This is a genomic window from Pseudomonas sp. SORGH_AS_0211 (assembly GCF_031453455.1).
GTDB lineage: Bacteria > Pseudomonadota > Gammaproteobacteria > Pseudomonadales > Pseudomonadaceae > Chryseomonas > Chryseomonas aestiva.
In genome coordinates this window covers 3,706,318-3,763,070 of record NZ_JAVIZV010000001.1, presented here as the reverse complement: position 1 = coordinate 3,763,070, position 56,753 = coordinate 3,706,318, and the positions used below count along the sequence as shown (strand labels likewise).

General features: G+C 66.7%; 48 protein-coding genes, 2 tRNA genes and 2 pseudogenes (2 of these 52 only partly in view). 37 read left to right on the top strand and 15 right to left on the bottom strand.

Annotated elements, in window-relative coordinates:
• On the bottom strand, positions 1 to 297 hold the 5' portion of the coding sequence (locus QE393_RS17405; RefSeq protein ID WP_310044839.1) for a rhodanese-like domain-containing protein. Its footprint begins 513 nt before the window's first position; 297 of the gene's 810 nt are visible here — the first part of the coding sequence; it begins with the start codon at positions 295 to 297; its stop codon lies off the left edge, out of view.
• A 59-nt stretch (positions 298 to 356) separates the two neighbouring features.
• Positions 357 to 1,874: an HDOD domain-containing protein gene (locus QE393_RS17400; protein ID WP_310044838.1), complete on the bottom strand. Its 1,518-nt coding sequence runs from the start codon at positions 1,872 to 1,874 to the stop codon at positions 357 to 359.
• A gap of 117 nt (positions 1,875 to 1,991) precedes the next feature.
• Between QE393_RS17400 and motA the strand changes: the two genes are divergently transcribed.
• From motA to QE393_RS17385, 3 genes are all read left to right on the top strand, one after another.
• Entirely contained in the window at positions 1,992 to 2,843 is an 852-nt protein-coding gene (motA, locus tag QE393_RS17395; protein ID WP_017642892.1) for a flagellar motor stator protein MotA, read from the top strand.
• Positions 2,843 to 4,003 carry a flagellar motor protein MotB gene (locus QE393_RS17390; RefSeq protein ID WP_273808195.1) on the top strand — a complete coding sequence of 387 codons (1,161 nt, stop codon included), beginning with the start codon at positions 2,843 to 2,845 and terminating at the stop codon, positions 4,001 to 4,003. Before motA ends, QE393_RS17390 begins: the two co-directional genes overlap by 1 nt.
• A 163-nt stretch (positions 4,004 to 4,166) precedes the next feature.
• Positions 4,167 to 4,766 carry a nitroreductase family protein gene (locus tag QE393_RS17385; protein WP_007161171.1) on the top strand — a complete coding sequence of 200 codons (600 nt, stop codon included), beginning with the start codon at positions 4,167 to 4,169 and terminating at the stop codon, positions 4,764 to 4,766.
• 48 nt (positions 4,767 to 4,814) lie between these two features.
• On the opposite strand, the gene rsgA is transcribed toward QE393_RS17385, so the two are convergent.
• Positions 4,815 to 5,837, bottom strand: a complete 1,023-nt coding sequence (gene rsgA / locus QE393_RS17380) for a small ribosomal subunit biogenesis GTPase RsgA (protein WP_273808193.1) — start codon at positions 5,835 to 5,837, stop codon at positions 4,815 to 4,817.
• A 94-nt stretch (positions 5,838 to 5,931) separates the two neighbouring features.
• Between rsgA and QE393_RS17375 the strand changes: the two genes are divergently transcribed.
• From QE393_RS17375 to QE393_RS17355, 5 genes are all read left to right on the top strand, one after another.
• Complete coding sequence (locus tag QE393_RS17375) at positions 5,932 to 6,702, top strand: class I SAM-dependent methyltransferase (protein WP_273808191.1); 771 nt, start codon at positions 5,932 to 5,934, stop codon at positions 6,700 to 6,702.
• A 50-nt stretch (positions 6,703 to 6,752) separates the two neighbouring features.
• Entirely contained in the window at positions 6,753 to 7,301 is a 549-nt protein-coding gene (gene orn / locus QE393_RS17370) for an oligoribonuclease (protein WP_158896605.1), read from the top strand.
• Positions 7,302 to 7,317: 16 nt separating this feature from the next.
• Positions 7,318 to 7,932, top strand: coding sequence for a trimeric intracellular cation channel family protein (locus QE393_RS17365; protein ID WP_042137396.1), 615 nt, complete (start codon positions 7,318 to 7,320; stop codon positions 7,930 to 7,932).
• 97 nt (positions 7,933 to 8,029) lie between these two features.
• Positions 8,030 to 9,901, top strand: coding sequence for a PAAR domain-containing protein (locus QE393_RS17360; protein WP_310044837.1), 1,872 nt, complete (start codon positions 8,030 to 8,032; stop codon positions 9,899 to 9,901).
• On the top strand, positions 9,898 to 10,578 hold the full coding sequence (locus tag QE393_RS17355; protein ID WP_310044836.1) for a DUF2931 family protein: 681 nt from the start codon (positions 9,898 to 9,900) through the stop codon (positions 10,576 to 10,578). The genes QE393_RS17360 and QE393_RS17355 overlap by 4 nt, the downstream gene beginning before the upstream one ends.
• Positions 10,579 to 10,594: 16 nt before the next feature.
• Here QE393_RS17355 and queG read toward each other — a convergent pair whose 3' ends face one another.
• Complete coding sequence (gene queG / locus QE393_RS17350; RefSeq protein ID WP_273808187.1) at positions 10,595 to 11,659, bottom strand: tRNA epoxyqueuosine(34) reductase QueG; 1,065 nt, start codon at positions 11,657 to 11,659, stop codon at positions 10,595 to 10,597.
• A 61-nt stretch (positions 11,660 to 11,720) separates the two neighbouring features.
• Between queG and QE393_RS17345 the strand changes: the two genes are divergently transcribed.
• The 13 genes and pseudogenes from QE393_RS17345 to QE393_RS22625 all read left to right on the top strand — a co-directional run.
• Complete coding sequence (locus QE393_RS17345; protein ID WP_310044833.1) at positions 11,721 to 13,208, top strand: NAD(P)H-hydrate dehydratase; 1,488 nt, start codon at positions 11,721 to 11,723, stop codon at positions 13,206 to 13,208.
• Positions 13,196 to 13,657, top strand: a complete 462-nt coding sequence (gene tsaE, locus QE393_RS17340) for a tRNA (adenosine(37)-N6)-threonylcarbamoyltransferase complex ATPase subunit type 1 TsaE (protein WP_273808185.1) — start codon at positions 13,196 to 13,198, stop codon at positions 13,655 to 13,657. The genes QE393_RS17345 and tsaE overlap by 13 nt, the downstream gene beginning before the upstream one ends.
• Positions 13,658 to 13,695: 38 nt before the next feature.
• On the top strand, positions 13,696 to 15,126 hold the full coding sequence (locus QE393_RS17335; RefSeq protein WP_273808184.1) for an N-acetylmuramoyl-L-alanine amidase: 1,431 nt from the start codon (positions 13,696 to 13,698) through the stop codon (positions 15,124 to 15,126).
• A complete protein-coding gene (gene mutL / locus QE393_RS17330) occupies positions 15,119 to 17,017 on the top strand; it encodes a DNA mismatch repair endonuclease MutL (RefSeq protein ID WP_273808182.1) in 1,899 nt (632 codons plus the stop codon). Before QE393_RS17335 ends, mutL begins: the two co-directional genes overlap by 8 nt.
• A 42-nt stretch (positions 17,018 to 17,059) precedes the next feature.
• Entirely contained in the window at positions 17,060 to 18,040 is a 981-nt protein-coding gene (gene miaA / locus QE393_RS17325; RefSeq protein ID WP_310044830.1) for a tRNA (adenosine(37)-N6)-dimethylallyltransferase MiaA, read from the top strand.
• A gap of 87 nt (positions 18,041 to 18,127) precedes the next feature.
• Positions 18,128 to 18,373: an RNA chaperone Hfq gene (gene hfq / locus QE393_RS17320; protein ID WP_007161156.1), complete on the top strand. Its 246-nt coding sequence runs from the start codon at positions 18,128 to 18,130 to the stop codon at positions 18,371 to 18,373.
• A gap of 20 nt (positions 18,374 to 18,393) precedes the next feature.
• Entirely contained in the window at positions 18,394 to 19,698 is a 1,305-nt protein-coding gene (hflX, locus tag QE393_RS17315) for a ribosome rescue GTPase HflX (RefSeq protein ID WP_158891393.1), read from the top strand.
• 98 nt (positions 19,699 to 19,796) lie between these two features.
• Positions 19,797 to 20,984: an FtsH protease activity modulator HflK gene (gene hflK, locus QE393_RS17310; protein WP_158891391.1), complete on the top strand. Its 1,188-nt coding sequence runs from the start codon at positions 19,797 to 19,799 to the stop codon at positions 20,982 to 20,984.
• Positions 20,984 to 21,853: a protease modulator HflC gene (hflC, locus tag QE393_RS17305; protein ID WP_017642910.1), complete on the top strand. Its 870-nt coding sequence runs from the start codon at positions 20,984 to 20,986 to the stop codon at positions 21,851 to 21,853. Before hflK ends, hflC begins: the two co-directional genes overlap by 1 nt.
• Before the next feature lie 255 nt (positions 21,854 to 22,108).
• Positions 22,109 to 23,296, top strand: coding sequence for an ATP phosphoribosyltransferase regulatory subunit (locus tag QE393_RS17300; RefSeq protein ID WP_273808179.1), 1,188 nt, complete (start codon positions 22,109 to 22,111; stop codon positions 23,294 to 23,296).
• A 78-nt stretch (positions 23,297 to 23,374) separates the two neighbouring features.
• Entirely contained in the window at positions 23,375 to 24,670 is a 1,296-nt protein-coding gene (locus QE393_RS17295; protein WP_273808178.1) for an adenylosuccinate synthase, read from the top strand.
• Between the two features lie 12 nt (positions 24,671 to 24,682).
• Positions 24,683 to 25,945, top strand: a pseudogene (locus QE393_RS22630) (HAMP domain-containing protein); the annotation flags it as partial.
• Between the two features lie 342 nt (positions 25,946 to 26,287).
• Positions 26,288 to 26,803: pseudogene (locus tag QE393_RS22625) on the top strand (methyl-accepting chemotaxis protein); the annotation flags it as partial.
• An 89-nt stretch (positions 26,804 to 26,892) separates the two neighbouring features.
• Here the strand turns inward: QE393_RS22625 and QE393_RS17285 are convergent.
• Positions 26,893 to 26,979, bottom strand: a tRNA-Leu gene (locus tag QE393_RS17285).
• A gap of 112 nt (positions 26,980 to 27,091) precedes the next feature.
• A tRNA-Leu gene (locus tag QE393_RS17280) sits at positions 27,092 to 27,178 on the bottom strand.
• Between the two features lie 210 nt (positions 27,179 to 27,388).
• Between QE393_RS17280 and rnr the strand changes: the two genes are divergently transcribed.
• The 10 genes from rnr (at position 27,389) to QE393_RS17230 (ending at position 38,237) form a co-directional block, all read left to right on the top strand.
• Positions 27,389 to 30,610, top strand: coding sequence for a ribonuclease R (rnr, locus tag QE393_RS17275; protein ID WP_405046261.1), 3,222 nt, complete (start codon positions 27,389 to 27,391; stop codon positions 30,608 to 30,610).
• Positions 30,607 to 31,359 carry a 23S rRNA (guanosine(2251)-2'-O)-methyltransferase RlmB gene (gene rlmB, locus QE393_RS17270; RefSeq protein WP_273808176.1) on the top strand — a complete coding sequence of 251 codons (753 nt, stop codon included), beginning with the start codon at positions 30,607 to 30,609 and terminating at the stop codon, positions 31,357 to 31,359. Before rnr ends, rlmB begins: the two co-directional genes overlap by 4 nt.
• A gap of 130 nt (positions 31,360 to 31,489) precedes the next feature.
• A complete protein-coding gene (locus QE393_RS17265; RefSeq protein ID WP_007161147.1) occupies positions 31,490 to 31,864 on the top strand; it encodes a response regulator in 375 nt (124 codons plus the stop codon).
• A 182-nt stretch (positions 31,865 to 32,046) separates the two neighbouring features.
• The gene (gene rpsF, locus QE393_RS17260; RefSeq protein WP_007161146.1) at positions 32,047 to 32,463 is read left to right on the top strand and encodes a 30S ribosomal protein S6; all 417 of its coding nucleotides are present in this window, start codon (positions 32,047 to 32,049) and stop codon (positions 32,461 to 32,463) included.
• 26 nt (positions 32,464 to 32,489) lie between these two features.
• A complete protein-coding gene (gene rpsR, locus QE393_RS17255; RefSeq protein ID WP_059316384.1) occupies positions 32,490 to 32,720 on the top strand; it encodes a 30S ribosomal protein S18 in 231 nt (76 codons plus the stop codon).
• Positions 32,721 to 32,755: 35 nt separating this feature from the next.
• Positions 32,756 to 33,646: a hypothetical protein gene (locus tag QE393_RS17250; RefSeq protein ID WP_310044825.1), complete on the top strand. Its 891-nt coding sequence runs from the start codon at positions 32,756 to 32,758 to the stop codon at positions 33,644 to 33,646.
• A gap of 20 nt (positions 33,647 to 33,666) precedes the next feature.
• On the top strand, positions 33,667 to 34,113 hold the full coding sequence (gene rplI / locus QE393_RS17245) for a 50S ribosomal protein L9 (RefSeq protein ID WP_158896715.1): 447 nt from the start codon (positions 33,667 to 33,669) through the stop codon (positions 34,111 to 34,113).
• Between the two features lie 150 nt (positions 34,114 to 34,263).
• Entirely contained in the window at positions 34,264 to 35,658 is a 1,395-nt protein-coding gene (dnaB, locus tag QE393_RS17240; protein ID WP_273808171.1) for a replicative DNA helicase, read from the top strand.
• Positions 35,658 to 36,674 (top strand): D-alanine--D-alanine ligase, encoded by a 1,017-nt coding sequence (locus tag QE393_RS17235; protein WP_310044823.1) that lies wholly within the window; start codon positions 35,658 to 35,660, stop codon positions 36,672 to 36,674. The genes dnaB and QE393_RS17235 overlap by 1 nt, the downstream gene beginning before the upstream one ends.
• An 81-nt stretch (positions 36,675 to 36,755) precedes the next feature.
• Complete coding sequence (locus QE393_RS17230; protein WP_187981007.1) at positions 36,756 to 38,237, top strand: glucosyltransferase domain-containing protein; 1,482 nt, start codon at positions 36,756 to 36,758, stop codon at positions 38,235 to 38,237.
• 110 nt (positions 38,238 to 38,347) lie between these two features.
• On the opposite strand, the gene QE393_RS17225 is transcribed toward QE393_RS17230, so the two are convergent.
• Positions 38,348 to 39,724, bottom strand: coding sequence for an amino acid permease (locus tag QE393_RS17225; RefSeq protein ID WP_187981008.1), 1,377 nt, complete (start codon positions 39,722 to 39,724; stop codon positions 38,348 to 38,350).
• Positions 39,725 to 40,081: 357 nt separating this feature from the next.
• On the opposite strand from QE393_RS17225, the gene QE393_RS17220 reads away from it, so the two are divergent.
• Positions 40,082 to 42,349, top strand: a complete 2,268-nt coding sequence (locus QE393_RS17220; RefSeq protein ID WP_187981009.1) for a YgiQ family radical SAM protein — start codon at positions 40,082 to 40,084, stop codon at positions 42,347 to 42,349.
• Between the two features lie 158 nt (positions 42,350 to 42,507).
• Here the strand turns inward: QE393_RS17220 and QE393_RS17215 are convergent, their stop codons facing one another.
• The 7 genes from QE393_RS17215 to urtA all read right to left on the bottom strand — a co-directional run bounded on the left by QE393_RS17215 (position 42,508) and on the right by urtA (position 49,922).
• Complete coding sequence (locus QE393_RS17215; RefSeq protein WP_310044819.1) at positions 42,508 to 43,362, bottom strand: shikimate dehydrogenase; 855 nt, start codon at positions 43,360 to 43,362, stop codon at positions 42,508 to 42,510.
• A 4-nt stretch (positions 43,363 to 43,366) separates the two neighbouring features.
• Positions 43,367 to 43,810 (bottom strand): type II 3-dehydroquinate dehydratase, encoded by a 444-nt coding sequence (gene aroQ / locus QE393_RS17210; RefSeq protein ID WP_183633919.1) that lies wholly within the window; start codon positions 43,808 to 43,810, stop codon positions 43,367 to 43,369.
• Between the two features lie 146 nt (positions 43,811 to 43,956).
• Entirely contained in the window at positions 43,957 to 44,655 is a 699-nt protein-coding gene (gene urtE, locus QE393_RS17205; protein WP_273808247.1) for an urea ABC transporter ATP-binding subunit UrtE, read from the bottom strand.
• A gap of 128 nt (positions 44,656 to 44,783) precedes the next feature.
• On the bottom strand, positions 44,784 to 45,629 hold the full coding sequence (urtD, locus tag QE393_RS17200; protein ID WP_273808165.1) for an urea ABC transporter ATP-binding protein UrtD: 846 nt from the start codon (positions 45,627 to 45,629) through the stop codon (positions 44,784 to 44,786).
• Positions 45,626 to 46,705 (bottom strand): urea ABC transporter permease subunit UrtC, encoded by a 1,080-nt coding sequence (gene urtC / locus QE393_RS17195; RefSeq protein WP_273808163.1) that lies wholly within the window; start codon positions 46,703 to 46,705, stop codon positions 45,626 to 45,628. The genes urtD and urtC overlap by 4 nt, the downstream gene beginning before the upstream one ends.
• Entirely contained in the window at positions 46,702 to 48,270 is a 1,569-nt protein-coding gene (gene urtB / locus QE393_RS17190; RefSeq protein WP_310044815.1) for an urea ABC transporter permease subunit UrtB, read from the bottom strand. Before urtB ends, urtC begins: the two co-directional genes overlap by 4 nt.
• A gap of 377 nt (positions 48,271 to 48,647) precedes the next feature.
• Positions 48,648 to 49,922, bottom strand: a complete 1,275-nt coding sequence (gene urtA, locus QE393_RS17185; protein ID WP_310044814.1) for an urea ABC transporter substrate-binding protein — start codon at positions 49,920 to 49,922, stop codon at positions 48,648 to 48,650.
• Positions 49,923 to 50,183: 261 nt separating this feature from the next.
• Here urtA and QE393_RS17180 point away from each other — a divergent pair, with 261 nt between their 5' ends.
• The 3 genes from QE393_RS17180 to QE393_RS17170 are packed head-to-tail and all read left to right on the top strand — an operon-like array spanning position 50,184 to position 53,833.
• On the top strand, positions 50,184 to 51,155 hold the full coding sequence (locus QE393_RS17180; RefSeq protein ID WP_310044813.1) for an NAD(P)-dependent oxidoreductase: 972 nt from the start codon (positions 50,184 to 50,186) through the stop codon (positions 51,153 to 51,155).
• A 2-nt stretch (positions 51,156 to 51,157) separates the two neighbouring features.
• Positions 51,158 to 52,675, top strand: coding sequence for an aldehyde dehydrogenase family protein (locus QE393_RS17175; RefSeq protein ID WP_273808158.1), 1,518 nt, complete (start codon positions 51,158 to 51,160; stop codon positions 52,673 to 52,675).
• Positions 52,676 to 52,678: 3 nt separating this feature from the next.
• On the top strand, positions 52,679 to 53,833 hold the full coding sequence (locus QE393_RS17170) for a M20 aminoacylase family protein (protein ID WP_273808157.1): 1,155 nt from the start codon (positions 52,679 to 52,681) through the stop codon (positions 53,831 to 53,833).
• A gap of 27 nt (positions 53,834 to 53,860) precedes the next feature.
• On the opposite strand, the gene QE393_RS17165 is transcribed toward QE393_RS17170, so the two are convergent.
• Positions 53,861 to 54,763 (bottom strand): LysR family transcriptional regulator, encoded by a 903-nt coding sequence (locus QE393_RS17165; RefSeq protein WP_273808155.1) that lies wholly within the window; start codon positions 54,761 to 54,763, stop codon positions 53,861 to 53,863.
• A 329-nt stretch (positions 54,764 to 55,092) separates the two neighbouring features.
• Between QE393_RS17165 and QE393_RS17160 the strand changes: the two genes are divergently transcribed.
• Both QE393_RS17160 and rbsK read left to right on the top strand, forming a co-directional pair.
• Entirely contained in the window at positions 55,093 to 56,418 is a 1,326-nt protein-coding gene (locus QE393_RS17160) for a DUF3100 domain-containing protein (RefSeq protein ID WP_273808154.1), read from the top strand.
• 242 nt (positions 56,419 to 56,660) lie between these two features.
• A protein-coding gene (gene rbsK, locus QE393_RS17155) for a ribokinase (protein ID WP_273808153.1) crosses the window boundary here: on the top strand, positions 56,661 to 56,753 show its start. The gene runs 834 nt beyond the window's last position; only the first 93 of its 927 coding nucleotides appear in the window; its start codon is at positions 56,661 to 56,663; its stop codon lies beyond the right edge, outside the window.

Here is a 56,753-nt window from a genome sequence, read left to right as displayed (position 1 = left end):
CCAGATGAAGCGTCCGGCCCAGCCGCCGCCTTCATCGTCATAGACCACGTAGACAGCCTCGTCGCGTTGCCCCAGTTCGCCGAACAGCTGCTCCAGGTCCGCCTGGGCCGGCAACAGGCCGGGCGCCGGCTTGCTGCCCAGCTGGGTGCGGGCGGGCGCGACATGGCGCGCGCCGGGCAGATGGCCCTCGGCATAGTGGGCAGCGCTGCAGAGATCCACCAGGATGAGTTCGGGCGCATCCAGGCGCGCCGCGAGATCGGCCGGTTCGATCACCAGGGGCAGGGCGGAAAAGGGCATCGCGGATTTCCCGTCGGTCCGTAGCAAAGGTGAAGTGTACCGAGGTTGACCGGCCAGCGTCAGGTCGGTCGTACCCGCGGACGGTTGGCAAAGGTACCGATGGCGCGCTCGATGCAGGTGAAGGTCTTGTCCAGCGCTGCGCTGCGCCGCGGATCCGCCGGCTGCAGTTCGCTGTCCAGGATCGCCACCAGTACCACCCGTTCGCCAAAGCCCAGGCTGCGCAGCCAGAGCCGTTCGTTGCTGAACAGCCGGCGCAGATCGGCGGGCAGGTGCGGCGCGAAACGTGCTCGGTTGTCGTCATCGATGCGCAACTGGCTGGGGCCGCCAAACAGCTTGGCCAGCAGCGGATGGCTGGCGATGTCCAGCTGCAGGCCGGGGGCGTCGTCCAGGCCATGGTGCAGCTGGACATTGCCCTTCTGGCCGTTGCGATCCGGGGTCAGCAGCAGCAGCCGCGGCAGGCCGCAGGCCACCAGCGCCTGGCGGGCGCAATCGAACAGCTGGGGCAGGGTGGCGAAGGCGCTGGGCGTGTGCAGCAGCTGCTCGCAGAGTCCGCGCCAGCGCTGTGCCTGACTCTCGCTGGCGACCTGTACCCGGGGCACCGGCTTGAGGCGCCGTTCGCCCGGAGGCCAGACCAGGCCCTCGGCCGGATGCCAGAGGCCGGGTCGGGCATGGCGCTGGGCATCCTGCACCGCCAGTTCATGGCTGCGACTCTGCACCCGTGCCAGCGGCAGTTGCAGATAGAGGGCGCTGAAACGCTGCCAGCGCAGGGTATGAGGACCATCCCAGGCGTGGTGGCTGGCCAGGGCCAGACCGTTGGCCAGCAGGATGGTGTTGCCGGGATGGGTCAGCCAGCGCCGCAGGGTGGGGTCGTCGTCGAGGCGCTGCTGCTGCTCGAGGGGATCGTCGCCATGGGCGATGTGCAGCGCCCTGACCAGTTGCCGGCGATCCTGGTCCAGCAGGCGATAGCCTTCCACGATCCACTCGGGCAACTGCCAGTGACGGGCCAGCGCCTGGCACAGGCGGATCGCCGGCACGCCGAGCAGTTCGCGCTCGACCTTGAGCGCCGGTTCGCCTTCGCCCAGCACCCGCCGTTCCCATTCCTCGAAGAGTTCCGGATAGCGGGTCGCCAGCGGCCAGAGTGGCGCCAGAAAGAGCAGGGCGGCCAGGCGGATGTCCGGCCACAGCCGCGCCAGGGGCACGCCGAACAGGCCCAGCCCCAGGGTCATGGCGTGCTGGCTGACCAGGCATAGCTGCCGCAGCGGACGCGGCAGACGCTCCTCGGCCAGGGTCGGCTGGCGGGCGATCAGGTATTCCGCCGGCCCGAGACCGACGCGGCCGAGCACGGCCTCCAGACTGGCGGCCGGATCGCCAAGGCTGGCATGGCCGCGATTGGCCTCGCGCAGCAGGGCCAGCGCCAGGGGGGGTGACTCGCAGAGCCGTTCGGCGATCTCATGCAGCGCCAGACGGCCATCGGCCAGGGCGCGGCGCAGACGCTCCGCGGTGGCGGTGGCCACCGGCAGGCGTACGCCTTCCAGGTGTTTGACCCAGTCTTCGACGGTGTTCGGGCGGCTGGACATACGACGGTCGCCTTGAAATTTGATGAAAGGCCTTCAGTCCGGGGCGCCGGGTCCGATAAAGGGGACGTGAGGGCAGATCCCCGGCTCAATTTTCCTTAGCACACAGTATTCCCAACCATGGCAAAAATCATCGGCATCATCGTGATATTCGCGGCTGTCCTCGGCGGCTACATCCTCGCGCATGGCAAGATCGCTGCGATCATCCAGCCGCTCGAGGTCCTGATCATCGGCGGTGCCGCCCTGGGGGCCTTCTTGCAGGCCAACCCGGGCAGCACCTTCATGCAGGTGTTCAAGAAGTCGCTGAAGATGTTTGGCAACCGCTTCACCCACGCCTTCTACCTGGACGTGCTCAAGCTGCTCTACGAGATCCTCAACAAGAGCCGGCGCGAGGGCATGATGTCCATCGAGGCGGACGTCGAGGATCCCAAGGCCAGTCCGATCTTCAGCAAGTACCCGAACATCCTCAAGGATGAGCGGATGACCGCCTACGTCGCCGACTACCTGCGGCTGATGTCCTCCGGCAACATGGCCCCCCACGAGCTGGAAGGCCTGTTCGACATGGAGCTGGCCGGCATCAAGGAAGAGCTGGAGCATCCGTCCCACGCGGTATCGCGGGTCGCCGACGGCCTGCCCGGCTTCGGCATCGTCGCCGCGGTACTGGGTATCGTGATCACCATGGGCATGCTCGGCGAGGGTGACCAGGCGGCCATCGGTGGTCACGTCGGCGCCGCCCTGGTGGGTACCTTCCTCGGTATTCTCGCCGCCTACGGCTTCTTCGGTCCCCTGGCGACCTGCCTGGAGCACGACGCCAAGGAAGAGCTCAATGTGCTGGAGGCCATCAAGGCCTGCCTGGTCGCCGCCGCCAGCGGCATGCCGCCCACCGTCGCCGTGGAATTCGGCCGCAAGGTGCTGTTCCCGGCGCACCGGCCGTCCTTCAGTGAGCTCGAGCAGGCGATGCGGGGCAGCTGATGGACAACAACCAGCCGATCATCGTCAAGCGCATCAAGAAAAGCGCCGCCGGCCACCACGGCGGCGCCTGGAAGATCGCCTTCGCCGACTTCGCCACCGCCATGATGGCGTTCTTCCTGGTGCTCTGGCTGATGTCCTCGGCTACCCCGGAGCAGAAGAAGGCCATCGCCGGCTACTTCCAGGATCCGATCGGCTTCACCGAAAGTGCCAGCCCCTATGTCATCGACCTGGGCGGCACGCCGACGCCGGCGCCTGACCGCACCCTGAATCCCGAGATCCAGGCGCAACCGGATTCGACCCAGAACAAGGTCAATCCGGACGTGCAGGAGCGCGCCGACCCCAACGATTCCAACCGCGTCGCGCCCGATCCCACCCAGGCGCCCGATCAGTCCGACAAGCGCCAGCCCAACGACGCGGCTCAGCAGCAGAAGGATGCCAGCCAGGCGAAGATGGATCCGAGCCAGGCGGAAAAGATCGCCGAGCAGGTGGACAAGGAACGCCTGGAGCTGTTGCTGCAGGAGTTGCAGAACAAGATCGAGCAGAATCCGGAGCTGCAGAAGTTCAAGGACCAGATCCTGCTGGAGATCACCCAGGACGGCCTGCGTATCCAGATCGTCGATGCCGAGAACCGGCCGATGTTCGATTCCGGCAGTCCGCGGCTGAAGTCCTATTTCGAGGACATCCTGCTGGCCATGGCCGACACCATTCGCCAGGTGCCGAACAAGATCAGCATCAGCGGCCATACCGATGCCGCGCGCTACGCCGGCAAGGGCGACTTCAGCAACTGGGAGTTGTCCGCCGGTCGCGCCAACGCCGCGCGCCGGGCGCTGATCGCCGGTGGCTATCCGGAAGAGCAGGTGGCGCGGATCGTCGGCTATGCCTCTTCGGCACCCTTCGATCGCGAGCATCCGCTCAACCCGGTCAACCGCCGCATCGACATCATCGTGCTGACCAAGAAGGCCCAGCAGGCCATCGAAGGCCGCGCCGGCGGCAACCAGGCACCCAAGCCCGCGGCCGGTGCCACACCGGCGGCGAGCCGGAGCGGAGTCTCCAGCGGCGGCGTCAGCGCCACCGGCAACCTGGCGCAGCCGATCAACAACGCGGCTTTCAAGAATCAGGTCAATGCCTTCGATGCCGGCGTCATCCAGGGCAAGCCCTGAAGAGTGGCGGTGATCGATAGGAAAATTCGCTGCTAGCGTTCGGTTTTTTCGTCCGTTGGCCTGCGCAGGGCTGGGTAAGCTGCAGGGGTTTCATGCTGGATCGGGCACCTTGCGCCCTGGTGTGCGGTCTCCCGATCTCCGATTCCCTTGCAGGAGCCTTCCGATGAGCAACGCCTTTATCGACACCATCAAGCGCCGCCGCAGCCAGTATGCGCTGGGCAAGAACCTGCCACTGGCCCAGGACCAGGTCACCGCGCTGATCCAGGAAGCGGTCAAGCTGTCGCCCTCCGCCTTCAACTCGCAGAGCTCGCGCGCGGTGATCCTGTTCGGCGCCGAGAGCGACAAGTTCTGGGGCTTCGTCATGCAGGCGCTGCGGCAGATCGTGCCGGCCGACGCCTTCGCCGCTACCGAAGGCAAGATCAACAGCTTCGCGGCCGGCGCCGGCACCGTGCTGTTCTACGAGGATCGGCATGTCGTTGCCGGCCTGCAGGACAAGTATCCCGCCTACGCCGACAACTTCCCCATCTGGTCGGAGCAGGCCAGCGGCATTGCCCAGTTCTCCGTGTGGACGGCCCTGGCCAACGCCGGCATCGGCGCCAGCCTGCAGCACTACAATCCGCTGCCCGATGCCCTGGCCGCTGCCGAATGGAAGCTGCCGGAGACCTGGCACCTGCGCGCCCAGATGCCCTTCGGTTCCAACGAGGGCGACTTCCCGGAGAAGGGCTTCATGGACGACGCCGAGCGCTTCCGCGTCTTCGGCTGATGGTCGTCGACTGATACAGGAAAACGCCGGGCTTGCCCGGCGTTTTCCTTAGTAGCGAGATTCGCCTTCCAGGCTGGCCAGGATATGCCGGTAGCTGGCCATCCGCTGCAGATGGATGTCACCGCGCTCCAGGGCGGCGAGCAGGGCGCAGCCGGGCTCGCGCTCGTGCTTGCAGTCGCGGAAGCGGCAGTGGCCAAGGTAGTCGCCGAATTCCTTGAAGCCGGCTTCGACGTCGTCACGGCTGACGTGGCTGAGGCCGAATTCGCGGATACCGGGCGAGTCGATCAGATCGCCGCCATCGGGAAAGTGGAAGAGCCGGGCGGTGGTGGTGGTGTGGGTGCCCTTGTTGGTCAGCTCGGACAGCGGTCCGACGCGGGTATCGACGCCCGGCAGCAGGGCGTTCACCAGCGACGACTTGCCCACCCCCGACTGACCGACGAAGACACTGACGTGCTCGTCCAGCTCGCTCTTGAGCTGGTCCATGCTCAGGCCGTTGTGAGCCGAGACTTCCAGCAGCGGATAGTCCAGCTCGCGGTAGACGCCCAGCAGTTCGTCCAGCGCCGGGCCGTTGTGCGCGTCGATCAGGTCGGCCTTGTTGAGCAGCAGCAGCGGCTGGATGCCGGCATGCTCGGCGGCCACCAGGTAGCGATCGATGAGATTGGCGTGAGGCGTGGGTAGCGGGGCGAAGACGATCACCAGGCGGTCGACGTTGGCCGCCACCGGCTTGAGCAGACCGCGCATGTCCGGTCGGCAGATCTCCGAACGCCGCGGCAACTGGGCGACGATGACGCCGTTGCCCTGGAGGCTGGGACGAAACACCACCCGGTCGCCGGTGACCAGGGTCGGCAGGTTGGCGCGCAGGTGACAGCGCTGCAGCTGGCCTTCGTCATCCTCGACCTCCACCTGAACGCCGAAGTGGGCGATCACCAGGCCTTGTTGCTCCGGTCCCAGATCGCCGCCTTCGAGTTCGTCGATCAGCTTGGATTCGCGCTTTTCCGCGCGAGCGGCGCGTTCGGTCTGGATTTTTTCGATCCGCCAGCTCTGGCGACGGGTCAGGTGGCGTTTGGCCATGGGATATCCGCGGGTTTCAGGACCGCTGAGTCTAGCATTGGCCGCCTCTCGCGGATTACCTAAACTTGGCGTACCTCGTCGCTCCGGAGCCCCCATGCTGGCCCATCTCGCCTCGCGCTATCCGCTGTTGCTGGCCGTGCTGGTGCAATTGGCCGCCCTGGTGGTCGCCGTCGTCGGCATTCGCCTGTGGGCCGGCTTCGCCGGCCAGCGCCCCTCGCTGCTGGCGCTGGTCTGCCTGCAGGCGGTACTGGCGGCCCTGTTGGGCGAGCTGCTGGGACTCGCCCGCTGGTGGGTGTTCATCAATCTGCTGTTCGCCCCGGCGCTCTACCTGGTCAGCGGTCGCGGACTCTCGGCGGGCATCGCCGCGCTCGGCTTCCTGCTGCTCCTGCTGCTGAACTGGAACAGCCTGCGCGAGCGGGTACCGCTCTACCTTACCGGCCGCCAGACCCGCGAGCGGCTGGCCGAACTGCTCGTCGAGCGCGAGCCGACCTTTCGCTTCGTCGACCTGGGCTGCGGCCTGGGCGATACCCTGGTCGATCTGTCCCGGCGCTTTCCTCAGGCCACCTTCGTCGGGGTGGAGACGGCGCCGCTGAGTTTCGCCCTGGCCTGGCTGCGCTGCCTGCCGCGGCGCAACTGTCAGGTACGCTATCGCGATCTCTGGCGGGTGGAGCTGGGCGAGTTCGACGTCGTCTACTGCTTTCTCTCGCCGGCGCCCATGCCACGCCTGGGCGACAAGGCCCGCACGGAGCAGCGGGCCGGCAGCTGGCTGATCAGCAACACCTTCGAGATTCCCGACCAGCCGGCGGATCAGGTGCTGGAGGTAGGCGACCTGCGTGGCAGCCGGCTGCTGCTCTGGCGCCGGTAGGTACGCGGCAGGCGCGCTGCTACACTGGTGCCATCATCAAGGAGTTCACCATGACCGCCCCCAATCCGCAGCACCTGATCTGGATCGACCTGGAAATGACCGGCCTGGATCCGGATCGGGACGTGATCATCGAGATGGCCACCATCGTCACCGACAGCGACCTCAATGTGCTGGCCGAAGGCCCGGTGCTGGCCATCCACCAGTCGGACGAGATCCTGGCCGGCATGGACGAGTGGAACACCCGCCAGCACGGTGGCTCGGGGCTGACCCAGCGGGTACGCGAGAGCACCGTCGATACCGCCCAGGCCGAGGCCCTGACCCTGGAATTCCTGCAGCAGTGGGTGCCCAAGGGCAAGTCGCCGATCTGTGGCAACAGCATCTGCCAGGATCGCCGCTTTCTCTATCGCCGCATGCCGGAGCTGGAAGCCTATTTCCACTACCGCAACCTGGACGTCTCAACCCTCAAGGAACTGGCCGCGCGCTGGGCGCCCCATGTGCGTGACGGCGTGAAGAAGAGCGGTAGCCACCTGGCGCTGGACGACATCCGCGATTCCATCGCCGAGCTGCGGCACTACCGCGAGCACTTCATCAAGGTCTGACGGCCGCCCGTCCGTGCTGCTGTCCATCCTCTACCTGGTCGCGATCACCGCCGAGGCCATGACCGGCGCCCTGTCCGCGGGGCGCCGCGGCATGGACCTGTTCGGCGTGGCGCTGATCGCCAGCGTCACCGCCCTGGGCGGCGGCTCGGTGCGTGATGTCCTGCTGGGGCACTATCCGCTCGGCTGGGTAAAGCACCCGGAGTACCTTGCGCTCACCGTCGGCGCGGGCCTCGCCACCGTGGCCATCGCGCGGGTCATGCGCTATCTGCGCCGGCTGTTCCTGGTGCTCGACGCCCTGGGCCTGGTGGCCTTTACCGTGATCGGCTGCCAGGTGGCCCTGGAGATGGGCCTGAGTCCGGCCATCGTCATCGTCAGCGGCACCCTCACCGGCACCTGCGGCGGCATCCTGCGTGACATCCTCTGCAACGACGTACCCCTGATCCTCAGGCGCGAGCTCTATGCCAGCGTGGCGGTGCTCTCCGCCGGCTGCTACCTGCTCTGCCGCCCGTGGCTCGGCGAAGAGCAGGCGCTGCTCATCACCCTGGCCGCGGGGTTGCTGCTGCGCCTGCTGGCGCTGAGATTCAACTGGCAGATGCCGACCTTCACCTATCCGGACGATCCTCACGGCTAAGGCAGTGATAAATTGCGCGGTATCGCGCTGAAAAGCTTGTCCTAGAGCCTTTTGTGCGGCATTTTTCAGGCCCCAGTTACCGATAGGGAGATCGGTCATGTCTGGAAAGCCTGCTGCTCGCCTGGGCGACGCCGTCGCCTGCCCCAAATGCGGTACCACGGCCCTGAGTCAGGGCTCCGCCGATGTCGCTTTCGATGGCCTGCCCGCCGCCACCCTGGGCCATGCGTGTGGCTGTAGCGCGGTCCTGAGCGCCGCGGTCGTCCCCACTGTCCTGATCAACGGCCGGCCTGCGGCGGTGCTCGGCAGCCTTACCAGCCATGGCGGCGTGGTGATCGGCGGCTCGGGCAGCGTCATCATCGGCCTGGATGCAGGCGGCGTGGCCAAGGGCGCCTGCGCAAGCCATGCAGGCACCACCGGCCTGGCACCGGGGCCGGGCAAGCCTTCGGCGCTGCGCGACCGGGAGCGACCGGTTATCGAGGAGCCTGCCAAGCACCCGGAGGGCGTACCCGTTGCCAGGGACGAAGTCGCCGAACAGGCGGAACGTCCGCTAGAACAGCGCATCACCCTGCGCATTGGCGTCTTCTTCGACGGCACCGGCAACAACCTCTTCAACGCCGCCACCGGTGCGGCTTGTCGCGCGGAAGAGCAGGGCTTTCGCCAGGATCAGGCGCGTAGCATCGCAAGGCACTGTGAGAAATTCATGCTCAATGCCGATGGCAGCTATGCGGGGGCGGAGACGAATATTGCGCGGCTATTTAGGCTATATAAAAGCGATGCCACACGGGTACTTGAGGGCGACGAGTCAACAGCCACACTTCGTATCTACATTGAAGGTATTGGCACCCGTGCCGGCCAGGCGGATAGCCTATGTTCAATGGGTACTGGCCTAGGAGCTAGTGGCGTCCTTGCTTGTGTCCAGACGTTCCCGAAAGCCTTTGGAGACAGCTATGACCAATTCAAACGAAACAATCCCAACGTAACTGTCGAAGCTATTGATTTTGATCTTTTTGGTTTTAGCAGAGGGGCAGCCGCAGCGCGGCATTTTGCCAATGAAGTGCTCAAAGCAGATGGCGGTATCGCGGCTACAGGACTGTTGCCGTGTTTTTCCTGGCAGCGCGCCAAGGCAAGACTCAACTTTATCGGTTTGTTCGATACCGTGGCAGCGATCGCCGATCCCCTGCGAGGCGATTTCAGTCCGGCCAATGCAGTAAATCCTGGACTCAATCTTTATTTACCATCCGGTTGCGCGCTAAAGGTAGTGCAGTTAGCCGCGCAGCATGAGTACCGCCGTAATTTCGCCCTGACCAGCGTGGCACCCGAGCATGAAGAGATCTTCCTGCCCGGCGCCCATGCTGATATTGGTGGCGGCTATTCGGCTGAGATACAGGAAAGATTGCTATTGACCCGGCCGAGGGCTTCCCGCGAGCCCCGGGGCACGGATAGCCACCAGGCCTGGAGCTATTGTCAGGCCGAACTGGAGTTACGGCGCCTGCAAGGGGCGCCTTGGTACGACTCAACCAGCACTCGTCTTGGCATCGATACCTGGCGCCTCGAGTTGCCCCGCGTTCGGGGCGACCTGCCGGAGGTCGAGGTCTTCGCGGCGATACGGTTGGAGCGGCAGGTACGTGGAGAGCTATCTCTGGTTTACCTGCGGATAATGCACCGTCTGGCCAGCGCCCAGGGTGTGCCCTTCATGGCTCTTGACGAAGAGGATCCGGAGTGGCGCTTGCCGGCCGATCTGGTTCCTATAGCCAGCAAGCTTCAGGCAGGCAGTCCGCCTGCGCCCGAGACACTCAGTCAGACCGAGAATCGTCTGCTGCTCAGTCGCTATGTGCACAGATCGGCTCACTGGAATGCGCGCATGGGTAGTGGCCTGGGCAATGTGGATGCAATCTTCGTCGATGCACCCACCGCCGATGGTAGGCGCAGCCTCTATCCCAATCGTCCGCAAGCGGGGTACCCGCGATGAGTCGCTGGCTGCCGTCTCTCGTCCTGCTACTGGGCCTGGCAGGTTGTCAGTCTGACGCCGCGAACAAGCTGCCCTATGACGCCTGGTACCTGGGCTTTCTGGCGCCCAACTATATGGAAGTTTGGCTGGAGCAAGCCAACATTGGCGACAACAGTGGGCGTATCTTTCCCAATGCCATGGGGGGAGTAGTCGCCATGGGCGAGCCAGCCAGCCTATCGGCTACCGCCAGAGGCTGGCCTAAAAGGATCGGCTCCGGTGCCGGCCGTAACCTAACCGGCTTAGATCTACCCTACGTCGTCTCGTTACGCTGGCAATCCATGGTTGAGCCTCAAACCTATCATGCGCTGTTCACCATCCCCGATTGGGCCAGGGAAAAGATGGTCGAGCGTCTACCAGCCGAGTGTCCGGTCAGTGGTCGTACCTCGGATTATCGCAAGGACCTCACCATCGGCCTGGCACCTGGTGGCGTGGTCAAGGTCTGGATCATGGGCCCCTGCCTCGATCCCATCGAAGTCCTGACCCTCCAGGCCGAGATCGAGCTCAAGGGGCCCTATGGTGGCAAGTCGGGCGGCAAGTACCGACCGCTGTCGCCGGTGGTTAAAAGCTATGTCGATAAGTACGGCGTGCCCTATGGCAGCTGGTGGGCGCCGATCCCCTACACCACGGTAGGGCCCTGATCTCCTGGCCTGCCGCTCAGGCTGCACCATGCCGCTGCAGCGCCCATTCCACGTGCTCGCGCACCAGGGGTGAGGGGTGTTGGCGCTGCAGCTTCAGGGCTTCCACCACCGGGATGCTGGTGGGGGCATTGCCCAGGCCCACGGCCAGGTTGCGCAGCCAGCGCTCGTAGCCGGCGCGGCGCAGGGGCGAGCCTTCGGTGCGACTGAGGAATTCGGCTTCGGTCCAGCGGAAGAGTTCGGCCAGGCTGGCGCTGTCCAGGCTGTGGCGCGGCTGGAAATCGCCTTCGGCGGTGGGCTTGGCGAAGCGATTCCAGGGGCAGACCAGCTGGCAGTCGTCGCAGCCGAACACCCGGTTGCCGATCAGTGGCCGCAGCTCCGGCGGGATGCTGCCCTTGAACTCGATGGTCAGGTAGGAAATGCAGCGCCGGGCGTCCAGCTGATAGGGGCCGACGAAGGCCTGGGTCGGGCAGATGTCCAGGCAGGCGCGGCAGGTGCCGCAGTGGTCGCGCGGGGTGGGTTCGTCCACAGGCAGGGGCACGTCGACGAAGAGTTCGCCGAGAAAGAACCAGCTGCCGGCCTTGCGATTGAGCACCAGGGTGTTCTTGCCGATCCAGCCCAGGCCTGCCTGTTCGGCGATGGCCTTTTCCAGCACCGGCGCACTGTCGACGAAGGCGCGATAGCCGAAGGGGCCGATCTCGCCCTGGATGCGCTCGGCCAGCTGTTGCAGGCGCTTGCGGATCAGCTTGTGGTAGTCGCGGCCCAGGGCGTAGCGCGAGACGTAGGCGGCCGCACCGTCGGCCAGGCGCTCGCTCATGCGGGTGTCGCCGGGCAGGTAGTCCATGCGCAGGGAAACCACCCTCAGGGTCCCCGGGACCAGTTCGGCCGGTCGCGAACGTTTGCTGCCGTGCGCGGCCATATAGTCCATCTCGCCGTGGAAACCGGCGGCCAGCCAGCGCTCCAGATGTTCCTCGTGACGTGCCAGATCCAGCCCGGCGATGCCGGTCTGCTGAAAGCCCAATTCCCGACCCCAGGTCTTGATGAGGTCGGCCAGGGCGGCGAGATCGAGAGCGACAGCGGACATCGACGGGAACGCACAGGCAGGAGGGCCGCCTATTTTGCCAGACTCCGGAGGCTTTCCCAGCATGCACGACGAACTGCCGTTCCAGCTCTACAGCGCCCAGCAGGTACGGGATCTCGACGCCCAACTGATCGCCGGCGGTCTGCCCGGTCTCGAGTTGATGAGACACGCGGCGGCCGCGGCCTGGCGCTCGTTGCGCCACGGCTGGCCCCATGCCGGCGCCCTCTGCGTGCTGGCCGGCGGCGGCAACAATGCCGGCGACGGCTATCTGGTCGCTGCGCTGGCGCGCAAGGCCGGCTGGCAGGCGCGGGTCTGGCACCTGGCCGATCCGGCCGGACTCCAGGGCGATGCTGCTCTGGCCCATGCCGAGGCGCTGGCCGCCGGCGTGGACATGCAGCCCTGGCGCGCGGACGCTCCCCTGGAGGGGCTGGTGGTCGATGCCTTGCTGGGCACCGGGCTCAAGGGCGCCGCACGCGAGCCCTATGCCGCGGCCATCGAACGGATCAACGCCAGCGAATTGCCGGTGGTGGCCATCGACATTCCCTCCGGACTGGATGCCGACACCGGCGCTGCGGCGGGCGCTCTGGTGCGCGCCGATCTGACCATCACCTTCATCGGCCTCAAGCTCGGACTGTTCACCGGCAAGGGCCCGGATCACGTCGGCAGTCTGGTGTTCGAGCCGCTGATGGAGGAGCCGCAGAATCCTGCTCATGCCACCGCCCAGCGCCTGGCGCCCGGCAACCTGCCGCGCCTGGCGGCGCGTCCGCTCAATGCGCACAAGGGGCAATACGGTCATCTGCTGGTGATCGGCGGCGACGAAGGCACCGGTGGCGCGGCCATCATGACCAGCGAGGCGGCGCTGCGCTGCGGCGTCGGCATGCTCAGCCTGGCGACTCGGCCGTCCAATGTCACCGCGGTGCTGGCGCGGCGGCCGGAAGTGATGGTCGCCGGGGTGCATTCGAGTTTCGCCGTGCTGGAGCTGGCCAAGAAGGCCGATGTGCTCGCGGTCGGGCCGGGCCTGGGCCAGGGCGCCTGGGGCAAGGCCCTGGCCAGTGCCGCCGCGACGCTGGACGTCGTCCAGGTCTGGGACGCCGACGCCCTCAACCTGCTGGCCGCCGGCGTGGTCGAGGCGCCACGCGGGCCCTGGGTGATGACGCCCCATCCCGGCGAAGCGGCGCGGCTGCTGGAGGTCTCGATCAAGGACATCGAGGCCGATCGCCCCGGCAGCGCCCGCGAACTGGCGCGGCGCTACGGCGGCGTGGCGCTGCTCAAGGGCTTCGGCACCCTGATCGCCCACCCGGACGGCCGCATGGCGCTGTGCGGCGAGGGGCATCCGGCGATGGCCACGGGTGGCCTGGGAGACATTCTCACCGGTATCATCGCCGCCCTGCTGGGGCAGGGGCAGGCGCCCTTCGAGGCCGCCTGCCTGGGTGCCTGGCTGCACGGCCGTGCCGGCGCCGAGCTGGGTCGCCAGGGCCGCGGTCTCGCCGCCAGCGATCTGCCCCCGGTCGCCCGCCAGTTGCTCGAGGAACTCCAGCCATGCCTGAACTGACCCTGCACGCCGCCGACGAAGACGCCATGTATGCCCTGGGTGCCCGCCTGGCCCAGGCCAGTGGGGGTCGTGGCGTGCTCTATCTGCACGGCGATCTCGGTGCCGGCAAGACCACCCTGTCGCGGGGCATCCTGCGCGGTCTCGGCCACACCGGGGCGGTAAAGAGCCCCACCTTCACCCTGGTCGAGCCCTACGAACTGGCCAGTGGCGCGGTCTATCACTTCGACCTCTACCGCCTGGCCGATCCGGAAGAGCTGGAGTTCATGGGGATTCGCGACTACTTCACACCCGAGGCCTTGTGCCTGGTGGAATGGCCGGAGCGCGGTCAGGGCTTTTTGCCAAAGCCCGACCTGGACATTACCATTACGCCACGCGCCGACGGCCGTGATCTACGCCTGGTCAGCCAGGGCGCTCACGGCGAGGCCTGGTGCGCCGCCCTCGCGCCCTAGGCGCCGATCCTTCGTTCTCCAGCTATACGGTCGCAGGCATGCGCAAGTGTTTTTTCAGGTCGGGACTCGGCCTGTTGTTGTTGATTCTCAGCAGTCAGTTGCTGGCCGCCACCCAGATCAAGGGCATGCGCGTCTGGCGTGCGCCCGACAATACCCGTCTGGTGTTCGATCTGACCGGCCCGGTCAAGGCCAGCGTCTTCACCCTCAGTGCCCCGGATCGCATCGTCATCGACCTGTCCGGCGCGCAGCTCGACGGTGGGCTGAACGAAAAGCCGCTGCGCAATACGCCCATCACCGGCCTGCGCGCGGCCCAGCGCTCGCCGGGCGAGGTGCGCCTGGTGCTGGACACCAAGGGTGCCCTGACGCCCAAGAGTTTCACCCTGGCGCCCAACAAGGAATACGGCAATCGCCTGGTGGTCGATCTCTACGACCAGGGCACCGATCCAGCCGCCAGCGACATCCCCGCCACCGTCACGCCCAATCTGCCGGCCACCCCGGTGACCCCGGCCCAGCCGGCGACTCGTCTGCCCTCCAGCCCCAGTGGCAAGCGCGACGTGGTGGTGGTGATCGACCCCGGTCATGGCGGTGAGGATCCGGGCGCCATCGGCCGCGGCCGGCTGTACGAGAAGAACGTGGTGCTGGCCATCGCCAAGCAGCTGCAGGCCAATCTCAACCGGCAGAAGGGCTTTCGCGCCGAGCTGACCCGCACCAGCGACTACTTCATCCCGTTGCGCCAACGACAGGTCATCGCCCGCAAGAAGGGTGCCGACCTGTTCATCTCCATCCATGCCGACTCCGCGCCCAGCGCCAGCGCCGAGGGCGTCACCGTCTTCGCCCTGTCCCAGCGCGGCGCCACCTCCGAGGCCGCGCGCTGGCTGGCCGATGCGGAAAACCGCTCCGACCAGGTCGGTGGGGTGTCCGATGCCCTGGACAACAAGGACCCGATGCTCGCCGGGGTGCTCATGGACCTGTCCATGACGGCCACCGTGGCCTCCAGCCTGGAGGTCGGCCAGACCATCCTCGGTCAGGTCGGGCGCGCGACCAAGCTCCTGCATTCGCGGGTGGAGCAGGCGGGTTTCATGGTGCTGAAGTCGCCGGACATCCCCTCGATTCTGGTAGAGACCGGTTTCATCACCAATGCCAACGAATCGGCCAAGCTGGCCAGTCCGGCGCACCAGGGCCTGCTCGCCCGGCAGATCCAGGCCGGTATCGTGCAGTACTTCCAGCATCGTCCGCCGCCAGGCACCTACCTGGCCTGGCAGCGCGAGCAGCGGGGCGACAAGGTCGGCAGCGTGCGTGGCTTCGATCAGCACCGGGTGCAGCCGGGCGAAAGCCTGAGCCTCATCGCCCGTCGCTATGATGTCGACCTCTCCACCCTGCGCGCCGCCAATGGGCTGCGCGGCAATCGCATCCGCTCCGGTCAGGTGTTGACCATCCCCACCCACGAACTGGCGGCCAGCAATGACTGAACCCCGGCGCATCCAGCTGCTCAGCCCGCGGCTGTCCAACCAGATCGCCGCCGGCGAGGTGGTCGAGCGCCCCGCCTCGGTGGCCAAGGAGCTGCTGGAGAACAGCCTGGACGCCGGTGCCCGGCGCATCGACATTGAGGTGGAGCAGGGCGGGGTGAAGTTGCTGCGCATCCGCGACGACGGTCACGGCATCCCGGCGGATGACCTGCACCTGGCCCTGGCGCGCCATGCCACCAGCAAGATCTATCACCTGGACGAACTGGAAAGCGTCACCAGCCTGGGCTTTCGCGGCGAGGCCCTGGCGTCGGTCAGTTCGGTATCGCGCCTCACCCTGACCTCGCGCTTTCGCGGCGAGGACCAGGCCTGGCAGGTGGAGACCGAGGGCCGCGAGATGCAGCCACGGGTACAGCCCGCCGCCCATCCCCAGGGCACCTCGGTGGAGGTGCGCGACCTGTTCTTCAATACCCCGGCGCGGCGCAAGTTCCTGCGCGCCGAAAAGACCGAATTCGATCACCTGCAGGAAGTGGTGCGGCGCCTGGCGCTGGCGCGCTTCGACGTGGGTTTTCATCTGCGACACAACGGCAAGAGCGTGCTGGCCCTGCATCCGGCGAGCGATCCCCAGAGTCAGGGGCGGCGGGTCGGTGCCGTGTGCAGCCCGGCCTTTCTCGAACAGGCGCTGCCGCTGGAGCACGAGCGCAACGGCCTGCGCCTGTGGGGCTGGGTTGGCTTGCCGACCTTTTCGCGCAGCCAGGCGGATCTGCAGTACTTCTACGTCAACGGCCGCATGGTGCGCGACAAGCTGGTCGCCCACGCGGTGCGCCAGGCCTATCGCGACGTCCTCTACAACGGTCGCCATCCGGCCTTCGTGCTGTTCCTGGAAGTGGATCCGGCGGTGGTGGACGTCAACGTCCATCCCACCAAGCACGAGGTGCGTTTCCGCGACAGCCGTCAGGTGCACGACTTCCTCTACGGCACCCTGCACCGCGCCCTCGGCGATATCCGGCCCGACGACCAGCTCGCCGTGGTGGCGCCCACGGCACCGGCGCCGCTGAGCGGTCCGGCCGCCGGTGAATTCGGCCCCCAGGGCGAGATGCGCCTGGCCGCCGCCGTCTTGCACGACAGCCCTGCGCCGCCGGCCCAGCCCTTCGCCGGTGGCGGCGGATCCGGTGGCGCCGCGCATTACGCGCCCACCCCGCAGCCCTATGCGGGCGCGCCGGTGGCCGAGGTGCAGAGCGCCTACAAGGCTTTCTTCGCGCCGCTGCCTGAGGGTGCCGACACCGCGTCCCTGCCGGTGGAGCAGGGCGACGTACCGCCGCTGGGCTATGCCCTGGCGCAACTCAAGGGCATCTACATCCTCGCCGAGAATGCCCAGGGCCTGATCCTGGTGGACATGCACGCCGCCCACGAGCGCATCACCTACGAGCGGCTCAAGGTGGCCATGGCCAGCGAAGGCCTGCGCGGTCAGCCGCTGCTGGTGCCGGAATCCCTGGCGGTCAGCGAGCGCGAGGCCGATTGCGCCGAAGAACACGGCCAGTGGTTCGAGCGCCTTGGCTTCGAATTGCAGCGGCTCGGTCCCGAGACCCTGGCCATCCGGCAGATCCCCGCGCTGCTCAAGCAGGCCCAGGCCGCGCGGCTGGTGCAGGACGTGCTCGCCGACCTGCTGGACTACGGCACCAGCGATCGCATCCAGGCGCACCTCAACGAATTGCTCGGCACCATGGCCTGCCATGGCTCGGTACGCGCCAACCGGCGGCTGACCCTGCCGGAGATGAATGCCCTGCTGCGCGACATGGAAACCACCGAGCGCAGCGGCCAGTGCAACCACGGTCGGCCCACCTGGGCCCAGCTCAGCCTGGACGACCTGGACAAACTCTTCCTGCGCGGCCGCTGACCGCCCCGCCGTGTCCTGCGCGGCGCCCTTCGAGAATCCCTCATGACCGCCCCCCTGCCGCCCGCCATCTTCCTCATGGGGCCGACCGCCTCCGGCAAGACCGATCTCGCCATCGAACTGGCACGGCTGCTGCCCATAGAGCTGATCAGCGTGGACTCGGCGCTCATCTATCGCGGCATGGACATAGGCACCGCCAAACCTGACGCCGAGGTGCTGGCCGCCCATCCGCACCGGCTGGTGGACATCCGCGATCCCGCCGAGAGCTATTCCGCCGCCGAATTTCGTGCCGATGCCTTGGCGGCCATGGCCGAGATCACCGCGGCCGGACGCATCCCCCTGCTGGTGGGCGGCACCATGCTCTACTTCAAGGCCCTGCTCGAAGGTCTGGCCGACATGCCCGGTGCCGATGCCGGGGTGCGCGCCGAGATCGAGGCGCTGGCGGCCACGGCGGGCTGGGGCGAGATCCATCGTCAACTGGCCGAGGTCGATCCGGAGTCGGCCGCGCGCATCCATCCCAACGACCCCCAGCGGCTCCTGCGCGCCCTCGAGGTGTATCGCGTCAGCGGCCAGTCGATGACCGCGCATCGCGCGCTGCAAATGCGCGCCAATGCCGATTCGAACGGCGCGCCCCAGACGCAATTGCCCTATACTGTTGCCCAATTGATCCTGGCGCCCGGTCGGCGTGAGGTGCTCCATGCGCGTATCGCCGAGCGCTTCAATCTGATGCTGGAACAGGGCTTCATCGACGAAGTTTCAGCCTTGCGGGAACGTCCCGATCTGCATCCTGGTCTGCCGTCCATGCGATCCGTAGGCTATCGTCAGGTGTGGGAGTTCCTGGAAGGGGATTGCACCCGGGAAGAGATGGTGGCGCGTGGCGTTGCGGCGACGCGGCAATTGGCGAAGCGGCAGTTGACCTGGTTGCGTGGCTGGCCCGCCGCGCACACCTTCGACAGCCTGGCTTGTGACAATCTGCCGCGGATCTTGAAATGCCTGGCCGGTGACACCATATCGCCCCACAGCTGAATCGTTTTTGTCCGCGTGTCCATGGTGGGCAGCGGAAACTGGCATGTCGCCAGATCGGTATTTTCATTTCCTTAGGAGAGCGACACGATGTCAAAAGGGCATTCGCTACAAGACCCTTACCTGAACACCCTGCGTAAAGAGCGCGTTCCGGTTTCCATCTATCTCGTCAACGGTATCAAGCTGCAGGGTCAGATCGAGTCCTTCGACCAGTTCGTGATTCTGCTCAAGAACACCGTAAGCCAGATGGTCTACAAACATGCAATCTCCACCGTGGTGCCGAGCCGCCCGGTCCGTCTGCCCAGCTCCGAGACGAGCGAGTCGGATAGCGAATAAATAACAAGAGGAGCGCCCTGTTGTTCTTCGAGCGTCACGAAGGTGGTGAGCGGGCCATTCTGGTCCATTTGGAAGGCCTGCATCCCGAGGCGCGCGAAGATCCTCAGGAGTTTCTCGAACTCGCGCGATCGGCGGGTGCGGAGACCGTGTCTTTCGTCACGGTGAATCGCAGCCAGCCGACCGCGCGTTATCTCATCGGTACCGGCAAGGTCGAGGAACTGCACGATCAGGTGCACGCCCATGCCGCCGATCTGGTCATCTTCAACCATGACCTCACGCCCAGTCAGGAGCGCAACCTCGAGAAAGCTTTCGAGTGCCGCGTCCTCGACCGCACGGGCCTCATTCTCGATATCTTCGCCCAGCGCGCCCGGACCCACGAGGGTAAGCTGCAGGTGGAGCTCGCCCAGCTCGAGCACATGAGCACGCGGCTGGTACGCGGCTGGACCCACCTCGAACGGCAGAAGGGCGGTATCGGTCTGCGCGGTCCGGGTGAAACCCAGCTGGAGACCGACCGCCGTCTCCTGCGGATCCGCATCCGCCAGATCCGCCAGCGCCTGGACAAGGTGCGCAGCCAGCGCGAGCAGGCCCGTCGCGGGCGCCGCCGTGCCGAGATCCCCTCGGTGTCCCTGGTCGGCTACACCAACGCCGGCAAGTCCACACTGTTCAACAGCCTGACCGAATCCGGCGTCTACGCGGCCAACCTGCTGTTCGCCACCCTCGATCCCACCCTGCGCCGTCTGGAGCTGCCGGATCTGGGGCCGATCGTGCTGGCCGATACCGTGGGCTTCATCCGCCATCTGCCGCACAAGCTGGTCGAGGCCTTTCGCGCGACCCTGGAGGAATCCAGCAACTCCGACCTGTTGCTGCACGTGATCGATGCCCACGAGGACGATCGCCAGCTGCAGATCGAGCAGGTCGAGGCGGTGCTGCACGAGATCGGCGCCGATGAGCTGCCGATGCTGGAAATCTACAACAAGCTCGATCTGCTCGACGGGGTCGAGCCGCATATCCAGCGCGACGACGAAACCGGACGCCCGATCCGGGTCTGGGTGTCGGCGCGCGAGGGTCGCGGTCTGGAGCTGGTCGGTCAGGCCGTCGCCGAATTGCTTGGCGAGGATCTCTTCGTCGGCGTGCTGCGCCTGCCTCAGCGGCATGCCCGGCTGCGCGCGCAACTGTTTGACCTGGGCGTGGTTCGCCAGGACGATCATGATGACGAAGGCAACATCCTGTTGTCTGTACGAGTACCCCGCGCCGAACTCAATCGACTGCTCAGCCGGGCCGGTGAAGAACCGGAAGTCTTTATCCAGCAACATGTTTTGCAATAAACCCCCGCTCGGCGCTTTTGTTCGGGCAGGGACCATCCGGTAGCATTGGTCGGCGCGCCATTTCGGCGCGTTTTCGCGTTATCAGTAGGGAGAGCGCTATGGCTTGGAACGAGCCCGGTGGCAACTCGAACAATCAAGACCCCTGGGGCGGCCGCAACAACAATGGTGGCGGCAATGGTGGACGCAAGGGGCCGCCGGATCTCGACGAAGCCTTGCGTAAGTTTCAGGACCGCATCAACCGCCTGGTCGGCGGCAAGAAGCGGTCCGGCGGCAGTGGCGGCGACAGTTTCGGCTCGGGTGGTGGCAAGGGCTTGCTGCTCCTGGGCGTACTGCTGGTCGGCGCGCTCTGGCTGTACAACGCCGTCTACGTCGTGGACGAGCAGGAGCAGGCGGTGGTGCTGCGCCTGGGCAAATACCATGAGACGGTAGGGCCCGGCCTGAACATCTACTTTCCGCCCTTCGAGACCAAGTACCAGGAAAACGTGACCCGTGAGCGGGCCTACAGCAAGCAGGGCGCCATGCTGACCCAGGACGAGAACATCGTCGAGGTGCCGCTGACGGTCCAGTACCGCATCACCAACCTCAAGGACTTCGTCCTCAACGTCGACCAGCCCGAGGTCAGCCTGCAGCAGGCGACCGACAGCGCCGTGCGCCACGTGGCCGGCTCCTCGACCATGGATCAGTTGCTGACCGACGGCCGCGAGCAGGTCGCCACCAATGTGCGCGAGCGTCTGCAGCGCTTCCTCGACACCTACGGCACCGGCATCACCGTGACCCAGGTGAACATCCAGAGCGCCGCGGCGCCGCGCGAAGTTCAGGAAGCCTTCGACGACGTGATCCGTGCTCGCGAGGACGAGCAGCGCGAGAAGAACCAGGCCGAAGCCTATGCCAACGGCGTGATTCCCGAGGCTCGCGGTGCTGCCCAGCGCATCATCGAGGAAGCCAACGGCTATCGCGACGAAGTCGTGGCCCGTGCCCAGGGTGATGCCTCGCGCTTCAGCCAGCTGGCGGTCCAGTACGCGGCCAATCCGCAGCTGACCCGTGAGCGTCTGTACATCGAGACGATGCAGGAAGTGCTTGGCCAGTCGAGCAAGATCATGGTTACCGGTCAGGCCGGCCAGAATCTGCTCTACCTGCCGCTCGACAAGCTGATGCAGAACCGTGCCCCGGCACCGACCTCGGCCATCAGCAGCGGTGCTGCCCCGGCGGCATCGAGCGACACGGCGGCCTCGGTCATTCGCAATCTGCCGCAGTCCACCGAAGCGCGTACGAGGGAGAGCCGCTGATGAGCAACAAATCGCTGGCCGCGCTGATCGTCGTGGTCGTTCTGGGCCTTGCGGCCTGGAGCAGTCTGTTCGTGGTGAAGGAGACCGAGCGCGCGGTAATGCTGCGCTTCGGTCGCGTGGTCGAGCCCAACCTGGAGCCCGGCCTGCACTTCAAGATCCCGTACGTCAACCGGGTGCGCAAGTTCGATGCCCGCCTGCAGACGCTGGACACCCCGACGCAGCGTTTCCTGACGCTGGAAAAGAAAGCGGTGATGGTCGATGCCTACGCCAAGTGGCGCATCTTCAATGCCGATCGCTACTACACCGCGACCTCGGGTCTCAAGCAGATCGCCGACGAACGCCTGCTGCGCCGCCTGGAAGCGGGACTGCGTGACCAGTTCGGTCGTCGCACCCTGCACGAGGTGGTCTCCGGTGAGCGGGATGCCATGGTCGGCTCGCTGACCGCGGCGCTGAACAAGATGGCCAACCAGGAGCTGGGTATCGAGGTGCTGGACGTGCGCGTCAAGGCCATCGACCTGCCCAAGGAAGTCAGCCGCAGCGTCTATGAGCGGATGAGTACCGAGCGCGAGCGAGAGGCCCGTGAGCACCGCGCCAAGGGTCGCGAACTGGCCGAAGGCATCCGTGCCGACGCCGATCGTCAGCGCCGCGTGCTGCTGGCCGAAGCCTATCGCCAGGCCGAACAGGCTCGCGGTGAGGGTGATGCCCAGGCGGCCCAGGTGTATTCCCAGGCCTACTCGAAGAATCCGTCGTTCTTCTCCTTCTATCGCAGCCTGCAGGCCTATCGCTCCAGCTTCTCCAGCAAGAGCGATGTCCTGGTGCTGGATCCGAAGAGCGATTTCTTCAAGTATTTCCAGAGTCCGGGGCAGTGAGGTCCGGGATGAGCGGCGACTAGGCTTCGCTCGTCGTTCATCCCCGATCGCCGATTTTTTCGTGTTATCATGAATCAGCCGGGGCCATCCCCGGCTTTTTTGCGTCCGTACGAAACCCGTGGAAGGGCGACGCCCTGGCTGATCCGGGTAGCAATCCACGGCAGAGCGGCTTGATCCGGCGGCAGGATTCTCCAGGAGTCCACTGCGCCGACCTCGGCAGCCGCGTGCCGATCCATGACATGGAGAAGAGGCCTAATGGCTACGGTAGACCGCTGGCTGCTGCCTGACGGTATCGAGGAAATCCTGCCGCCCGACGCGGCGCGCATCGAAGGCGCTCGGCGCCGGGTGCTGGAACTGTTCCATTGCTGGGGCTACGAGTTCGTCATCACCCCGCACCTGGAATTCCTGGAATCGCTGCTCACCGGCGCGGCCAAGGAGCTGGAGCTGCGCACCTTCAAGGTGACCGATCCCAGTTCCGGTCGCCTCATGGGCTTCCGCTCCGACATCACGCCCCAGGTGGCGCGCATGGAGGCCCATAGCCTCAAGCAGAGCGGCCCAAGCCGGCTGTGCTATGCCGGCAGCGTGCTGCATACCCGTCCCCGTGCCCTGTCCACCTCGCGCAGCCCGATCCAGGTCGGCGCCGAGCTCTATGGCGTGCCCGGCAGCGAAGGGGATCTGGAAGTCATCAGCCTGATGCTCGATGTGCTCGAGCAGGCCCAGGTGCCCGATATCCACATGGATCTGGGGCACGTGGGGATCTATCGCGGGCTGTGCCAGGCGGCCGGCATCTCCGGCGCCAGCGAGCAGCAGCTGTTCGATGCCCTGCAGCGCAAGGCGGTGGACGAGATCGCCGAGCTGACCGCCGAATTGCCCGCCGCCGAGCGCGGCTGGCTGCGGTCGCTGGCTGAGCTCAGCGGCGATGCCGCGGTGCTCGACCAGGCCCGGCAGCGGCTGGCGGGTGCGCCCGCAGGCGTCCTGCAGTCGCTGGACGAGCTGATCGCTCTGGCCGAATCGCTCAAGGGTCGTTTCCCGGGCGTGCCGCTGTATTTCGATCTGGGCGAGCTGCGCGGTTATCACTACCACACCGGGGTGGTCTTCGCCGCCTTCGTGCCGGGCACCGGGCAGTCCATCGCCCAGGGTGGTCGCTATGACAACATCGGTGCCGACTTCGGGCGTTCGCGTCCCGCCACCGGTTTTTCCACCGATCTGAAGACCCTCGTCGAGCTGGGCACCGCCGTGCTCGACGAACCACGTCGCGGCATCTGGGCGCCGGCTGGCCATGCGCCGGTGCTCTGGCAGGCGGTGCGCGAATTGCGCGCCGCGGGCGAGCGGGTGGTCCAGGCCACCGGTTATGACGACGCGGACCAGCTGCACAGCTCGGGCTGCGATCGTCGCCTGGTCGAGCAGCAGGGCGCCTGGGTCGTGGTGCCCTTGAATTCCTAAGCACCGGATCTGGCATCCGGGTGAACGTGAGCATCGTCGGCCTGGCCGACAGAAATCTTCCTGACAGGGGATAAGGTTATGGGTAAGAACGTCGTCGTCCTGGGCACCCAGTGGGGTGATGAGGGCAAGGGCAAGATCGTGGACCTGCTGACCGACCAGGCCGCTGCCGTGGTGCGTTATCAGGGCGGTCACAACGCCGGCCACACGCTGGTCATCGATGGCCAGAAGACCATCCTGCGGCTGATTCCCTCGGGCATCCTGCGCGCCGACACCCAGTGCCTGATCGGCAATGGCGTGGTGCTGTCGCCGGAAGCCCTGTTCAAGGAAGTCGGCGAGCTGGAAGCGCGCGGCGTGCCGGTGCGCGAGCGCCTGCGCATCAGCTCGGCCTGCTCGCTGATCCTGCCCTATCACGTGGCCCTGGATCAGGCCCGCGAGAAGGCCCGTGGCGAAGCCAAGATCGGCACCACCGGTCGCGGCATCGGCCCGGCCTACGAAGACAAGATCGCCCGTCGCGGTCTGCGTGTCGGCGATCTGTTCCACCCGGAGCGTTTCGCCGTCAAGCTCAAGGAGGTGCTGGACTATCACAACTTCGTCCTGCAGAACTACTTCAACGAGCCGCCGGTGGACTTCCAGAAGACCTACGACGAGGCCATGGCGCACGCCAAGGTCATGCAGCCGCTGGTCATGGACGTCGTCAGCCGCCTGCACGAGCTGCGCAAGGCCGGTGAGAACCTGATGTTCGAAGGTGCCCAGGGCACCCTGCTGGACATCGACCACGGCACCTATCCCTTCGTCACCAGTTCCAACACCACCGCGGGTGGCGTGGCGACCGGTTCCGGCGTGGGTCCGCTGTACCTGGACTACATCCTCGGCATCACCAAGGCCTACACCACCCGCGTCGGCTCCGGTCCCTTCCCGACCGAGCTGTTCGACGAGACCGGTGCCTACCTGGCAAAGCAGGGCCACGAATTCGGCTCCGTGACCGGTCGTCCGCGCCGTTGCGGCTGGTTCGATGCCGTGATCCTGCGTCGCTCCATCGAGATCAACAGCATCTCCGGCCTGTGCCTGACCAAGCTGGACGTGCTCGATGGTCTGGAAACCGTGCGCATCTGCACCGGTTACAAGGATGCCGCCGGTAATCTGCTGACCGAGGCGCCTACCGACGCCGACAGCTACACCGGTCTGCAGCCGGTCTACGAGGATATGCCGGGCTGGAGCGAATCCACCGTGGGTGCCCAGAGCCTCGAGGCGCTGCCGGCCAACGCCCAGGCCTACATCCGCCGTATCGCCGAGCTGGTCGAGGCGCCGATCGACATCGTCTCGACCGGTCCGGATCGCAAGGAAACCATCGTGCTGCGCCATCCTTTCGCCTGATGCGCTAAAAGGATGCAGTCGGAAAAGCCCCGCCCCGCGGGGCTTTTCTGTTTTCGGGGTGCGAGAGACGCTGGTAGGTCGGGGACGGCCGCTGGTCCGAAATGGCCAGCATATTGCTATGACTATTTATCGCTGAGGCTCCAGCTCTTCTCGAGTTGGCCGACAGCCTGTAAATGTCCCTCGCCGCTGGAGACCCCCATGTCGTTTCTCTTGTCGCTGCTGCGCAGCCGTCTATTGCTGCCGGTATTCGTCAGTCTGTTGCTTGCCGTCGTTCTCCAGGTGGGCCTGGCGCTCTGGCTGACCCAGGGTGCGGTGAAGGGCCTGCAGTCCGGTCTGGCGGCGCGCCTGTCCGGTGAATCCGAGCAGCTCGCCGATACCCTGCGCCAGGCCGGTGGCGAGGTGGATGGCAGTCTTGCCGAGCTGGCCGGGCAGACCCGCGCGCGGCTGGCCGAGGGGCTTGCGCAACGCCTGGCGCGCGAGCGGCAGCAGGTGGGTGAAACCCTGACCGCCACCCTCAAGAGCAATGCGCAGAATCTGGCCGAGTTGCTGGCGGGTGTGGCGCCCAAGGCGATGTGGGATGCCGATGTGCCGGCGCTGTCCGACCTGGCGCGCCGGGCGCAGGGCAATCCCGAGGTGCTGTTCGTGGTCTTCCAGGATGCCCAGGGCCAGAACCTGACCCGCTATCTCAATCGTCAGGATGAGCGCGTGGCGCGCCTGCTCGCCATGGGGCAGGGCGAGGGTGCCCTGGCCAAGGTGCTGGATGCTGCGACCCGCGATCCCTCGGTCTATCGCGTGGATGCCTCCATCAGTCCCAACGGCGTGGAAATCGGCAAGGTGGTGGTGGGCTTTTCCACCCAGGTCATCGCGCGTACTGGCGCGGCCCTGGACCAGAGTTTCAAGACCCTGGTCGACGACGCCGGCGGTCTGGTCTCCAACAGCGTGACGGCAGCCGCCAAGGGCAGTGCCGCGACCCTGGCGACGCGTCTGGAAGGTACCCGTCAGGCCGCCCTGGCCATGAGTCGCAATGCCGGTGAGACGGTCGCCGCCCTGGCGGGCGCGCTGCGCTGGCAGATCGCCCTGGGGCTGATCGTGGTCGGCGTGGTGATGGTCGTGGCCGTGGCGCTGGTGCTGGGGCGGCGGGTGCTGCGCCGGATCGGCGTGCTGCAGCGGGCGCTGGACGATCTGGCGGCCGGGGAGGGGGATCTGACACGCCGCCTGCAGCTGGGGCAGGGCGATGAAATCCAGGCGTTGGGTGGGGCGGTCGATCGCTTCCTGGCCAAATTGCAGCCGCTGGTGGGCGAGGCCCATGGCGTCGCCGCACGTACCGGCGAGGAAATCCGTGGCCTGGCCGGCAGCAGCGCCACCGCCGAAGCGGCAGCGCTGCGTCAGCGCGAAGAGGTGGCCCGCAGCCTGGAGGCCTTGTCCGGCATCGCCGCGGAGGCCGAGGGCGAAAGCCTGGCCATGCAGGGCGCGCTGCAGCAGGTGGAGGCCATCCGCAGCTCTGCCCAGAGCAACGCCCGGATCGCCACCGAGGTGGCCGAAGGTATCGAGGGGCTGGTGACCCAGGTCGAATCGGGCGCCCAGGTGATCGAACGGCTGGCCGCGCAAAGCGAGCAGATCGAGGTGGTGCTGGATGTGATCCGCGGGATCGCCGAGCAGACCAATCTGCTGGCGCTCAATGCGGCCATCGAGGCAGCCAGGGCCGGCGAGAGCGGGCGTGGCTTCGCGGTGGTCGCCGACGAGGTGCGGGCGCTGGCCAGCAAGACTCAGGAATCCACCGGCAGCATCCGTACGCACATCGCCGGACTGCAGGAAGGGGCGCGCGAGGCCGTCGCCGCCATAGGCGAGGCACGGCAGCAGGCCAGCAGCGGGTTGGCCGTGCTGCGTGACAGCAAGCGCATCCAGCAGGATGTCCATCGCGCAGTGGATCAGGTGCATGCCAGCATGAGCACGGCGGCCCAGGCCGCCCAGCGCCAGGCGGCGGGTGCCGCGGCGGTGCGCCAGCGAGTCGAGGTCATCCATGGCGAGGCGCTGCGTGCCGCCGAGTCCGTGGCGGCCACTGCGGACAGCAGTCGTACCCTGGCGGAACTGGCCGCCCAGCTGCGCGGCAGTCTGGGACAATTCAAGGCGTAGGGGAGGGCCCGCGCCTTTTCGCGGGCAAGAAAAAACCGGCCGAAGCCGGTTTTTTCGTTGCGTCCGATCGGGGATCGTCCGCTTGGTATTGGTGCCCAGGAGAAGACTCGAACTTCCACGGTGTTGCCACCGCTAGGACCTGAACCTAGTGCGTCTACCAATTCCGCCACCTGGGCCTGCAGCGCGACTTCTGATCGCTTCCCGTCACCCTTGCGGGTTTCAGGATTAAAAAACCGGCTAGCGCCGGCTTTTCGTCGACCGATCTGCAAATCGATCGACTATAATGAGTGGTGCCCAGGAGAAGACTCGAACTTCCACGGTGTTGCCACCGCTAGGACCTGAACCTAGTGCGTCTACCAATTCCGCCACCTGGGCACTCAAGGCGATGATTGCTCATCTCCGGCGTCGTGATTGCTCCCGACGTCGTGGGGCGGCACTTTACTCAGGGGGCGTTTGCTTGTAAACCCCTGCTGTGAAAAATATTTTTATTGAGCATGCCAGGCTAACTATTGTGCGGTTTTCACGTTTCAATAGGCGTTATGGCAGTTCCTACCGAACCCAGACTTAGAAGGTAACCCCAGACTGATGGCCGATTGGCAATCCCTCGATCCCGAGGCCGCCCGGGAAGCGGAAAAGTACGATAACCCCATTCCGAGTCGCGAACTCATTCTGGCTCATCTTGCCGATCGCGGCGCCCCGGCCACACGGCCGCAGCTGGCCGAGGAATTCGGTCTCGTCACCGAGGACCAGCTCGAAGCCCTGCGGCGGCGTATGCGCGCCATGGAGCGCGACGGTCAGGTGATCTACACCCGCCGCGGTGCCTATGCGCCCATCGACAAGCTGGATCTGGTGCGCGGACGCATTGCCGGCCATCGCGATGGCTTCGGCTTCCTGATCCCCGACGACGGCAGCGACGACCTCTTCCTCAGCCCGGCGCAGATGCGCCTGGTGTTCGACGGCGACATCGCCCTGGCGCGGGTCGCCGGTCACGATCGGCGCGGTCGTCGCGAAGGCGGTCTGGTCGAGGTGGTCACCCGGGCACACGAATCCCTGGTCGGTCGTTTCTTCCAGGAGAGCGGCCTGGCCTACGTGGTGCCGGACAATCCCAAGATCGGCCAGCAGGTGCTGGTGCCCGAAGGCAAGCACGGCGGCGCCGCTCACGGCCAGTTCGTGCAGGTGCGCATCGACGAATGGCCCACCACCTTCCGCCAGGCCCAGGGCGAAGTGGTCGAGATTCTCGGCGACTACATGGCGCCGGGCATGGAGATCGAGGTGGCGCTGCGCAGCTACGACATCCCCAACGAATGGCCCAAGGCCGTCGAGAAGGAAGCCGCCAAGCTCAAGCCCGAGGTGGAAGAGAAGGACAAGCAGAAGCGCATCGACCTGCGCCAGTTGCCCTTCGTGACCATCGATGGCGAAGACGCCCGTGACTTCGACGATGCCGTCTATGCCGAGGCCAAGAAGTCCGGTGGCTGGCGGCTCTACGTCGCCATCGCCGACGTTTCCCACTACGTCAAGGTCGGCTCGGCGCTGGACGCCGAGGCGGAAAAGCGCGGCAACTCGGTGTATTTCCCCGAGCGCGTGATTCCCATGCTGCCCGAGGCCCTGTCCAACGGGCTCTGCTCGCTCAATCCGCAGGTGGATCGCCTGGCCATGGTCTGCGAGATGACCATCGCCGGCTCCGGGCGCATGACCGGCTACCAGTTCTACGAAGCGGTCATCCACTCCCACGCGCGCCTGACCTACAACAAGGTCTCCACGGTGCTAGAGCAGCCCAAGTCGGCCGAAGGCAAGCAGTTGCGCAAGCAGCTCGGCGAGGTGGTGCCGCACCTGGAGCAGCTCTACAGTCTGTACAAGGTACTGCTGGCTGCCCGTCATGTCCGCGGGGCCATCGATTTCGACACCCAGGACACTCGCATCGTCTTTGGCGCCGATCGCAAGATCTCCGAGATCCGCCCGACCCAGCGCAACGATGCCCACAAGCTGATCGAGGAATGCATGCTGTGCGCCAACGTGGCCACTGCCAAGTTCCTCGAGAAGCACAAGGTGCCGGCCCTGTACCGGGTGCACGATGCGCCACCCCTGGAAAAGCAGACCAACCTGCGTCAGTTCCTCGGCGAGATGGGGCTGTCGCTGACCAAGGGCAAGGCCAATCCGGTGCCGTCGGACTACCAGGCGCTGCTGCAGCAGATCCGCGAGCGGCCGGACTTCCGGCTGATCCAGACGGTGATGCTCAGGTCGCTGAGCCAGGCGGTCTACAGCCCGGACAACAACGGTCACTTCGGTCTCAACTACGAGGCCTATACCCATTTCACCTCGCCGATCCGGCGCTATCCGGATCTGCTGGTGCATCGGGCGATCCGCAGCGTCATCCGCTCCAAGCTGGAGACCAAGCACGTCAAGCGCGCAGGCGCGACGAGCATGGCCAAGGCGCGCATCTATCCCTATGACGAATTGCGCCTGGATCAGCTCGGCGAGCAGTGCTCCATGACCGAGCGCCGCGCTGACGAAGCCACGCGGGACGTCTCCAACTGGCTCAAGTGCGAGTTCATGAAGGATCGCGTCGGCGAGACCTTTGCCGGCGTCATCACCGCGGTGACCGGCTTCGGTCTGTTCGTCGAATTGTCCGAGGTGTTCGTCGAGGGTCTGGTGCATGTCACCGCGCTGCCCGACGACTACTACCACTTCGACAGCGTCCACCATCGCCTCTCCGGTGAGCGCAGCGGTCGCAGCTATCGCCTGGGCGATCCCCTCGAGGTGGTGGTGGCGCGCGTCGATCTGGACGAGCGCAAGATCGACTTCGTGCTGCCGGCCAGTGCCGGGGCGCCACGCGTGCGGGAAGAGCGCGAGCCGCGCAACAAGCGCGACAACCGTCGCCGTGGTGCGCCAGCGCCAGCGCTAGCGCAGGAGCCAAGCGCTGTTCCGGCTGCCGAAGCCTCGGGCGAGTCTGTCTCCCCGGCGCCAGAGCGAGGGTCTCGCCGTTCGCGTAACGGCCGTCGTCGTGGCGCGCCGGCGCAGGAATCGAGTGTCGTCCCGGTTGCCGAGGCTGCGGTCGAGCCCGTTTCGGCGAAGTCTGAGCAGCAGTCCAGTTCTTCGCGTAACGGCCGTCGTCGTGGCGCGCCGTCACAGGAATCGAGCGTCGTCCCGGTTGCCGAGGCTGCGGTCGAGACCGTTTCGGCGAAGTCTGAGCAGCAGCCCAACCCTTCGCGTAACGGTCGTCGTCGTGGTGCGCCGGCGCAGGAGCAGGGGGTCGCCGCGGCGGTCGAGGCAACACCTGCAAGCGTTTCGCCGGAGTCGGAGTCCGAACCGCGGCGCTCGCGCAGCGCCCGTCGGCGCGCGGCCGCTGCGGGGCGAAAGCAGGACGCCGAGGCGTCTATGCCAGCCTCGGTTGAGGTGACTTCGCCAGAAGCGCCGAAGCAGGACGACCCGTTGCTTGGTAATACCGACGTCAGACGTAGTCGTGCGGTGAAGCAGGCGCTGCTGGCCGAAGCCAAGGTCGAGGGCGGCAAGCCCAAAGCCCAAGGCAAAGCCAAGGCCAAGGCCAAAGGTAATAGCGACAAGGGCAAGGCCAGCGACACGGCCAAGAGCCGTACCGCACCAGCACGTCAGGATAAAGGGGCGGCTGCCGAAGGGGCTGCGGCGGTGGATGCCAAGGTCAAGAAGGCCAAGGCTGCAAGTGCCAAGAAGAAATCGGCAGGCAAGTCCAAGGCCGAAGGCCAGGCCAAGGCTGCAGCCAAAGGCAAGACCAAGACCAAGGCGAAGAAGCCCCATCGCAAGGGTCAGTCGCGCCCCAAGGATGACGCATGAGCCAGCTGGAGACCGTCTACGGTATCCACGCCGTGGAAGCGCTGTTGCGCTTCCATCCGCGGCGGGTGAAGCAGCTGTGGATCGCCGAAGGGCGGCGTGAGCCGCGGGTCGATACGCTGCTGGAGCTGGCCGCCGGTCAGCGTCTGGCGGTGGAAAGCAAGCCGCGGGCCTTGCTCGATGAGCTGGTCGAGGGTGTGCACCAGGGCGTGGTGGCCCAGGTCAGTCCGAGCCAGGTCTGGGGCGAGGCCATGCTCGAGGAGTTGCTCGACCGGGCCGAAGGACCGCCGCTGCTGCTGGTACTCGATGGCGTGACCGATCCGCACAACCTCGGTGCCTGCCTGCGCAGCGCCGATGCCGCCGGGGCCCTGGCGGTCATCGTGCCCAAGGACAAGTCGGCTACCCTGACCGCCGTAGTGCGCAAGGTGGCCTGTGGTGCTGCCGAGGTGTTGCCGCTGGTGGCGGTTACCAACCTGGCGCGCACCCTGGAAAAGCTGCAGAAGCGCGGCCTGTGGATCGTCGGGACCGCCGGTGAGGCGACCCAGGAGATCTACGACGTCGACATGAGTGGGCCGACCGTGGTGGTCATGGGCGCCGAGGGCAAGGGCATGCGCCGTCTGACCCGCGAGCATTGCGATCATCTGGCCCGTCTGCCCATGGCTGGCAGCGTCAGCAGTCTCAATGTCTCGGTGGCGACCGGGGTCTGCCTGTTCGAGGCCGTGCGTCAAAGACGCACCTCTGCGCCCAGGTAGTCCACGCTAGGAAACGTCTGGGTACCGACGCAGTGCGTATCGCACTATACGAATCGCGCTGCAGTGCGCAGAATACCGGCCTCGCCCCGGGAAAGCCCGGCGTGAGGCCTGTCAACAAGAGGATGCCCGCGTGAGTCAGGAGATCCAAGAGCCGGTAGGCTTGCGAGTGCTGCTCGTCGAAGACGATGCCACGCTGCGCATGCTGACCACCGAAGTCATCGAGGAGCTGGACCATCAGGTCACGGCGGTCGCCTCGGCAGAGGCTGCCCTGGAGTTGCTGCCGCAGCGCGAACACGATGTGCTGTTCACCGATATCGGGCTGGGCGGCATGTCCGGCATCGAATTGACCCGGCGCGCCCTGGCGATGGATCCGACGCTGCGCATCGTCGTGGCCTCGGGTTATGCCTTCGAGCGCGAGCCGGGCATGGAAGCGCGGGTCGGGGTGCTGATCAAGCCCTACGATCTGAACAAGATCCGCCAGGCCCTGGCCGACGTGCAACGCTGAGTGCCTGAGGTTGTCCGGCGGTCGCGCCGGACATGCCTGCGGTTGCGCCCTCCGGCGCCCTTCTCTAGAATGTTGCCCCTTGCCCGGAGTGCGTCCGCATTCCGCAGGGCAAGTCATCCGAACTATTCACTCCTTGTCTGACCGCGTTTCCGCGGCAGGCTGCAACCCGTAAGGAGCATTAAATGCGTCATTACGAAGTCGTGTTCCTGGTTCATCCGGACCAGAGCGAACAGGTGGGCGGCATGGTCGAGCGCTACACCAAGGCTATCGAAGAAGACGGTGGCAAAGTCCATCGCCTGGAAGACTGGGGCCGTCGTCAGCTGGCTTACGCCATCGACAACGTTCACAAGGCTCACTATGTACTCATGAACATCGAGTGCAGCGCCAAGGCCCTGGCCGAGCTGGAAGACAACTTCCGCTACAACGACGCCGTGATCCGCAACATGATCCTGCGCCGTGACGAGGCCGTCACCGGTCAATCCGAGATGCTCAAGGCCGAAGAAAACCGCAACGAGCGTCGCGAGCGTCGCGAGCGTCCTGCCGAGTCCGAGTCCGAGTCCGCCGAAGGCAACTCCGACGACGCCGACAGCGCCGAGTAATCTGGATCTAGCGAGGAATCATTGTCATGGCACGTTTCTTCCGTCGTCGTAAGTTCTGCCGTTTCACCGCCGAAGGCGTGAAAGAGATCGACTACAAGGATCTCAACACCCTGAAGGCCTACGTCTCCGAAACCGGCAAGATCGTCCCGAGCCGTATCACTGGCACCAAGGCCAAGTACCAGCGTCAGCTGGGCGCCGCCATCAAGCGTGCCCGTTACCTGGCCCTGCTGCCCTACACCGACAGCCACGGTCGTTGATCGACGCCTGATCACGAATAACGGATAAACACGGCATGCGGCCTCTGGCTGAGTTCATCATGCGCGGCCGTACTCAAGCCACCCTCGTGGTGGTGCTGGGTGCAGTCGTGCCGCTGCTGTACTGGATGACCGCTGCCGGTGGCAGCCTGGTGCTGTTGCGCCGGGGACCCACCGCGGCGGCCGGGGTGCTGGTCTGGGCCCTGCTGCCGGCGCTGTTCTGGCTGTATCTGGGTGATGCCAGCATCGTGCTGGTGTTGCTGGGTTCGACGCTGCTGGCGGCCATTTTGCGCCAGAGCCGGTCCTGGACACGGGTGTTGTTGGCCAGTGTCCCGCTGGGGTTGGTTTTCGCCCTGGTGCTGGGGCAGGTCTATGCCGAGGGCATCGCGCAACTGGCGGAGGAAATCCGCCGGTTGCTGCCCCAGGTGTTGGGCCCGAGTGCGGCGCAGTTGCCGCCGGAAAAGCAGGCGCAGTTGCAGCAGTTGCTGCTGCCCGTGCTGACCGGCCTGATGGCGGCGTTCTTCCAGATCACCTGCCTGCTGTGCCTGATGCTCGGGCGCCACTGGCAGGCGGCGCTGTACAACCCCCAGGGGTTCGGTCGCGAATTTCGCGTCCTGCGTCTGCGTCCGGCCATCGCGCTCGGCCTTCTGGCCCTGCTGGTGCTGGCGCCGAACCTGGGCAGCGGGCTTGGCCTGCTGACGCCGCTGTGCAGCGTGCCGCTGGCCTTTGCCGGCATCGCCCTGCTGCACGGGCTGGTGGCGGCCAAGCGCCTGGCAGGATTCTGGCTGGTGGGGCTGTACGTGACGCTGCTGCTGTTCGGGCAGCTGATCTATCCGTTGTTGGTGATTCTGGCTGTGATCGATAGCGTGTTCGATTTCCGTGGGCGGTCTGCGCAAGAGCCGCAGGGGCCCGCGGACGGTGAAGGTTAAAAGTTAAGAGGAAAGACTCAATGGATGTCATCCTGCTGGAAAAGATCGCCAATCTGGGCAACCTGGGCGACAAAGTGAACGTCAAGGGCGGCTACGCCCGTAACTTCCTGCTGCCGCAGGGCAAGGCTACCGCAGCCACCGCTGCCAACGTCGAGGCTTTCGAAGCTCGTCGCGCCGAGCTCGAGAAGCAGGCTGCCGAGAAGAAGTCCGAGGCTGACGCCCGTGCCGCCAAGCTGGCTGACCTGACCGTAACCATCGCTGCCAACTCCGGCGACGAAGGCAAGCTGTTCGGTTCCATCGGCACCCGCGACATCGCCGAAGCCGTCAGCGCCGCTGGCGTCGAGCTGGACAAGAGCGAAGTTCGCCTGCCCAACGGCGCGCTGCGCAGCGTTGGCGAATACGATGTCGAAGTGCACCTGCACACCGACGTCGAAGCTACCGTCAAGATCGTCGTCGTCGCTGAATAAGCGCGCCGTCGCCTGACTGGCGGACTTGCGCCCCGGCGCCGGTCTGTCGACAATCGGGCACGTCATTGCCAAGGCAGTGACGTGCCCTTTGTCTTTTCTGCCGTCCGAAAAATCATTTCGCCGCCCGCAATGGGGGCCCAAGACCTGCGCATGAACGAGATTTCCCTGCCCGAGCAGTACGATCTGCAGACCGCTGCCCTCAAGGTCCCGCCGCACTCCATCGAGGCCGAACAGGCCGTGCTGGGTGGTCTGATGCTGGACAACAACGCCTGGGAGCGCGTGCTCGATCAGGTGTCCGATGGCGACTTCTATCGCCACGACCACAGACTCATCTTCCGCGCCGTGGCCCGTCTGGCCGAGCGCAACCAGCCGTTCGACGTGGTGACCCTGTCCGAACAGCTGGACAACGAAGGCCAACTGCCCCAGGTGGGCGGCCTGGCCTATCTGGCCGAGCTGGCCAGGAACACCCCCTCGGTGGCCAATATCAAGGCCTATGCGCAGATCGTGCGCGAACGGGCCACCCTGCGGCAGTTGATCGGCATCAGCGTCGACATCGCCGACAGTGCCTACAACCCGGAAGGCCGCGGGGCCAACGAGCTGCTCGACGAAGCCGAGCGCAAGATCTTCGAGATCGCCGAGGCCCGCCCGAAATCCGGTGGTCCGGTCGGGGTCAACGACATCCTGACCAAGGCCATCGACCGTATCGATACCCTGTTCAATTCCAGCGAAGCCATCACCGGGGTATCCACCGGTTTCGCCGATCTGGACGAGAAGACCAGCGGCCTGCAGCCGGCGGACCTGATCATCGTTGCCGGTCGCCCGTCCATGGGCAAGACCACCTTCGCCATGAACCTGGTAGAGAACGCGGTGCTGCGTACCGACAAGGCGGTCCTGGTGTTTTCCCTGGAGATGCCCGCCGACTCCATCGTGCTGCGGATGCTCTCGTCCCTCGGCCGCATCGACCAGACCAAGGTGCGTTCCGGCAAGCTGGACGACGACGACTGGCCGCGGCTGACCTCGGCGGTCAACCTGCTCAACGACCGCAAGCTGTTCATCGACGATACCGCCGGCATCAGTCCTTCGGAAATGCGCGCCCGTACCCGGCGCCTGGTACGCGAGCACGGCGACCTGGCGCTGATCATGGTGGACTACCTGCAGCTGATGCAGATCGGCGGCAGCAGCGGCGAGAACCGGACCGCTGAGATCTCCGAGATCTCGCGCTCGCTCAAGGGTCTGGCCAAGGAATTCAACTGCCCGGTGGTGGCGCTCTCCCAGCTCAACCGCTCGCTGGAACAGCGGCCGAACAAACGCCCGGTGAACTCCGACCTGCGGGAATCGGGGGCCATCGAGCAGGACGCCGACGTCATCATGTTCGTCTACCGGGACGAGGTGTACCACCCGGAGACCGAATACAAGGGCGTGGCGGAAATCATCATCGGCAAGCAGCGGAATGGTCCGATCGGCACCACGCGGCTGGCCTTCATCGGCAAATACACCCGGTTCGAGAATCTCGCGCCCGGCAGCTACGTTTTCGAGGACGAATGATGGTCAAGGACAAGCTGAAGATCGCGGTCCTGCTCGGCGGCACCAGCGAAGAACGCGACGTGTCCATCGCCAGCGGTGCCCAGGTGGTGGCGGCCCTGCGCCGGCGCGGGCACCAGGTGGTGACCGTGGATACCGCGCTGGGCCTGCTCGACGAGGATGCCGAGCGCGCGCTGCTGGAAGCCCGGGTCGGCCTCGAGCCGCCGGAGCGGACCGCGCTGGTGCGGATGCGCGGCCAGGACGCCGGCGCGCTGCTCAGCCGCGCCCAGCTGGGCGACCAGGATCTGCTGTTCCTCGCCCTGCACGGCGGCACCGGCGAGAACGGCACCCTGCAGACCCTGCTCGACCTGGCCGAACTGCGCTACACCGGCAGTGGCCGGGTGGGCAGCGCCGTGGCCATGGACAAGGACCTCAGCAAACGGCTGTTCCGCGCCGCTGGCGTACCCACCGCCGACTGGCTGATGGCGCCGGCAGATGCCGCGACCGTGACCGCGACCCTGGGTTTTCCGGTGATCGTCAAGCCCAGCCAGCAGGGCTCCACCGTGGGCCTGAGCAAGGTCAGCCGCGCCGAGGACCTGCAACCGGCCATCGAGCTGGCGCTGCGCTATGACCGCGAGGTGATGATCGAGCGCTTCGTCGCCGGGCGCGAGCTGACCGTGGGCGTGCTGGGCGACCAGCCGCTGGCGGTGGGCGAGATCGTGCTCGGCCAGAGCGGGGTGTTCGACTACACCAGCAAATACCAGCCCAAGGGCGCGGTGGAGGTGTTTCCGGCCGAGGTCTCGCCCGAGATCGCCGAGGAAGCGCGCCGCCTGGCCCTGGCCGCGCATCGGGCGCTCAAGCTCGACGGCTACAGCCGTGCCGACTTCCGCCTGGACGCCGAGGGGCGGCTCTGGTGCCTGGAGGTCAACACCCTGCCGGGGATGACCGCCACCAGCCTGCTGCCGCAATCGGCGGCGGCCATGGGCATCGACTTCGACGAACTCTGCGAGCGGATCTGCCAGCTGGCCCTGCAGGACTGACCCCCCACGCAGCCGGCGCCGCTATCGCTTCGGGTGGCGGCGGCTGCGTCTCCCGTCGAAGCCGGATTCGGATCCGCCGCCATGCCCCAGACGCTCACCCCGCTGCAGACCCGGGCGCTGTTCTTTTCCGCGCTGCTGCTGTTCGTGCTGCCCTTCATCCTGGTCGACTTCCCCTATGTCGATGACAACTGGCGCATCCAGCTGGAGAACGGTCCGGAGTGGCGGCAGCAGGGGCGGTTGCTTACCGAGGTCTTCTACCGGCTGCTGACCTTCAGCGGCAGCACCCTCAATCTCTTCCCCCTGCCACTGCTGATCGCCTGCGCCGCAGCCGCCTGGGCCCTGACCGACCTGGCCCGCCACTGTTTCGGCGCGCCGCGGCCGACCCAGTGCCTGGCCCTGCTGCCGCTATGGTTCTCGCCGTTCTGGCTGGGCAACCTGACCTACCAGTACGACGGCCCGACCATGGCCCTGAGCCTGGTGGCGGTGATCTATGCGGTGATCTATCGCAGTCGCCATACCACGCTGGCGCTGCTGGTACCGGCGGCGCTGCTGGCGGCGGCCATCGCCTTCTACCAGGTGGCGTTCAATGTCTTCGTCGGCCTCTGCTGCCTGGAGCTGGTCCGCGCGGTGCAGCGCCGCGAGGCGCCCAAGCAGGCGCTGCGGCTGGTGCTGCGCCAGGGCCTGCAGCTGCTGCTGGGTGGCGTGCTCTATTGCCTGACGGCCTACCAGCTGATGGCGACCACGCGGCACGCCGGCGTGGGCGGCCAGGTGCTACCCGAGCTCTGGCACCGGCTGGGCGAGGTGCTGCACAGCGTCGGCTTGCTGGTCACCCCGGGCAATCTCTGGCTGTGGTGGCTGTTTGGCGGGCTGGCCGCGATCGGTTACGGCCTGGGGGCCCTGACCTATGCCCGCGCCTATGGCCGACGGGCGCTGCTGCCCCTGCTGCTGTACGCTGCGACCTTGCCGGTGCTGGCCTTTTGCGTGGCCGGCATCACCCTGCTGTTCAGCGATTTCATCCTCGAAGCCCGCACCCTGATGGGACTGGCGGTCGTCCTGACCCTGGCGCTGCTGCTGGCCCATGATCTGCTGGAGCGATTCCAGCCACGGCTGACCTGGCTGCTGGTGCTGCCGGTGCTGTGGATGCTGTCGCTGGCCTATGTCTATGGCCAGGTGCTGTCGGCGCAGAAGACCTTCGAGCGCGGTTTCGTCCAGGAGCTGCACCACGACCTCAGCAGTCGTCCGGAGCTGCGGCCGCTCAAGCGCCTGCTCTGGACCGGCGGTCCGCTGGAGGTGGCCTGGCTGCCGCTGGCGCAGAAGACCTTCGAGCAGGTGCCGGTGCTACCCTTCATCCTCGGCCTGTCGCCGGGCAACTTCATGATCGCCGAGCGGCTGCTGGACCTGGGGGTGATCGACGATGCCGACAGCGACAGCTGCAGCCAGCGGGTGGCCGTGCCGGGCGCCGCCACGCGGCTGGTGGACAACCGCTTCTACGACATCTGGGCGCTGGGTGAGGACGGCTGCATCATCATGAAGCCGCAGCGACCCTGGGTGCCGTTCGAGTAGCGGGGTAGGTTGGGCTGAGACGGTTCCCTCGTCGAAGCCCAACGAGCGGTGCCTGATGCAGGTATTGGGCTTCGCTCTGCTCAGCCCAATACCTGCGGGGGCGAAGGCGATCAGTCCCGGCGCAGCTTGTAGCAGAGGAACAGGAAGGCCAGCCAGACCGGGATGGCGTAGACCGAGACGGCGATGCCGGGGATGCGCAGCATCAGCACCAGGATCATGCCGACGAAGGCCAGGCACAGCCAGTTGACGAAGGGCGACCAGAACGCCGGGAAGTGCGAGGTGCGCCCGGCCTGGCGCTGGGCAGCGCGGAATTTCAGGTGGGTCAGGCTGATCAGCGCCCAGGCGATCACCAGCGAGGCCACCACCAGCGACATCAGCAGCTCCAGGGCATTCTGCGGCAGCAGGTAGTTGACCACCACGCAGAGCAGGGTCACCGCCGAGGACACGGCGATGCCCAGCAGGGGCACGCCCTGGCGATTGGTGCGCAGCAGGGCGCGCGGGGCATCGCCCTGTTCGGCCAGGCCGTAGAGCATGCGGCTGGTGCAGTAGACGCCGCTGTTGTAGACCGACAGCGCCGCGGTCAGCACCACGAAGTTGAGCAGATGGGCGGCGGTGTCGCTGCCGAGCAGGGCGAAGGTCTGCACGAAGGGACTGCCGGCGTAGTCGTCGCCGCCGGCGCCGATGCTGCGCACCAGTTCGTCCCAGGGATGCAGCGACAGCAGGATGGTCAGGGCGCCGACATAGAAGATCAGGATGCGCCAGACCACCTGGTTGATGGCCTTGGGGATCACGGTGCGCGGCTGGTCGGCTTCGGCGGCGGTGATGCCTACCAGCTCCAGGCCGCCAAAGGAAAACATGATGATCGCCAGCACCGCGAACAGGCCGCTCCAGCCGTTGGGCAGGAAGCCGCCATGGTTCCAGAGATTGCTCACCGAGGCCTCGGGGCCACCGCTGCCGCTGACCAGCAGCCAGAGCCCGAAGGCCATCATGCCGAGGATGGCCACCACCTTGATCAGCGCGAACCAGAACTCGGTCTCGCCAAAGGCCTTCACGTTGAACAGGTTGATGGCGTTGACCAGCACGAAGAACACCAGGGCGCTGGCCCAGGTCGGCACCTCGGGCCACCAGTACTGCACGTACTTGCCCACCGCAGTGAGCTCCGACATGCCCACCAGCACATAGAGCACCCAGTAGTTCCAGCCGGAGAGAAAGCCCGGGAAACGGCCCCAGTAGCGACTGGCGAAGTGGCTGAAGGAGCCGGCCACGGGCTCCTCGACGATCATCTCGCCGAGCTGGCGCATGATCAGGAAAGCGATGAAGCCGGCGATGGCATAGCCGAGGATCATCGCCGGACCCGCCGACTTGAGCACCCCGGCCGAGCCGAGGAACAGACCGGTACCGATGGCTCCGCCGAGGGCGATCAGCTGGATATGACGATTCTTCAGGCCGCGCTGCAACTGGCCGGCGGCGGGTTGGGGCTGGGACATGGACGGGGGTGTCTCGGTGGGGAGGGGAGCGGGCGGCTATGGTAGCACTCCTGTCGCCAGGGGCCTGGTCCGGGGGCGTTGCCCTCACCCCGGCCTCTCCCGGAGGGAGAGGGGGAAGAGCGTAGCGGGGCAGGGGTCTCCGGTGAGTCTCCCTGCCGGCCCTCTTCCCCTGGAGAGCGGAACGAACAGGTGCCTGAGGTGCTTTTGCCCCCTCTCCCCCGGGGAGAGGGTTGGGGGGAGGGCGAGTCCAGAGCCACCGTCGATAGCCAAAGGCAATCGATGTCCGGGGGCTGAACTGGTCATTTTTTGTGCTATTCTTCGCGCCCTCCTGAAAACACCCCTATCCCGGAAGCTGCCATGCAAGCCGCCACGCCGCTGTTCGACTATCCGAAATACTGGGCCGAGTGCTTTGGTCCTGCACCCTTCCTGCCCATGAGTCGGGCGGAGATGGAGCAACTCGGCTGGGACAGCTGCGACATCATCATCGTCACCGGGGACGCCTACGTCGATCACCCGTCCTTTGGCATGGCCATCATTGGCCGGTTGCTGGAGGCCCAGGGCTTCCGCGTGGGCATCATCGCCCAGCCGGACTGGCATTCGAAGGACGACTTCATGAAGCTCGGCGAGCCGAATCTGTTCTTCGGTGTGGCCGCGGGCAACATGGACTCGATGATCAACCGCTACACCGCGGACAAGAAGGTCCGTTCCGACGATGCCTATACCCCGGGCAACGTCGCCGGCAAGCGTCCGGATCGCGCCAGCCTGGTCTACAGCCAGCGCTGCAAGGAAGCCTACAGCCACGTGCCGATCGTGCTCGGTGGCATCGAGGCCTCGCTGCGCCGGATCGCCCACTACGACTACTGGCAGGACAAGGTCCGGCGCTCGATCCTGATGGACGCGACCGCCGACATCCTGCTCTATGGCAACGCCGAGCGGGCGGTGGTCGAGATCGCCCAGCGGCTGTCGCGTGGCGAGCGCGTCGAGGCCATCACCGATGTGCGCGGTACCGCCTTCATCCGGCGTGATACGCCCGCGGGCTGGTTCGAGGTCGACTCGACCCGCATCGATCGACCCGGCCGCGTCGACAAGATCATCAATCCCTACGTGAATACGCAGGACACCGAGGCCTGCGCCATCGAGCAGGCGAAGGGTGAGGTCGAGGACCCCAACGAAGCCAAGGTGGTGCAGCTGCTGGAAAGCCCGCGCATGACCCGCGACAAGACGGTGATCCGCCTGCCGTCCTTCGAGAAGGTGCGCAACGACCCGGTGCTCTATGCCCACGCCAACCGCGTGCTGCACCTGGAAACCAATCCGGGCAACGCCCGCGCGCTGGTGCAGCGGCATGGCGAGGTGGACGTCTGGTTCACGCCGCCGCCCATCCCCATGACCACCGAGGAAATGGACTATGTGTTCGGCATGCCCTATGCGCGCGTGCCGCACCCGGCCTATGGCAAAGAAAAGATCCCGGCCTACGAGATGATCCGTTTCTCGGTCAACATCATGCGCGGCTGCTTTGGTGGCTGCACCTTCTGCTCCATCACCGAGCACGAAGGCCGGATCATCCAGAATCGCTCCCACGACTCGATCATTCGCGAGATCGAGGAGATGCGCGACAAGGTGCCGGGCTTCACCGGCGTGGTCTCGGACCTTGGCGGGCCGACCGCCAACATGTACCGCATCGCCTGCAAGGACCCGGAGATCGAGCGCCACTGCCGCAAGCCGTCGTGCGTGTTCCCCGGTATCTGCGAGAACCTCAATACCGATCACTCCTCGCTGATCGAGCTGTACCGCAAGGCGCGGGCGCTACCGGGGGTGAAGAAGATCCTGATCGCCTCGGGGCTGAGATACGACCTGGCCGTGGAGTCGCCCGAATACGTCAAGGAACTGGTCACCCACCATGTCGGCGGCTACCTGAAGATCGCGCCCGAGCACACCGAGCGCGGTCCGCTGGACAAGATGATGAAGCCCGGCATCGGCAGCTATGACCGCTTCAAGCAGATGTTCGAGAAGTACACCAAGGAGGCGGGCAAGGAGCAGTACCTGATCCCCTACTTCATCGCGGCGCACCCGGGCACCACCGACGAGGACATGATGAACCTCGCACTGTGGCTCAAGCGCAACGGCTTCCGCGCGGATCAGGTGCAGGCCTTCTATCCCTCGCCGATGGCCACCGCCACGGCCATGTACCATTCGGGCAAGAATCCGCTGCGCAAGGTCACCTACAAGAGCGACGGCGTGACCATCGTCAAGAGCGACCAGCAGCGCCGCCTGCACAAGGCCTTCCTGCGCTACCACGATCCCAGGGGCTGGCCGATGCTGCGCGAGGCGCTCAAGGAGATGGGGCGCGCCGACCTGATCGGGCCGGGCAAGCACCAGTTGATCCCGGCCACCCAGCCGGTGGGCGACGCCGGCTACCAGAGCGCGCGGCGCAAGAACTCCACCCCGGTGGGTAGCAAGAAGGCCGGCACTGGCGGTGGGCGCATCCTTACCCAGCACACCGGCTTGCCGCCCCGTGCCAGCGATGGCAGCAAGGCCTGGGACAAGGGCCAGGAAGGCCAGGCCGCCGGCTACGCCAAGGGCGGTCCGCGCAAGAAATCGCGGCGCCAGCCGAACATGCCGCGCTGAGGCGAGGGCAGGAGAAAAGGGGAGGCCTCGGCCTCCCCTTTTTTATGGGCGATAGGTCAGGCGGGGGGTGTTGGGCTTCGACGGTGAAGCTGTCTCAGCCCAACCTACGAGTACCTTCTGTAGGTTGGGTTGCGCGCAGCGAAGCCCAGCGCCGAGGACTACCCGCGCAATTCGGCGAAGTGGGCCTGCATGCGGTCGGCGTCGGCGCGGCGGCCGCTGAAGAGTTCGAAGGCCTTGACCGCCTGGAACACGGCCATGGTGCCGCCGTCCAGGGTGCGGCAGCCGAGGGCGCGGGCCTGGCGCAGCAGTTCGGTTTCCAGCGGGAAGTAGATGATCTCGGCGACCCAGAGGCCGGGGTGCAGCAGTTCGGCCGGCAGAGGCATGCCGGGCAGCTTGGCCATGCCCACCGGCGAGGTGTTGACCAGGCCATCGGCGGCGGCCACGGCGGCAGCGCGATCAGTGCCGACCGCCGCGCGCCCGGGACCGAAGTGGCGGGTCAGGTTGTCCACCAGCGCCTGGGCGCGCTCGGCCTCGACGTCGAAGATGAACAGCTGGTCGACGCCCTCGGCGAGCAGGGCGTGGGCCACGGCGCTGCCGGCGCCGCCGGCGCCCAGTTGCACCACCAGGCGCTTGGCCACGTCCGGCAGGCCGCGGCGAAAGCCTTCGGCGAAGCCCAGGCAATCGGTGTTGTGACCCATGGTACGGCCGTCGGCCAGCACCACGGTATTCACCGCGCCGATGCCGCGCGCCTCGGGCGAGAGATCGTCAAGCAGCGGGATGATCGCCTGCTTGCAGGGAAAGGTGATGTTGAGACCGGTGAAGCCGGTGCGCTGGGCGGCCTGCAGCAGCTCGGGCAGGGCATCGGCGCCGAGGCCGAGGGCATCCAGGTCGATCAGCCGATAGAGGTATCTGAGGCCCTGGGCGTCGCCTTCGCGTTCGTGCATGGCGGGCGTCAGCGAGGCCTGGATGCCGGTGCCGATGAGGCCGGCGAGGACGGATTTGGGTGTGGTCATGGAGTCAGTTTCCCTGGTGGGCGATGAGGGCGGCGATGGCGGCGCGATATCCCTGGCTGCCGAGGCCGCAGATGACGCCGACGGCGATGCCCGAGACATAGGAATGATGACGGAAGGCTTCGCGACGATGCACATTGGACAGGTGCACCTCGTAGACCGGCAGCTCGCTGGCCACCAGGGCGTCGCGCAAGGCCACCGAGGTGTGGGTCCAGGCGGCGGGATTGATCACCACCCCGGCATAGGCGCCGCGGGCCGCGTGAATCCAGTCGAGCAGTTCGCCTTCGTGGTTGGTCTGGCGGAAGTCCACCTCGTAACCCTCGGCGGCGGCGGTCTCGGTACACAGCCGGGCGACGTCGGCCAGGGTCTCGTGGCCGTAGGTGGCGGGCTCGCGGGTGCCGAGCAGATTGAGGTTGGGTCCGTTGAGGACCAGGATGCGGCGGGAGGACATGACAGCCTTCTCTCTTGTTGTCTTGCCGGGCAGGCGCTGCCCGGCACTGGAGAGAAAATGTACCAGCCGGTTAATTCCGTCAATCGAGTCGGTCGGGCGGGTGGCAGGGCAGGCTGCGGAAGCGTTCGATTATCGACCTTGGCCTGCTAGATCGCCACCAGTCCCCGCACTCCTTCGGCCTCCATGTTGGCACCGCGACCGCGCTGGACGATCTCGCCACGGGACATCACCAGGTAGCCATCGGCCAGTTCGCTGGCGAAGTCGTAGAACTGCTCCACCAGCAGGATGGCCATGTCGCCGCGCTTGGCGAGGTGGGCGATGACGGTGCCGATCTCCTTGATCACCGAGGGCTGGATGCCCTCGGTGGGTTCGTCGAGGATCAGCAGGCGCGGGCGGCTGGCCAGGGCGCGGCCGATGGCCAGTTGCTGCTGCTGGCCCCCGGAGAGGTCGCCACCGCGACGCTGGCGCATCTGCCGGAGCACGGGGAAGAGTTCGTAGATGGATTCGGGCACTTCGCGGGCTTCCCGGGCGGGAAAGCGCGACAGGCCCATGAGCAGGTTTTCCTCGACGGTGAGGCGCGGAAAGATCTCGCGGCCCTGGGGCACGTAGGCGATGCCGGACTGCACCCGCTGATGCGGCTTGCGGGCGGTGATGTCCTGGCCTTCCCAGGTGACGCTGCCGCGCTTGGCCGGGATCAGGCCCATGAGGCAGCGCAGCAGGGTGGTCTTGCCGACGCCGTTGCGGCCGAGCAGGCTGGTGACCTCGCCGATGGGGGCCTCGAAGGACAGGCCACGCAGGATGTGGCTGCCGCCATAGTACTGATGGAGTTCGTTGACCTGGAGCATGGGGACCTCGGTGGGGCGCGATGTTTGGGGCATCGCGGCCATGGGCCGCTCCTACGGCGATATCCGCGCCTGTAGGAGCGGTCGCGGCGGCGAACCGCATGGCCGCGATTCATATTCAAACCAGGGCGCTAGCGCCCCAGATACACCTCGATCACCTGGTCGTTGGCCTGGACCTGGTCCAGCGAGCCTTCGGCGAGGACGTGACCCTGGTGCAGCACGGTGACGTGGTCGGCGATGCTGCCGACGAAGCCCATGTCGTGCTCCACCACCATCAGCGAGTGCCGGGGCACCAGCGACTTGAACAGCTCGGCGGTGAATTCGGTCTCGGCGTCGGTCATGCCGGCTACGGGTTCGTCGAGCAGCAGCAGTTGCGGCTCCTGCACCAGCAGCATGCCGATCTCGAGGAATTGCTTCTGGCCGTGGGAGAGCAGCCCGGCGGTGCGCCCGCGCGACTCCTGCAGGCGGATGGTGCCGAGCACCTCTTCCAGGCGGTCGCGCTGCTCGCCGGAAAGCCGTGCGCGCAGACTGGCCCAGACCGACTTGTCGGTCCGCTGCGCCAGCTCCAGGTTCTCCCAGACGGTCAGCGCCTCGAACACCGTGGGCTTCTGGAATTTGCGGCCGATGCCGGCCTGGGCGATCTCCACCGGTTGCAGGCGGGTGAGGTCCAGGGTCTCGCCGAACCAGGCGCTGCCGCGGTCGGGGCGGGTCTTGCCGGTGATGACGTCCATCATGGTGGTCTTGCCGGCGCCGTTGGGGCCGATGATGCAGCGCAATTCGCCGACGCCGATGTAGAGGTTGAGGTCGCGCAGGGCCTTGAAGCCATCGAAGCTGACCTCGATGCCTTCCAGGCTGAGGATGGTGCCGTGGCGGGTGTCCAGGCCCGTGCCGGCGCGATGGCCGAGGCCGCTGGCCTCGGCGCCGATGCCGGGATCGAGCACTTCCGCGGCGGTGGGAGGTATGGGGGCGGCTTTCATGCGTCGCGCTCCTTCTTGATGAGGCCGATCACGCCACGCGGCAGATAGAGGGTGACGACGATGAACAGGGCGCCGAGAAAGAACAGCCAGTATTCGGGAAAGGCCACGGTGAACCAGCTCTTGGCGCCGTTGACGATGCCGGCGCCGAGCACCGGGCCGATCAGGCTGCCGCGTCCGCCGAGGGCGACCCAGATGGCCGCCTCGATGGAGTTGGTCGGGGCCATCTCGCTGGGGTTGATGATGCCCACCTGGGGCACATAGAGGGCGCCGGCCAGGCCGCAGAGCACCGCCGAGAGCACCCAGACGAACAGCTTGAAGCCGCGCGGATCGTAGCCGCAGAAGGTCACCCGGTTCTCGGCGTCGCGGATCGCCGTGAGGATGCGGCCGAACTTGCTCTGCGCCAGGCGCCAGCCCAGCCAGAGACTGGCCACCAGCAGGACCACGGTGAGCAGGAAGAGCACCGCGCGGGTGCCCTGGGCGGCCACCGGAAAGCCCAGCAGGGTGGTGAAACCGGTGAAGCCGTTGTTGCCGCCGAAGCCGGTCTCGTTGCGAAAGAACAGCAGCATGCCGGCAAAGGTCAGCGCCTGGGTCATGATCGAGAAGTAGACGCCCTTGATCTTCGAGCGGAAGGCGAAGAAGCCGAATGCCAGCGCCAGCAGACCGGGGGCCAGCACCGCCAGGCACAGGGCCCAGAGGAAATGGTCGGTGCCGGCCCAGAACCAGGGATAGCGGGTCCAGGAGAGAAAGCTCATGAACGGCGGCAGACCGTCACCGGCGGCCTGGCGCATCAGGTACATGCCCATGGCGTAGCCGCCGAGGGCGAAGAACAGCCCGTGGCCGAGGGAGAGCATCCCGGCATAGCCCCAGACCAGGTCCAGGGCCAGGGCGACGATGGCGTAGCAGAGGATCTTGCCCACCAGGGTCAGGGTGTAGGCCGAGACCTGGAAGGCATTGTCGGCCGGCAGCAGGGACAGCAGCGGCAGGGCGATCAGCACGGCAAGGGCCAGGCCGAGCACGGCCAGGCTCAGGCGCGGGCCGGCCTTCTGCACAGCGGTAAGCGCGAGTGGCTGGTTCAATCGATGACCCTCCCCTTGAGGGCGAACAGGCCCTGGGGCCGCTTCTGGATGAACAGGATGATCAGGCCGAGGATCAGGATCTTGCCCAGCACGGCGCCGATCTGGGGTTCGAGGATCTTGTTGACGATGCCCAGGCCGAAGGCCGCCAGCACGCTGCCGGCCAATTGGCCGACGCCACCGAGCACCACCACCAGGAAGGAGTCGATGATGTAGCTCTGGCCGAGGTCCGGGCCGACGTTGCCGATCTGCGACAGGGCCACGCCACCGAGGCCGGCGATGCCGGAGCCGAGGCCGAAGGCGAGCATGTCGATGCGCCCGGTGGGGACGCCGCAGCAGGCGGCCATGTTGCGATTCTGGGTCACGGCGCGCACGTTGAGGCCCAGCCGGGTCTTGTTCAGCAGGGCCCAGGTCAGGACCAGCACGAAGACCACGAAGCCGAGGATGATCACCCGGTTCCACGGCAGGAGCAGGTTGGGCAGCACCTGGATGCCGCCGGACAGCCAGGCCGGGTTGGCCACCTCGACGTTCTGGGCGCCGAACAGCACCCGCACCGCCTGGATCAGCATCAGACTGATGCCCCAGGTGGCCAGCAGGGTTTCCAGCGGTCGGCCATAAAGATGGCGGATCACGGTGCGCTCCAGCGCCATGCCGATGGCGGCGGTCACCGCGAAGGCGATCGGCAGTGCCAGCAGCGGATACCAGGCCAGCCACTCGGGGGCCAGGCGCTGCAGGGTCAGCTGCACCATATAGGTGCTGTAGGCACCGAGCATCAGCATCTCGCCATGGGCCATGTTGATGACGCCGAGCAGGCCATAGGTGATGGCCAGGCCCAGGGCGGCGAGCAGCAGGATGGAGCCCAGCGACAGGCCGGTGAAGGCCTGGCCGAGCAGATCGCCCAGCAGCAGCTTGCGGTCCACCTGGGCCAGGCCGGTAGCGGCGGCCTTGCGGACGTCTTCGTTGGCTTCCACCGCGGGATCGAGCAGGGCCTGCAGGCGGGTCTTGGCCTGGGGCTCGCCGGATTCGCCGAGCAGCCGCACCGCGGCCAGGCGCACGGCGGGATCGGGATCGGTCAGCTGCAGGTTGGCCAGGGCGGCGGCGAGGGCGCCTTGCACTTCCTTGTCGGCTTCGCTCTGCAGGCGTTTTTCCAGGAAGGCACGCTGCTCGGGCTTGGCCTCCTGGCGCAGGGCCTGGGCGGCGGCCAGGCGCACGCCGGCATCCGTGGACAGCAGCCCGCCGCTGGCCTGGGCAGCGCCGATGAGGATGCGCAGGCGGTTGTTCAGGCGGATCTGCTTGGGCGTGCCGGTAGGCGCCGTGGCATTACCTTCGGCAGCGCTGTAGCTATCGCCGGTCTTGTAGAAGGGGCGCTTGTCTTCGTCGACATAGAAGCGACCGTCCTGCAGCGCCTGGAGCACCGGGAGTTGGGCGGGATCAGGCGCGGCGGCCCAGTCCTGCAGCAGTTTGGCCTGGTCGTTGGCGCTGGCGGCGGCCAGCTCGGCGGCGGGACCGGCCTGGGCGGTGCCCACGAGCAGCAACAGCAGGGGCAGAAGAAAAAGGCGTAGGGACATGCTCGGCCTCGTCGATGGGTAAAGGCTCCTGCGCGACGTCTCCCGGGGGAGGGCGGACGTGGCCTCGTTTCTGGTGCCGGGCACCGGGCCGTGTGGCCGGGTGCGCTGGCGGGCCCTGACCCCGGCCCTTTCCCGGGGGGAGAGGGGGAGGAGCGGAGCGGTGGTGTCGCGGGTGTTTGCTGTCTTGGCAGGAAGCGCTTTGGTCCTCACCCCCGGCCCTTTTCCAAAGGGATAGGGGGAAGAGCCGTTGGCTTCGGCGTGCCTTTTGCCCTCACCCCAACCCTCTCCCGAGGGGAGAGGGGGTAAGAGTGGGGTGCCACCTTTCAGCTGCGCGCCCCTCTCCCCTTGGAAGAGGGGCCTAGCATGAGGGCTAGCCGTTACTTGCCGCTCTTCACCGGTTCGTCGGACTTCTTGTCGTTGCCGGGGATGTAGGGACTCCAGGGCTGGGCGCGGACCGGGCCCTCGGTCTGCCAGACGACGTTGAACTGACCGTCGTCCTGGACCTCGCCGATCATCACCGGCTTGTGCAGGTGATGGTTCTTCTCGTCCATCTTCACGGTATAGCCGTCCGGCGCGGCGAAGGTCTGGCCGGCCATGGCCTTGCGGACCTTGTCGACGTCGGTGCTGCCGGCCTTTTCCACCGCCTGAGCCCACATGTGGATGCCGATGTAGGTGGCTTCCATGGGGTCGTTGGTCACGGCGGTCTGGTAGTTGGGCAGGTTCTTGGCCTTGGCGTAGGCCTTCCAGGCCTCGACGAACTTCTTGTTCACCGGGTTATCCAGCGACTCGAAGTAGTTCCAGGCGGCCAGCTGGCCCACCAGCGGCTTGGTGTCGATGCCGCGCAGTTCTTCCTCGCCCACCGAGAAGGCCACCACCGGCACGTCGGTGGCCTTCAGGCCCTGGTTGCCCAGTTCCTTGTAGAAGGGCACGTTGGAGTCGCCGTTGATGGTGGAGACCACCGCGGTCTTGCCGCCGGCGGAGAACTTCTTGATGTTGGCGACGATGGTCTGGTAATCGCTGTGGCCGAAGGGGGTGTAGACCTCTTCGATGTCCTTGTCCTGCACGCCCTTGCTGTGCAGGAAGGATCTGAGAATCTTGTTGGTGGTGCGTGGATAGACGTAGTCGGTGCCCAGCAGGTAGAAGCGCTTGGCGCCGCCACCTTCTTCACTCATCAGGTATTCCACCGCCGGGATGGCCTGCTGGTTCGGCGCCGCGCCGGTGTAGAAGACGTTGGGCGACATCTCTTCGCCTTCGTACTGCACCGGGTAGAACAGCAGACCGTTGAGTTCTTCATAGACCGGCAGGACCGATTTGCGCGAGACCGAGGTCCAGCAGCCGAAGGTGACCGCGACCTTGTCCTGGGTCACCAGCTGGCGCGCCTTCTCGGCGAACAGCGGCCAGTTGGAGGCCGGGTCCACCACCACGGGTTCCAGCTTCTTGCCCAGCACCCCGCCCTTGGCGTTGATCTCGTCGATGGTCATCAGCGCCATGTCCTTGAGCGAGGTCTCGGAGATGGCCATGGTGCCGGACAGCGAATGCAGGATGCCGACCTTGATGGTGTCCGCGGCGTGGGCGGCACTCCAGGGAAACAGGCCGCTCATGAGCAGGGCGGACGCGGCAAGGGTGGTCTTCAGTAGTGGGCGGCGCTTCATGCGAAAGGCTCCTAGGCGGACGTGCGCTGTTGTTGGGCTGGACTGCTGGCCAGTCAGGGCGCCTTTTCAGGAACTGTGCCAGGCGTCGGCAAGGCGCATGGGGACTGGCGCCTTGCCGCCAGCCGCGGCATCGCGACCGGTTGCCCTGCACCAGCCTGGGGCCGAGCAGTGCCCTCGAATCGCGCCTTTGCACGATGCTGGTGCCCTCGTCTGACGTTGCCTTTTGCGCAACACGAAAGTCCGAATGCCGTATTGGTGGTGATGCCTGGGGCCTCCCATACTCGATCGCAAGGGGCCGGCCACCGGGTCGGTCACCGCCAATTCGAAGCAGAGGAACAAGGCATGGGCAGGCAGGTCGGGGTCATCGGACTCGGCAACATGGGCGGCAACATGGCGATCACCCTGGCGCGCAAGGGCGTTGCCGTCACCGGGCTGGACCCCTCCAGCGCCGCCTGCGAGCGGGTCGCCGCCCAGGGCGTGGCCATCGCCGGCGACCTGGCGGCCCTGGCCGCCAGCAGCGACGTCATCGTGCTGTCGCTGCCCAAGGCCGAGCACGTCGAGGCCGTGTGCCTGGGCGAGTCGGGCCTGGTCAGCCGCGTGCGGCCGGGCACCGTGGTGGTCGACACCACCACCTCCACCCCCGAGACCAGTCGCCGGGTGGCGGCGGCCTTCGCCGAGGTCGGCGCCGATTTCCTCGATGCCCCGGTCTCCGGCGGTCCCGCCGGTGCCGCGGCCGGCACCATGACCATGGTCATCGGCGGCAGCGAGTCGGCCCTGGCCAAGGCGCTGCCGGCGCTGGAAGCCATGAGTGCGACCCGGGTGCACATCGGCGCCGTGGGCGCCGGCAACATCACCAAGATCGCCAACAACCTGCTCGCCGCGGCGCACCTGATCACCACCGCCGAGGCGGTGACCCTGGCCGCCCGTGCCGGCGTCGCCCCGGAAAAATTGCTCGAAGGCATCAACGCCGGTTCCGGGCGCAGCGCTGCCAGCCAGGGCATGTTCCCTACCTGGGTGCTGAACAAGGCCTATGACTCCGGCTTCACCATGGGCCTGATGCGCAAGGACGTGGGCCTGGCCCAGGCGCTCATCGCCGAACTCGGCCTCGACCTGCCGCTGGCCGCGGCCACGGCCCAGGCCTGGAAGGCCAGCGCCGAGACCCTGGCCGATGGCGAGGATTTCTGCGCCATCGCGCGACGCACCAGCGAAGACCTGTTCGGCAAGGGGGAATGATCATGATGAATGCCAAGACACTGGAATTGCTCAAGCCCTTCTGGGGCGACCGCCAGCAGGTCGCAAGCTACGTGGACGGCGCCTTCGTCGAGGGCAGCGGCGAGCGGATCACCGTGCGCAACGCCCATGACGACAGCCCGGCCTACAGCTACCCCGATGCCGACCTGGCCGTGGTCGAGCGCGCCGATGCCGCCGCCCGCCGGGCGCGCGAGGAATGGCGCGCCCTGACCGCCCAGGCGCGTGGGCGCATCATCTACCGCGTCGGCGCCCTGATCCGCGAGGAGGCCGAGGCCCTGGCGCAGCTGGAATCCCTGACCGCCAACAAGCCGATCCGCGATGCCCGCGTCGAGGTGCTCAAGGTCGCCGAGATGTTCGAGTACTACGCCGGCTGGGCCGACAAGCTGCATGGCGAAGTCATCCCGGTGCCCACTAGCCACCTCAACTACGTGACCTACGAACCCCTGGGCACGGTGCTGCAGATCACCCCCTGGAATGCGCCGATCTTTACCGGCGGCTGGCAGATCGCCCCGGCCATCACCGCCGGCAACGCGGTGATCCTCAAGCCTTCCGAGCTGACTCCGGTGACCTCGTTGCTGCTCGGCGTGCTGGTGGAACGCGCCGGTGCGCCCAAGGGCCTGGTCAACGTGCTCGCCGGCCAGGGCCATACCGTCGGCCAGCAGGCGATCGCCCACGCCGACATCCGCAAGGTGGTCTTTGTCGGCTCGCCGGCCACCGGCCGGCACATCGCCGCCGCCGCGGCGCAGCGCTGCATCCCGGTGGTGCTGGAGCTGGGTGGCAAGTCGGCCAACATCGTCTTCGCAGACGCCGACCTGGACCTCGCCGTGCGCGGCGCCCAGGCGGCGATCTTTTCCGGCGCCGGCCAGAGTTGCGTCTCGGGTTCGCGGCTGCTGGTGCAGGAATCCATCTACGAGCGCTTCATCCAGGCGGTGGCCCGCGCCGCCAGCCAGTTCAGGGTGGGCGATCCGAGTGATCCCGAGACCCAGATCGGTCCGATCCACAACGCCAAGCAATTCGCCCATGTACGCAACATGGTGGAAGGCGCCCTGGGTGAAGGCGCGCGGCATGTCGCCAATGGCGTCGAGCCGCTGCCCGCCGGGACCGGCTACTACGTCAATCCCACGGTGCTGGCCGGCCACAACGGCCTGAGTTGCGCCCAGGAAGAGATCTTCGGGCCGGTGGTGGTGGCTATCCCGTTCAAGGACGAGGCCGATGCCATCCGCATCGCCAACGACAGCCGCTTCGGCCTGGCCGGGGCGGTCTGGACCCGCGACGTCGGTCGCGCCCACCGGGTGGCTCGCGGCGTGCGCGCCGGCACCTTCTGGGTCAACGGCTACAAGACCATCCACGTCAGCTCGCCCTTCGGTGGCTATGGCGAGAGCGGCTACGGTCGCTCCTCCGGCCTCGACGCCCTGCGCGAATACAGCGAGGTGAAGAGCGTCTGGGTGGAAACCGCCGCCGTCCCTGCCGTCGGTTTCGGCTACGGCGCCAGCCTGGAGTAACAGATGACCATCCATCAAGCCTTGTTGGACGACGCCCGCAGCTGGCGTCGCGATTTCCACGCCCATCCGGAACTGGGTTTCGCCGAGCACCGCACCGCGGCGCGGGTGGCCGAATTGCTGGAAGGCTTCGGCCTGGAGGTCCATCGTGGCCTCGGTGGGACCGGCGTGGTCGGGGTGCTGCGTCACGGCGAGGGTCCCAGCCTGGGGCTGCGCGCCGACATGGACGCCCTGCCGATGCAGGAGGTGGGGGACGTTCCCCACCGTTCCACCGCCGCCGGGCGCATGCACGCCTGCGGCCATGACGGCCACACCGCCATCCTGCTGGCCACCGCCCGCCACCTGAGCGAAAACCGCGATTTCCGCGGCACTCTCTATTTCGTCTTCCAGCCCGCCGAAGAGAATCTTGGCGGCGCCCAGAAGATGATCGAGGACGGCCTGTTCGAACGCTTCCCCATGGACGCCCTCTACGGCCTGCACAACTGGCCGGGATTGCCGGCCGGCCAGTTGGTGGTCAATCCGGGCGCCATGATGGCCTCGCTGGACACCTTCGCCATCACCCTGACCGGCAAGGGCTGCCATGCGGCCATGCCCGAGCGCGGGCGCGATCCCATCGTCGCCGCGGCGGACCTGATCCTGCAGTTGCAGACCATCGTCGCCCGGCGGATCTCGCCGCTGGCCGCCGCGGTGGTCAGCGTGACCATGCTGGAGGCGGGGGAGGCCATCAACGTCATCCCCGAGGTGGCGCGGCTCAGGGGCACGGTGCGTTGCCTGGATGGCGCGGTGCGCGCCGAGGTGGAGCGGCTGATCGGCGAGATCGTCGCCCAGGCGCCGCTGGCCCAGGGGGTGCGCGGCGAGCTGGAGTTCACCCGGGGCTATCCGGTGACCCAGAACCATCCCGAGCAGGCGGCGCGGGTACGTCAGGCGGCGGTGACCGCCTTTGGCGCCGAGCGGGTCAGCGATGGCGTACCGCCGTCCATGGCCTCCGAGGACTTCGCCTTCATGCTGGCGGCGCGCCCGGGGGCCTATCTCTGGCTGGGCGTCGACGGCGCCCAGCCCTCGGCACCGCTGCACAACCCGGCCTATGACTTCAACGACGCCATCATCGAGCCGGCCGTACGGTTGTGGGCCGAGCTGGTGCGCCAGGAACTGCCCGCCTAAGCCCCTGGCAGCGAGTGCCGCCGACGCTCAGCGAAAGGCGGTCATCTGCTGCACCATGGCCGTGCGCAACTCGTCCGCGGCGCGGCTGAGCTTGCGCCCCAGGCGGGTGACCAGCTCGACGTGGGCGCGGGCGAAACCCGGATCGGCCAGGGGCAGGGCGCGCAAGGCGTCGCTGTCCAGTTCCTGGGTGGCGGCGAACAGCGGCAGCAGGGTCACGCCGCCCTGCTGGGCATAGTGCTTGAGCAGGGCGAAGGTGTTGCAGGTCAGGGTCGGCGCCAGGCGCTGGCCGGCGGCCTGCTCCACGGCGTCGAGCATCTGGCGGATGCCGTAGGAGATGTCCGGCACGGCCAGGCGATGCTGGCCGAGCTCCGCCAGGGTCACGGGCGCCTGAGCCCCGGCGAGCGGATGCTCCGGTGCTACCAGCGCATAGAGCGGCTGCTCGCGACTGCCATGTACGCGCAGGTGCGGATCGCGCGGCGGATTGAACACCAGCCCCAGTTGCGCCTCGTCTTCCATCACCTGGCGAATCACCTCGTTGGTGCCCACCACATTGACCCTGACCTCGATCTCCGGATGCCGTGCGGAAAAGTCGCCCAGGCTGCGCGACAGGTCGCCGATGAAGCCCTCGCCGATCGCCAGCACCACGCGGCCGGTGCGCAGTCCCTGGAGATCGGAAATGGCGTCTCTCAGGCCGTCGAGCTGGGTCTGGCGCTGGCGGAAATAGTCCAGCACCAGGCGCCCGGCCTCGGTCGGGGTGATGCCGCGGCGGTGTCTTTCGATGAGGTCGACGCCCAGCTCCGCCTCGACCTGGGCGATCTGCCGGCTGACCGCGGAAGGGGCGATATCCAGGGCGTCAGCCGCGGCGCGCACGCTGCCCAGGCGCACCGCCTCGACGAAATAATGCAAGCGTTGTTCGTGAATTCCACGCATCCGTGTGTTCTCTTAAAGGCAACGGAAAAGGCCATTTCCAGTATTGGAGAGAGAACAGGCCGCTGTCCATACTCGGGCCAAGACCACGGCCGCCCCGGCCTGGCCAAGGCCCGCGACGCAGAGCTCCGGAACGGCGAGAAGTCCCACGCGAGACCCTGTCCGCCCCGGGTTTCCACCTTCCGGTACGCCAGCCGTGCGACCTCGACCAGGCCTCCAGAACGATCGGGTCGCGCTCCCTCGCGGAGCCCTTTTCTGCCCAGCGGGCTTCGCCGCTCGCGACTGCCAACCATACCTACAACCGAGCCCGCGAGTGGGCCGCAGGGGGAAGAATGAGCGCCAATCCGACGCTGGCCGTGGGCCAGGACCGCGCTGTCAGCAATACCGTCAGACTCTACATCTGGGCAGCGCTGGTGCTGCTGATCGCCGAGCTGATCGGCTCCCTCACCATACCGCTGGGGCCAGGCAAGGTGGTGCTGCTGCCGATGATCTGGGCGCTCTTGCTGGGTGCGGCGGTGGGGCAGGTCGGCAGGCGCATGCCGCTGGGGCTGGGTATCGACCGCGGCGCCCAGGTGCGCTCGGCGGCCATCCTGCAATACGCGTTGCTGGTGTTCATCGCCAAGCTCGGCCTGGTGGTGGGCGGCTCGCTGCCCACGGTGATCGCCGCCGGCTGGGCACTGGCCTTCCAGGAGCTGGGGCATTTCGTCGGCACCATCCTGCTCGGCCTGCCGGTGGCCCTGCTGCTGGGCATCAAGCGCGAAGCCATCGGCGCCACCTTCTCGGTGGGGCGTGAACCGAGCCTGGCGATCATCAGCGAACGCTATGGCATGGACTCCCCGGAAGGCCGCGGCGTGCTCGCCGAGTACCTGACCGGCACCCTCTTCGGCGCGGTGTTCATGGCCATCGTCGCCGGCTTCATCGCCAGCCTGAACATCTTCCACCCCTATTCCCTGGCCATGGGCGCCGGCCTGGGTTCGGGCAGCATCATGGCCGCCGCGGCCGGTGCCATCGCCGCCCAGCAGACCGCCGAGGTGGCCAAGGAGGTCATGGCCCTGGCCGCCGCCGCCAACCTCATCACCCTGACCCTGGGCACCTATTTCACTCTGTTCATCTCCCTGCCGCTGGCGGTCTGGGGCTACCGGGTGATGGAGCCGCGCATCGGCCGTACCACCAAGGCCTCTTTCCAGCAGAGTGCGGTGGATGCCGCCGTGGTGGACGAACCTGTCGAGCTGGGCTGGTCGGCACGCTTCAGCGCCTGGCTGGCCTCGGGCGCCCTGGCGCTGCTGGCGACCCTGGTGATGAGCAAGACCCTGCCACCGGCTGCTTTCCTGGGCGTCGCGGTGATGATCCTGGCGGCCTTCGTCGGCGAGCTGCTCTGCCAGCTGTTCCGCCGCAAGGTGCCGGCGGTGTGCTGGGTATCGCTGGTGGCCATGTTCTTGACCTCGCCCTGGTGCCCGCTGGCGCCGCAGATCACCGCCGCCCACAACGCGGTCGGCATCATGGCGCTGATCACCCCCATGCTGGCCTTCGCCGGCCTGTCCATCGCCAAGGACATCCCGGCCTTCCGTCGCCTCGGCTGGCGCATCGTGGTGGTTTCGCTGATCGCCAGCTTCGGCACCTTCATCGGCGCGGCCTTCATCGCCGAAGTGTTTCACTGATCTCCTCCGCGCGCACCGGGTCCCCGGTGCGCCGCTTCCCGCTGCCGTACCGCCCCCTCGTCCGACTCTCCTGTCCCGCGCATTTTCGTGTCGCAGCTCCCAGCCTTGAGCCTTGGCGGCAAGGTGTCGTCCGTGGGCGATCACCGGCGCTTGAGCTGCGCCCCGAGTTGCAGTATCTATGATGGAAAATTAACAAAAACCGTTAATTTAATAACATCAAGAAAAACGGAGGCGCGCTCGGCATGGGCAAAATCGCGGTCATCGGCAGCAACATGGTCGATCTCATCACCTACATCGAGCGACTGCCCGTACAGGGCGAGACGCTGGAGGCGCCG

Bases quoted from the DNA above. Each gene is read 5' to 3' on its own strand.
- QE393_RS17400 (WP_310044838.1), bottom strand. From the start codon at position 1,874: ATGTCCAGCCGCCCGAACACCGTCGAAGACTGGGTCAAACACCTGGAA.
- motA (WP_017642892.1), top strand. From the start codon at position 1,992: ATGGCAAAAATCATCGGCATCATCGTGATATTCGCGGCTGTCCTCGGC.
- QE393_RS17390 (WP_273808195.1), top strand. From the start codon at position 2,843: ATGGACAACAACCAGCCGATCATCGTCAAGCGCATCAAGAAAAGCGCC.
- QE393_RS17385 (WP_007161171.1), top strand. From the start codon at position 4,167: ATGAGCAACGCCTTTATCGACACCATCAAGCGCCGCCGCAGCCAGTAT.
- rsgA (WP_273808193.1), bottom strand. From the start codon at position 5,837: ATGGCCAAACGCCACCTGACCCGTCGCCAGAGCTGGCGGATCGAAAAA.
- QE393_RS17375 (WP_273808191.1), top strand. From the start codon at position 5,932: ATGCTGGCCCATCTCGCCTCGCGCTATCCGCTGTTGCTGGCCGTGCTG.
- orn (WP_158896605.1), top strand. From the start codon at position 6,753: ATGACCGCCCCCAATCCGCAGCACCTGATCTGGATCGACCTGGAAATG.
- QE393_RS17360 (WP_310044837.1), top strand. From the start codon at position 8,030: ATGTCTGGAAAGCCTGCTGCTCGCCTGGGCGACGCCGTCGCCTGCCCC.
- QE393_RS17355 (WP_310044836.1), top strand. From the start codon at position 9,898: ATGAGTCGCTGGCTGCCGTCTCTCGTCCTGCTACTGGGCCTGGCAGGT.
- queG (WP_273808187.1), bottom strand. From the start codon at position 11,659: ATGTCCGCTGTCGCTCTCGATCTCGCCGCCCTGGCCGACCTCATCAAG.
- QE393_RS17345 (WP_310044833.1), top strand. From the start codon at position 11,721: ATGCACGACGAACTGCCGTTCCAGCTCTACAGCGCCCAGCAGGTACGG.
- tsaE (WP_273808185.1), top strand. From the start codon at position 13,196: ATGCCTGAACTGACCCTGCACGCCGCCGACGAAGACGCCATGTATGCC.
- QE393_RS17335 (WP_273808184.1), top strand. From the start codon at position 13,696: ATGCGCAAGTGTTTTTTCAGGTCGGGACTCGGCCTGTTGTTGTTGATT.
- mutL (WP_273808182.1), top strand. From the start codon at position 15,119: ATGACTGAACCCCGGCGCATCCAGCTGCTCAGCCCGCGGCTGTCCAAC.
- miaA (WP_310044830.1), top strand. From the start codon at position 17,060: ATGACCGCCCCCCTGCCGCCCGCCATCTTCCTCATGGGGCCGACCGCC.
- hfq (WP_007161156.1), top strand. From the start codon at position 18,128: ATGTCAAAAGGGCATTCGCTACAAGACCCTTACCTGAACACCCTGCGT.
- hflK (WP_158891391.1), top strand. From the start codon at position 19,797: ATGGCTTGGAACGAGCCCGGTGGCAACTCGAACAATCAAGACCCCTGG.
- hflC (WP_017642910.1), top strand. From the start codon at position 20,984: ATGAGCAACAAATCGCTGGCCGCGCTGATCGTCGTGGTCGTTCTGGGC.
- QE393_RS17300 (WP_273808179.1), top strand. From the start codon at position 22,109: ATGGCTACGGTAGACCGCTGGCTGCTGCCTGACGGTATCGAGGAAATC.
- QE393_RS17295 (WP_273808178.1), top strand. From the start codon at position 23,375: ATGGGTAAGAACGTCGTCGTCCTGGGCACCCAGTGGGGTGATGAGGGC.
- rnr (WP_405046261.1), top strand. From the start codon at position 27,389: ATGGCCGATTGGCAATCCCTCGATCCCGAGGCCGCCCGGGAAGCGGAA.
- rlmB (WP_273808176.1), top strand. From the start codon at position 30,607: ATGAGCCAGCTGGAGACCGTCTACGGTATCCACGCCGTGGAAGCGCTG.
- rpsF (WP_007161146.1), top strand. From the start codon at position 32,047: ATGCGTCATTACGAAGTCGTGTTCCTGGTTCATCCGGACCAGAGCGAA.
- rpsR (WP_059316384.1), top strand. From the start codon at position 32,490: ATGGCACGTTTCTTCCGTCGTCGTAAGTTCTGCCGTTTCACCGCCGAA.
- QE393_RS17250 (WP_310044825.1), top strand. From the start codon at position 32,756: ATGCGGCCTCTGGCTGAGTTCATCATGCGCGGCCGTACTCAAGCCACC.
- rplI (WP_158896715.1), top strand. From the start codon at position 33,667: ATGGATGTCATCCTGCTGGAAAAGATCGCCAATCTGGGCAACCTGGGC.
- dnaB (WP_273808171.1), top strand. From the start codon at position 34,264: ATGAACGAGATTTCCCTGCCCGAGCAGTACGATCTGCAGACCGCTGCC.
- QE393_RS17235 (WP_310044823.1), top strand. From the start codon at position 35,658: ATGGTCAAGGACAAGCTGAAGATCGCGGTCCTGCTCGGCGGCACCAGC.
- QE393_RS17230 (WP_187981007.1), top strand. From the start codon at position 36,756: ATGCCCCAGACGCTCACCCCGCTGCAGACCCGGGCGCTGTTCTTTTCC.
- QE393_RS17225 (WP_187981008.1), bottom strand. From the start codon at position 39,724: ATGTCCCAGCCCCAACCCGCCGCCGGCCAGTTGCAGCGCGGCCTGAAG.
- QE393_RS17220 (WP_187981009.1), top strand. From the start codon at position 40,082: ATGCAAGCCGCCACGCCGCTGTTCGACTATCCGAAATACTGGGCCGAG.
- QE393_RS17215 (WP_310044819.1), bottom strand. From the start codon at position 43,362: ATGACCACACCCAAATCCGTCCTCGCCGGCCTCATCGGCACCGGCATC.
- aroQ (WP_183633919.1), bottom strand. From the start codon at position 43,810: ATGTCCTCCCGCCGCATCCTGGTCCTCAACGGACCCAACCTCAATCTG.
- urtE (WP_273808247.1), bottom strand. From the start codon at position 44,655: ATGCTCCAGGTCAACGAACTCCATCAGTACTATGGCGGCAGCCACATC.
- urtD (WP_273808165.1), bottom strand. From the start codon at position 45,629: ATGAAAGCCGCCCCCATACCTCCCACCGCCGCGGAAGTGCTCGATCCC.
- urtB (WP_310044815.1), bottom strand. From the start codon at position 48,270: ATGTCCCTACGCCTTTTTCTTCTGCCCCTGCTGTTGCTGCTCGTGGGC.
- urtA (WP_310044814.1), bottom strand. From the start codon at position 49,922: ATGAAGCGCCGCCCACTACTGAAGACCACCCTTGCCGCGTCCGCCCTG.
- QE393_RS17180 (WP_310044813.1), top strand. From the start codon at position 50,184: ATGCCTGGGGCCTCCCATACTCGATCGCAAGGGGCCGGCCACCGGGTC.
- QE393_RS17175 (WP_273808158.1), top strand. From the start codon at position 51,158: ATGATGAATGCCAAGACACTGGAATTGCTCAAGCCCTTCTGGGGCGAC.
- QE393_RS17170 (WP_273808157.1), top strand. From the start codon at position 52,679: ATGACCATCCATCAAGCCTTGTTGGACGACGCCCGCAGCTGGCGTCGC.
- QE393_RS17165 (WP_273808155.1), bottom strand. From the start codon at position 54,763: ATGCGTGGAATTCACGAACAACGCTTGCATTATTTCGTCGAGGCGGTG.
- QE393_RS17160 (WP_273808154.1), top strand. From the start codon at position 55,093: ATGAGCGCCAATCCGACGCTGGCCGTGGGCCAGGACCGCGCTGTCAGC.